Raw genomic sequence first — 56,415 nt, 5'->3', positions numbered from 1 at the left:
GCCTCCTTGAAGGCGTACAGGCAGCCCACCGCCATCATGTCGTTGGCGGCGAACACCGCCTGCGGCCGGGGCCGCTGCGCCAGCAGCTCGCGGCCGGCGCGATAGCCCGATTCCTCGGTGAAATCCCCCGCGATGATGTTCAGCGGCATGTGCGGCGCGTGCGCGGCCATCGCCGCACGGTAGCCCTTCTCGCGCTGCTGGGCGTCAAAGTTGCCTGACGGACCGGTGATGAAGGCGACCGAGGCATGGCCCACGTCCAGCAAATGCCCGACCATGGCCTGCGCACCGGCGTCGTTGTCGATGTTGATGGCGGGATAGCGCGGGTTGTCGACCGGCGAATCCAGCAGCACGGCGGGCAGGTCCGCCGGCAGGTTCTTCTCCAGGAAGGCCTGGTCCACGAACTGGGAGAGGACGATCAGGCCATCCACCCGCCCGCGCATGGCGCGCACGGCGGCGGCGGCGTCCTCCACGCCATCGTGGGAACTGGAGACCAGCAGGTGCAGCCCGCGCGCCCGCGCGGCGAGGTCGATGCCGCGGATCAGCTCCGAAAAGAACTCGCCGTACAGGTCCGGCAGCACCGCGCCGATGGTGTGGGTGCGCCCGGTGATCAGGCTGCGCGCCGCGCTGTCCGGCACGTAGTGCAGCCGCGCGGCGGCCTGGCGCACCGCCTCCTGGGTGTCCGCCGTGACGCCGCCGAGGCCATTGAGCACGCGCGACACCGACGCGATCGAGACCTTGGCCTCGCGCGCCACGTCCTTGATGGTGGCCTTCTTGGTCGTCATTCGGCTCCCGCGGCACCGTCGAAAAAGTGAGTCCACCGTCACGTCGCGGCGGAACGTAAACGTTTTCATCAAAACTTGTAAAGTCGCAATATCAGGCGACTTCCGCTGCATCGCAAAATTTCGACGGGCCAATCGGTGGCCGATCCGTGGAGCGGCCGCGCCACGGCTCACACACCCCGACTTGCGCAGCGCAGCAATCGCGGTTCAGCGGCAGGAACGAAAAGCCGCATGCACGACCGCCCCGCGCACGGCGAGGCGGCCCTGGAGCGGTCAGGCCAGCATGGCCAGCACCTGCTCGGTGGAGCGCACGCGGCCCAGCCGGGGGAAGATGTTCTCCACCGCGAAGCGATGGTGGGCGGGATCGGACGAACTCATCGCATCCTCCACCAGCACCTGGTGGAAACCCAGCTCGAAGGCCTGGCGCGCGGTGGATTCCACGCCGATATTGGTGGAAATGCCGCCCAGCACGATCTGCGTGATGCCGCGGCGGCGCAGCTGCAGTTCCAGCTCGGTGCCGTAGAACGCGCCCCACTGGCGCTTGAGGATATGGATGTCACCCTCGCCCGCCCGCAGTTCGTCCGCATAGGTCAGCCAGTCGGGCGGCAGGCTGGGCCGGGCCGGCACGGGCTGGTCGGCCAGCGGGCGCAGCATGTCGGCGCCGTCGGCCGAGAAGCCCACGCGCACCAGCGCCACCGGCGCGCCGAGTTCGCGGAAGCGGGCGGCGAGCCGGCCGGCGCGGCCATATACCTCGCCGGCGGTGTGCGGGCCGGCGGCGAAGGGGGCGATGCCTTTCTGCAGGTCGATCAGCACCAGCGCGGTGCTGCGGGGGTCGAGCTTGTCCATGGAGTTGGCTCCGTCAGGAAATGCGATGGTCGCCGCGCAAGGCTTGCCCGGAAGCCCGGCATGCCGGTAAAAGCGTGCTGGCATGCCGTTCCGGACGGCGACCCCGCCAGGGAACGATATGTGAGGATGACCTCACGTTGGAGTGTATGAGGATGGCTTCGCGTCCCACAAGCCAGGGCGGCCGCGCGCCGCAGCGCCGCCGCGGCCATGAGCGGGTCGCCGCGCTGCTCGCCGCCGCGTCCGGCTGCTTCGTCGAAAAAGGCTACGACGCCGCCACCATGACCGAGATCGCCGCCCGCGCGGGCGCCGCGATCGGCTCGCTGTACCAGTTCTTTCCCACCAAGGAGGCGCTGGCCGAGGCCCTGATGGCCGACCACGCCGAGGCGCTCTACGCGCGCATGGACCGGCTGGTGGCGCAGGCGCCGGGCTGCGCCACGGAGGAACTCGCGGCGCGGCTGGTGCGCACCTTCGCCGACTATCGCCGCCAGCATCCCTCGTTCGTGATACTGGTGGAGGCCGGCGGCTCGTTGCCGCCGATGCTGGGCCGCACCATACGTCAGCGCATGCGCGACTACCTGTGCCAGATCCTTGCGATCCACGCGCCCGGCCTCGCGGCGGGCGAGTTGCGCCCGGCCGCGATGGTGGTGCAGCAGCTGATGAAGGCCGCGGTGGCCCTGCAGAACGAACGGCCCGCCGCGCTGCGCCAGGCAGCCCAGGACCAGCTGCGGCGCGCCCTGGCGCTCTACCTGAAAGAACTCACGGAAAGTCGGCCCGCGCCCACATGAAGCCGCGATGGGTGACGTCTAGACATCTGGACGTCCAAATATGTCCTAGGCCGCGCGATAACGGAAATTTCAAAAGAAACTGTTGACAAGCCCTTGCACCCGCCGTTAGGGTCGTCGGCATGTCGCAGCGCAACAGCCATGATCGCATTGCCGAGCCCATCCGCCCCACGGCGGCCGCGGGCCTCCTGCGGCTTCGCGACAACCTCCTTCTTGCCCTTGTACTCGTACTCCTTATTACCAACGGAGGTGCGGGCTAAGGGCGTGTGTCCAGGTAACTAGAAAAACACCTGAATACCACCAAGAACCCCGCACCCGACCAGGATGCGGGGTTTTTTGTTGCCCAGCGGCGCGTGCCAATGGAGCCAAAGCAATGACCCCCGACAACACCAGCAGCGAGAACCGCGACGTGGGCGACGTAGCCGCCGAACGCGTGCGCATCTTCGACACCACCCTGCGCGACGGCGAGCAGGCGCCCGGCTTTTCCATGGACCGGCGCGCCAAGCTGCGCATGGCCCACGCGCTGGAGGCGCTCGGCGTGGACATCATCGAGGCGGGCTTTCCCAGCGCCTCGCCGGACGACTTCGCCTCGGTGGCGGAGATCGCCCGCGTGCTGCGCGGCCCCACCGTGTGCGGCCTGGCGCGCTGCCACGACAACGACATCGACGCCTGCGGCCGCGCGCTGGAGGCCGCGCGCCATGCGCGCATCCACCTGTTCCTGTCCACCAGCCCGCTGCACCGCGAGCACAAGCTCAACATGAGCAAGCAGCAGGTGATCGACACCGCCTGCGCCGCCATCGAGCGCGCCAAGGTCCTGTGCCACGAGGTGGAGTTCTCCGCCGAGGACGCCATGCGCACCGAGCCGGAATACCTGGTGGAGGTGTTCAGCGCCGCCGCCGCCGCGGGCGCCACCACGCTCAACGTGCCCGACACCGTGGGCTACACCACGCCCGCCGAGATGGGCGAGCGCATCGCCTACCTGCGTCGGCAGGTGCGCGGCGCGGAGCGGGTGGTGTTCTCCACCCACTGCCACGACGACCTCGGCATGGCGGTGGCCAACAGCCTGGCCGGCGTCGCCGCCGGCGCGCGCCAGGTGGAGTGCACCATCAACGGCATCGGCGAGCGCGCCGGCAATGCCTCGCTGGAGGAAGTGGTGATGGCGCTGCGCGTGCGCGGCGCCTACTTCGGGGTGGATACCGGCATCGACGCGCGCAAGCTGCACCCCACCTCGCGCCTGCTCACCCAGCTCACCGGCCAGGCCGTGCCGCGCAACAAGGCGGTGGTGGGCGAGAACGCCTTCGCTCACGAGTCGGGCATCCACCAGCACGGCATGCTCAAGCACCGCGGCACCTACGAGATCATGCGCCCGCAGGACGTGGGCATGGGCGAGACGCGCCTGGTGCTGGGCAAGCATTCCGGCCGCCACGCGCTGCGCCAGCGGCTGCAGGCGATGGGCCATGAGCCGGACGAGGCGGCGATGGACGGCATCTTCGCGCGCTTCAAGGCGCTGGCCGACAAGAAGCGCGAGGTTCACGACGAGGACCTGGAGGCCATCGCGCTGGGCATGGACCCGGAGGCCACCGGCCCCTGGCGCCTGGCGCAGCTCAACACCAACTCGCACCTGGGCGGCAGCGCCTCGGCCTCGGTGAAGCTGACCCACGACAACGGCAGCGAAGTCGGCGAAGCCGCCATCGGCGACGGCCCGGTGGATGCGGTGCTGCGCGCCATCGAGCGCGCCACCGGCACCACGCTCGACGTCACCCAGTTCCAGGTGCGCGCGGTCAGCGAGGGCGGCGACGCCCAGGGCCAGGCCCAGCTCACCGCCCGCCACGCCGACCGCGACTGGCGCGGCGCCGGCGTCAGCACCGACATCATCGAGGCGACCGCGCACGCGGCGCTTTCCATCGTCAACCGCATCGAGCGGCAGGCACCGGCCCCCCAGCCGGCGGCCGTCGCCCGCCTGTAATCCCTGGGAGCTTTCCATGACTACGCCATTCCTCTGGCACAACGGACAGATCAAGCCGTGGACCGAGGCCACGGTCCACGTCAGCACGCACGCGCTGCACTACGGCTCCTCGGTGTTCGAGGGCGAGCGCGTCTACGCCACGCCGCAGGGCCCGGCCTATTTCCGCCTCGCCGACCACACCCGCCGGCTGTTCGAGTCGGCCAAGATCTATGAGATCGAGATCGGCTACAGCGAGGAGGAAATCAACGCCGCCTGCCACGAGGTGATCCGCGCCAACCGCATGAAGGCGGCCTACGTGCGGCCCATCGTGTTCCGCGGCGCCGGCGGCCTGGGCGTGCTGCCCAAGGGCGACTCGCCGGTGGACGTGGCGATCATGGCGCTGGAATGGGGCGCCTACCTGGGCGACGCCATCGAGCACGGCGCGGACGTCTGCGTGTCCTCCTGGCATCGCCCCGCGCCGAACACCTTGCCCAGCTGGGCCAAGGCCGGCGGCAATTACCTCTCCAGCCAGCTGATCGCGCTGGAAGCGCGGCGCGGCGGCTATGCCGAGGGCATCGCGCTGGGCCACAACGGCCTGCTCAGCGAGGGCGCCGGCGAGAACCTGTTTCTGGTCAAGCACGGCAAGCTGCTCACGCCGCCAAGCAGCGCGGGCATCCTGGCCGGCATCACCCGCGAGTCGGTGATCGCCCTGGCCGGCGAACTGGGCATCCCGGTGGAGGAGCGCGACCTGCCGCGCGAGGCGCTGTACACCGCCGACGAGGTGTTCATGACCGGCACCGCCGCCGAGATCACGCCGGTGCGCTCGGTCGACCGCAAGCCGGTGGGCGCGGGACGACCGGGCGAGGTCACGCGCGCGCTGCAGAAGGCGTTCTTCGGTCTGTTCGATGGCACGACCGAAGACAAGTGGCATTGGCTGACCCCCGTATCCGGTGTGGTCGCCCCCGACCACGAAGACCAAAAAGCGGCCATCCATGGCCTCGCTCCTCAGCAACAGTCCGCATCGATGGGAGCCGTGGCATGAGCGCCAAGACGCTTTTCGAGAAAGTCTGGGACGCGCACGTCGTCGCGCCGGAAACCGCCGACACCCCGGCCATCCTCTACATCGACCTGCACCTGGTGCACGAGGTGACCTCGCCGCAGGCCTTCAGCGAGCTGCGCGAGCGCGGCCTGAGGCTGCGCCGGCCGGACCGCACGCTGGCCACGCTGGATCATTCCACCCCCACCCTGCCTGCCGACGCCAGCGGCGAGCGTCCCTACGCCACCGCCGAGGCGAAGGCGCAGGTGACGCAGCTGGAAACCAACTGCCGCGAGTTCGGCGTGGAACTGCATGGCTGGGACAGCGCCGACCGCGGCATCGTGCATGTGATCGGCCCGGAACTGGGCGCCACCCAGCCCGGCATGACCATCGTGTGCGGCGACAGCCACACCTCCACCCACGGCGCGTTCGGCGCGCTGGCCTTCGGCATCGGCACCACCGAGGTCGGCCACGTGCTGGCCACGCAGTGCCTGCTGCAGCGCAAGGCGAAGACGCTGGCGATCCACGTGGACGGCGCCCTGCCCGCCGGCGTGGGCGCCAAGGATCTGGTGCTGCACATCATCGGCGAGATCGGCGTGGACGGCGGCACCGGCCACGTCATCGAGTACCGCGGCGCGGCCATCGAGGCGCTGTCGATGGAAGAGCGCATGACGGTGTGCAACATGTCGATCGAGGCCGGCGCGCGCGCGGGCCTGATCGCGCCGGACGAGACCACCTTCGCCTGGCTGAAGGGCCGACCGCGCGCGCCGCAGGGCGCCGCCTGGGATGCCGCCGTGGCGTACTGGCGCACGCTGTGCAGCGACGAGGGCGCGGTGTACGACCGCGAGGTGCGCATCGACGCCGCCAAGGTGCGTCCCACCGTCACCTACGGCACCCACCCCGGCATGGCGATCGCCATGGACAAGCCGGTGCCCGCCGCGCGCAACGCGGTGGAGAAGCGCGCGCTCGACTACATGAAAAGCGAACCCGGCAAGCCGATGCAGGGCACGCCGGTGGACGTGGTGTTCGTCGGCAGCTGCACCAACTCGCGCCTGTCGGACCTGCGCGAGGCGGCCCGCGTGCTGCGTGGCCGACGCGTCGCCGAAGGCGTGCGCATGCTGGTAGTGCCCGGTTCCGAGGCGGTGCGCCGCGACGCCGAGCGCGAGGGCTTGCACCAGGTGTTCACCGCCGCCGGCGCCGAGTGGCGCGTACCGGGCTGCTCGATGTGCATCGCCATGAACGGCGACCTGGCGCAGCCGGGCCAGCTGGTGGTGAGCACCTCCAACCGCAATTTCGAGGGCCGCCAGGGCAAGGGCGCGCGCACCGTGCTGGCGAGCCCGGCCACCGCTGCGGCGTCCGCCGTGGCCGGGCGCATTGCCGATCCGCGCGAGTACATGACCGAGGCCGCCGCATGAAACCCATCACCCGCATCCATTCCCGCACCGCCGTGCTGGCGGACGAGAACATCGACACCGACCGCATCATCCCGGCGCGCTTCCTCACCACCACCGAGCGCGCGGGCCTGGGCAAGCTGTGCTTCAACGACTGGCGCTACCAGGCCGACGGCAGCGACAACCCCGCCTTCCCGCTCAACCAGCCGCAGGCCAGGGGCTGCGCCATCCTGGTCGCCGGCCGCAACTTCGGCTGCGGCTCCTCGCGCGAGCACGCGCCATGGGCGCTGCTGGACTACGGCATCCAGGCCGTGCTGTGCAGCGAGATCGCGGACATCTTCCGCAACAACGCGCTGAAGAACGGCCTGCTCGCCATCGTGCTGGACGAGGCCGAGCACCGCTGGCTGCTGGAACACCCGGGCATCGAGCTGACCATCGACGTGCGCGAGCAGTACATCGCGCTGCCCGACGGCGGCCGCATCCGCTTCCAGCTCGAACCCTTCGCCCGCCATTGCCTGCTCAACGGCGTCGACCAGCTGGGTTACCTGCAACAACACGGCGACCTGATCGATGCGTTCATCCGTGAACGCGAAGATCGGGAAGCGGCCATCCATGGCCGCACTCCTCAACAAGATCAATCTCGTTTAGCCGGAGTAACCCCATGAGAGCGCATATCGTCACCCTGCCCGGCGACGGCGTCGGCCCCGAGGTCACCGCGGCGGCGGTCGCCGTGCTCGACGCGGTCGCCGCGCATTTCGACCACCATTTCCATTTCGAGGAACAGCTGATCGGCGGCGGCGCCATCGACGCCACCGGCGAACCGCTGCCGGCCGCGTCGCTGGAGGCTTGCAAGGCCGCCGACGCCGTGCTGCTGGGCGCGGTGGGCGGCCCCAAGTGGTCCGATCCCAACGCGCCGGTGCGTCCCGAGCAGGGCCTGCTGGCGCTGCGCGCCGCGCTGGGCGTGTACGCCAACCTGCGCCCGCTGCAGGTGCACCCGGCGCTGGCCGCGCTGTCGCCGCTGAAGGACGAGAAGCTCAAGGGCGTGGACGTGCTGTTCGTGCGCGAACTCACCGGCGGCGCCTACTTCGGCGCCAAGACGCGCACGGCGGATACCGCCACCGACGAATGCAAGTACACCGTGGCGGAGATCGAGCGCGTGGTGCGCCGTGCCTTCGAACTGGCGCGCGGACGCCGCAAGCACGTCACCTCGGTGGACAAGGCCAACGTGCTCGAAACCTCGCGGTTGTGGCGCGGCACGGTGCAGCGCATCGCCGCCGACTATCCGGACGTGAAGCTGGAGCACCAGCTGGTCGATTCCATGGCGATGCTGCTGCTCACCCAGCCGGGCAAGTACGACGTGGTGGTGACCGAGAACCTGTTCGGCGACATCCTCACTGACGAGGCCGCCGCGCTGGCCGGCTCGCTGGGCCTGCTGCCCTCCGCCTCGCTGGGCGAAGGCAAGGGCGGCTTGTACGAGCCGATCCACGGTTCCGCGCCGGACATCGCCGGCCAGGGCCTGGCCAACCCAGTCGGCGCGATCCTCTCCGCCGCCCTGCTGCTGCGCCACTCGCTGGGCCTGGAGCAGGAGGCCGCGACGGTCGAGGCCGCCGTGGCCGAGGTGGTCGAGCACGGCCCGCGCACGCGCGACATCGGCGGCAACGCCGGCACGCGCGAGGTGCTGGACGCGGTGCTCGCCGCCATCGAGGAACACGCCTGCCATGCGGCGGCCTTCCTGCGCTGGGGGCGCGCCGGCGGATGAGCCGATCCCGCGCGAGCTTTCGACCCTCCCCTGCGCGCAGGGGAGGGAGCCATGACACCTCATTCACGACGGAAACCCCATGCGCAGTGACCTGATCAAGACCGGCCCCGACCGCGCCCCCGCCCGCGCCATGCTGCGCGGCACCGGCCTGGACGACGCGGCCATCGCCAAGCCCCTGGTGGCGGTGGTGCATACGTGGTCGAACGTGAGCCCCTGCAACCTCAACCTGCGCGAGCTGGCCGAGCACGTGGCCGAAGGCATCCGCGCCGCCGGCGGCACGCCGGTGGAGTTCAACACCATCGCGGTCACCGACGGCATCGCCATGGGTACGCCGGGCATGCGCGCCTCGCTGATCAGCCGCGAGGTGATCACCGATTCGATCGAGCTGGCGGTGGACGGCCACTGCCTCGACGCGATGGTCGTGCTGTGCGGCTGCGACAAGACCATCCCCGCCGCCGCGATGGCGCTGGCGCGGCTGGACATCCCCGGCGTAGCGCTCTACGGCGGCACCATCGCGCACGGCCTGCACGACGCGCATCCCATCACCATCCAGCAGGTGTTCGAGGCGGTGGGCGCGCACGGCGCGGGCAAGATCGACGACGCCGAGCTGACCTCGGTCGAGCGCGATGCCTGCCCCGGCGCGGGCGCCTGCGGCGGCCAATTCACCGCCAACACCATGGCGATGGTGCTGTCCGCGCTGGGCCTGTCGCCGCTGGGCTTCAACGATATTCCCGCCACCCATCCGGCCAAGGCCGCCGCCGCGCGCCGCTGCGGCGAGCTGGTGATGGAATGCCTGAAAGCGGGCCGCACGCCGCGCGCCCTGCTCACCGAAACCGCCTTCCGCAATGCCGCGCGCATGGTCGCCGCCACCGCCGGTTCCACCAACGCCGTGCTGCACCTGCTGGCCATCGCGCGCGAGGCCGGCACGCCATGGACGCTGGAGGATTTCGAGCCCGCCTCCAGGCACACGCCGGTGATCGCCGACCTGCTACCCGCCGGGCGCTACACCGCCGTGGAGATGTTCGGCGCGGGCGGCAGCGCGCGCGTCGCGCAGGAACTGATCGCCGCCGGCATGCTGGACGACGCGCCCACCATCACCGGCCGCAGCCTGTTCGAGGAAGCCGCCGCCGCCCCGCGCGCGGAAAGCCAGGACGTGATCCATCCGGTCAGCCGGCCGCTCAAGCCACGCGGCGGCTACTCCATCCTGTACGGCAACCTCGCGCCGGAAGGCTGCATCCTCAAGCTCGCCGGCAAGGGCGCCAATCACTTCGAAGGCCGCGCCCGCGTGTTCGAGAGCGAGGAAGCCGCCTTCGCCGCGGTGCAGGGCGGCGCCATCGCCAAGGGCGACGTCATCGTGATCCGCAACGAAGGCCCGGCGGGCGGCCCCGGCATGCGCGAGATGCTCGGCGTCACCGCCGCATTGGTCGGCCGCGGGCTGGGCGACGACGTGGCCTTGATCACCGATGGCCGTTTCTCCGGCGCCACCCATGGCTACATGGTCGGCCACATCGCGCCAGAGGCGGCGCGCGGCGGCCCCATCGCGCTGCTGCGCGAGGGCGACCTGGTGCGCATCGATGCCGACACGCGCCAGATCAGCACCACCGCCGACCTCGCCGCGCGCCGCGCCACCTGGCAGCCGCCGGCGCCGAAGGTCACGCGCGGCGCGCTGGCCAAGTACGCGCAGCTGGTCGGCTCGGCCTCGGACGGCGCCACCACGCATCCCTCCGCCGCGCACCACGCTTCCGCACCCGTTTCCCAACACGCCAACGAACCCACGACCGCAGGAGTCACCGCATGAGCAGCAGCACCAACGACACGCTGGCCAAGGCCCGCATCGCCGTCCTCGGCTATGGCAGCCAGGGACGCGCCCACGCCCTCAACCTGCGCGACTCCGGCCTGGACGTGGTGGTCGGCCTGCGCCCGGGCGGTCCCTCGTGGGAGAAGGCCCGCGCCGAGGGCTTCGCCGTGGCCGAGCCGGGCGAGGCGGTGAAGGGTGCCGACCTGGTCGCCGTGCTCACCCCCGACATGGTGCAGCCCAGGCTCTACAAGGAAAGCATCGAGCCGAACATCAAGCCCGGCGCCGCGCTGCTGTTCGCGCACGGCTTCAACGTGCACTTCAAGCAGATCGAGCCGCGCACGGACATCGACGTGATCCTGGTGGCGCCCAAGGGCCCCGGCGCGCTGGTGCGCCGCGAGTACGAGATCGGCCGCGGCGTGCCGTGCATCTGGGCGGTGTACCAGGACGTCAGCGGCCAGGCGGAAGCCAAGGCCAGGGCCTATGCCGACGGCATCGGCGGCGGCCGCGCGCTGCTGATCAAGACCGACTTCAAGGAAGAGACCGAGACCGACCTGTTCGGCGAGCAGGCCGTGCTGTGCGGCGGCGCCAGCTCGCTGGTGCAGGCCGGCTTCGAGACGCTGGTGGAAGCCGGCTACCAGCCGGAGATCGCCTACTACGAGGTGCTGCACGAGCTGAAGCTGATCGTGGACCTGTTCTACGAGGGCGGCATCTCGCGCATGCTGGAGTTCATCTCCGAGACCGCGCAGTACGGCGACTACGTCAGCGGCCCGCGCGTGATCGACGCCGACACCAAGGCGCGTATGAAGGACATCCTCAAGGAGATCCAGGACGGCACCTTCGCCCGCAACTGGATCGCCGAATACAACGCCGGCCTGCCGAACTACAAGAAGTTCAAGCAGGCGGACCTGGAACACCCGGTGGAACAGGTGGGCGCGAAGCTGCGCGCGCGCATGCCGTGGCTGCAGGCGAATGCGCCGAAGGCGGCCGAGCCGCTGAAGAAGGCGGGCTGATTGTCTCCTCCCCCTGCGCGAGCAGGGGGAGGTCGGGAGGGGGCGCTCTTTCCCGCCAGCACGCCTTACCCCTCCCCAACCCTCCCCTGCGACCGTAGGGAGTCCCTTTTCGGGACGCGCAGGGAAGGGAGTTCCTCGGCAAGGCCATCCATTCCAAGCGCCGCGACAGCGGCGCCAACCAGGACAAACGACCACCGTGAACGCGCCACTGCACAAGGAGATGCCCATCCCGGCCTCCACCCATCCGCTGGCCGGCCAGACCATGAGCGGCGCGGAGGTGGTGGTACAGGTGCTTGCCGACGAAGGCGTGGACGTGTTGTTCGGCTATTCGGGCGGCGCCATCCTGCCGGTGTACGACGCGGTGTTCCGCTTCAACGCCACCCATCTGTCGCCACTGGGCGGCGAGCCGATGCCGCTGATCGTGCCCGCCAACGAGCAGGGCGCGGGCTTCATGGCGGCCGGCTACGCGCGCGCCTCGGGCAAGGTGGGCGTGGCCATCGTCACCTCCGGCCCCGGCGCCACCAACATGGTGACGCCGGTACGCGACGCCATGGCCGATTCGGTGCCGATGGTGGTGATCTGCGGCCAGGTGCCCACCGCCGCACTGGGCAGCGACGCCTTCCAGGAAGCGCCGGTCAGCAACATCATGAGCCCTTGCGCCAAGCACGTGTTCCTGCTCACCGATCCCGCGCGGCTGGAGATCACGCTGCGTACCGCCTTCGAGATCGCCCGCAGCGGACGGCCCGGCCCGGTGGTGGTGGACATCCCCAAGGACGTGCAGAACGCCCCGGTCGACTTCGCCGGCGAAGGCACCCTGCCGATTCCCGGCTACCGCGCGCGCCAGCTGGCGATCCAGCACGCGCGCGTGGACGACGCCAAGTGCGAAGCCTTCTTCACCGCCCTGGGCCGGGCCAGGCGGCCGCTGATCTACGCCGGCGGCGGCATCATCGCCGGCGAGGCCTCGGCCACCCTGCGCGCCTTCGTGCAGCAGTTCGGCCTGCCGGTGACCACTACCCTGATGGGCATCGGCGCGATGGACACCACCGAGCCGCTGGCGCTGCACATGCTGGGCATGCACGGCACCGCCTACGCCAACTACGCGGTGGAGGACTGCGACTTCCTGCTGGTGCTGGGCGCACGCTTCGACGACCGCGTGGCCACCGTGCCGGAACGCTTCGCCCCGCACGCGCGCTTCATCGCGCAGGTCGACATCGACCCCGCCGAGATCGGCAAGGTCAAGCCGGTGGACTGGCACCACCAGGGCGACCTCGACCGCACCCTGTCGCGCCTGCAGCAGTACGGCGTGCAGCACGGCTTCCATTTCGCCAGCGAGGGACGCTACGCCGACTGGCATGCGCACGTCGCCGCGCTCAAATCCACGCACGCGCTGGACTACGACCGCGACAGCCCGCTGATCCAGCCGCAGGCGGTGATCGAGGCCATCAACCGCCACACGCGGGGCCGCGCGGTCATCAGCACCGGCGTGGGCCAGCACCAGATGTGGTCGGCGCAGTACTTCGACTTCCGCGAGCCGCGCCACTGGCTCTCCTCTGGCTCGATGGGCACCATGGGTTTCGGCCTGCCCGCCGCCATTGGCGCGCAGTTCGCGCGGCGCGACGCGGTGGTGATCGACGTCGACGGCGACGCCAGCATCCGCATGAACCTGGGCGAGCTGGAGACCGTCACCACCTATGGCCTGCCGGTGAAGGTGGTGGTGCTCAACAACATCGGCGACGGCATGGTGCGGCAATGGCAGAAGCTGTTCTTCCGTGGCCGCTTCGCCTCCTCCGACAAGAGCCTGCACAGGAAGGACTTCATCAAGGCCGCGCAGGCCGACGGCTTCGAGTGGGCGAGGCGGCTGGAGAACAAGGCCGAGCTGGAGGACGCCATCGCAGACTTCCTCGCCTTCGGCGGCCCCGCCTTCCTGGAGGTGATGATCGACCCGGACGCGGGCGTCTACCCGATGGTGGGCCCGGGCACGACGTATGCGCAGATGATCACGGGAGACTTCATTCCCTCGCGCGCGGCACCGGCGGAAACGGGGGACTCGAAGAGCGACATGTTCTGACGCGCATCGTCCCGGCGCATCCCGCAAAAGGCGGGGTGACGATCAACCCAACGTAGGCGTGGCCATGAAACACACCCTATCCATCCTGCTTCAAAACGAATCCGGCGCGCTGATGCGCGTGGCCGGCCTGTTCGCCGCGCGCCACTGCAACATCGACTCGCTGACCGTGGCCGCCACGCACGATCCGGAGGTATCGAAGCTGACCCTGGTGATGCATGGGGCCGACGACACAGTCGAGCAAATCATCAAGCAGACGCGCAAGCTGGTGGACGTCATCGAGGTCAGCCATCCGGCGGATGCCGGCTCGCCATGAACGCGCTGGCGCAGCCGCCTCCCCGCGACGCGGACCTGAGCGAGCACGAGCTGCTGCGCCGCACGCTGCGCGCGCGCGTCTACGAGGTGGCGCGCGAGACCGCCCTGGAGGCGGCGCCGCTGCTGTCCGCGCGGTTGGGCCAGCGCGTGCTGCTCAAGCGCGAGGACCAGCAGCCGGTGTTTTCCTTCAAGCTGCGCGGCGCCTACAACCGCATGGCCGCGCTGGACGGCGCGCAGCGCGCGCGCGGCGTGATCGCCGCCTCGGCGGGCAACCACGCGCAGGGCGTGGCGCTGGCCGCCGCGCGGCTGGGCATCCATGCGGTGATCGTGATGCCGGTGACCGCCCCGCAGGTGAAGGTGGAGGCGGTGCGGCGCCTCGGCGGCGCGCAGGTGGAGGTCGTGCTGGCCGGCGATTCCTACAGCGACGCCCAGGCCGCCGCCGCCCAGCTGCAGCGCGAGCGCGGCTATACCTTCGTGCATCCCTTCGACGATCCCGCGGTGATCGCCGGCCAGGCCACGGTGGGCATGGAGATCCTGCGCCAGCATCCCGGGCCGCTGCACGCGATCTTCGTGCCGGTGGGCGGTGGCGGCCTGCTCGCCGGCATCGCCGGCTACGTGAAGGCACTGCGCCCGGAGGTGAAGGTGATCGGCGTGCAGACCGTCGATTCCGATGCGATGGCGCGCTCGCTGGATGCCGGCGAACCGGTGAGCCTGCCCGAGGTTGGCCTGTTCTCCGACGGCACCGCCGTCAAACGCGTGGGTGACCTCACCTTCGCGCTGTGCCAACGCTATGTGGACAGCCTGCTGCGGGTGGATACCGACGCCCTCTGCGCGGCCATCCGCGACGTATTCCAGGACACCCGCTGCGTGCCCGAGCCGGCCGGCGCGCTGGCGCTGGCCGGGCTCAAGCAGTACGTGGCCGCGCACGGCGCGTCCGAGTACCCGATGGTGGCCGTGGTCTCCGGCGCCAACCTCAATTTCGACCGCCTGCGCTTCGTGGCCGAGCGCGCCGAGGTGGGCGAGCAGCGCGAGGCGGTATTCGCCGTCACCATTCCCGAGGAACGCGGCAGCTTCCGCCGCTTCTGCGCCGCACTGGACCAGCGCAGCATCACCGAATTCAACTACCGCATCGGCAGTGCCAGCGAGGCGCATATCTTCGTCGGCGTGCAGACCACGCACCGCGAGGAAAGGCAGACGCTGATCGACGCCTTCCGCGCGCATGGCTTCGGCGTGCTCGACCTCACCGACGACGAGCTGGCCAAGCTGCACCTGCGCCACATGATCGGCGGCCGCTCACCGCTGGCCCGCGACGAACGGCTGTACCGTTTCGAATTCCCGGAACGGCCCGGCGCGCTCACGCGCTTCCTCGGCCACATGCACCCGGACTGGAACATCAGCCTGTTCCACTACCGCAACCACGGCGCCGACTACGGACGCATCCTGGTCGGCATCCAGGTGCCGCCGGACGAGCGCGCGCTGTTCCAGGCGTTCCTGGACACGCTGGGCTATCCCCATCGCGACGAGAGCGGGAATCCGGCGTATCGGTTGTTGTTGCGGGAGTGAGGAAACAGCCGTCGCGCACAGGGTGCGCTCCCACAACAGCTGGCGGCTCCTGTGGGAGCGCACCCTGTGCGCGACGGACAGCCCTCATTCTTCGACCACCTCCAACTCGAACACATGGTTGTCGTAGTCGCTGAAATACAGCGCCGTGTCGCCCCGCGCCATCTGGTAGTCCAGCGCCAGCGCGTCCAGCCGCGCGGCGCAGGCGAGCTGCTCCTGCTTGGTGACGGCGAAGGCGATATGGTCGCCGTTGCGCGCGGCCGGGCCCTGGCCGCGGATCAGCGCGAATTCCAGCCCCGCCAGTTGCACGATCACTTCCGGATGGCTGTCCCCGGGATCTTCCTCGCGCAGGATGCGCGCATCCTCGAACACGCCGGTCAGCAGTTCCGCGCTGCGGGTGGGGTGGCTGACGATCAGGGCGATATGGCTCAGGGCGTGAGGCATGGCTGGCATCCATCGGATGGGACGGCACAGTGTAGAACCGCGCCGCGACAGCTCGTGCGGGACAAACCGGCCCCGCGTCACGCCACCACTGTCACCGGCCCACGCTAAACTGGGCGGATGGCTCCCACCTCCCGCAAGCGCCAGCGGCGCAAGCTGCCGACCACCAACACGCCGCGACCGCGCCCGGCCGTGGCGGCCAAGCCGTCCGGCGCGCAGCCCGCCGATAGTTCCAGCCGCGCCACCCGCGTGCTCGACTGGCTGCTGGGAAAGCTGCCCGCGCCCTACCGCGCCAAGGCCCGCGACTACCTGGTGCTGACCCGCATGGACCGCCCGATCGGCGCCCTGCTGCTGCTGTGGCCGACCTGGTGGGCGCTGTGGCTGGCGGCGGCGGATTTCCCGCCGGTAAAGCTGCTGGCGATCTTCACGCTGGGCGTGTTCTCCATGCGCGCGGCCGGCTGCGCCATCAACGATTTCGCCGACCGCAAGCTCGATCCGCAGGTGGCGCGCACGGCGGGACGGCCGATCGCGGCGGGACGCGTGACGCCGCGCGAGGCGCTGCTTTTGTTCGCCGGCCTGCTGGTGTTCTCCTTCGTGCTGGTGCTGTTCACCAACCGGCTCACCGTGGAACTGTCCTTCGCCGGCGCGGCGCTGGCCGCGCTCTATCCGTTCACCAAGCGCTACACCCACCTGCCCCAGGTGGTGCTGGGCGCGGCGTTCGGCTGGTCGATCCCGATGGCGTTCGCCGCCGTGTCCAACACCGTACCGCCTCTGGGCTGGCTGCTGTTCATCGCCAATATCCTGTGGTCGGTGATCTACGACACCCAGTACGCGATGGTGGACCGCGAGGACGACCTCAAGGCCGGCGCCAAGTCCACCGCCATCCTGTTCGGCGACGCGGACCTGCCGATCCTCGGCCTGCTGATGGCCACCTTCCTGCTGGCCATGCTGTTCGTGGGCCAGCGCGCCGCGCTGGGCTGGCCGTACTGGCTGGGCCTGCTGGTGGCGGCGGGATTGTTCGGCTGGCAGCTGTGGCGCATCCGCGACCGTCAGCCCGCCGCCTGCCTGTGGGCCTTCCGCAACAACAACTGGCTGGGCATGGCGCTGTGGATCGGCATCGTGCTGGCGCTGGCGGTGCGCTAACAGCCTTTGTGGGAGGGCACCCTGTGCGGCGACGACCTTGCGGAGCGATGCCCGTGCAGGCTGCAGTCGCGCACAGGGTGCGCTCCCACATCGTTTCCACGCGGCATGGAAAATTCCCTCCCAGCCCTGTCGATCCCGATCCATACCGTTCGTCGTAGGTATGAACGCCGCACCGTGGCGGCGGCCACCCATAGGAGCGACGACAATGCGATTCATAGCCATGGTACGCGCGACCCGCGCCTCCGAAGCCGGCGAGATGCCGAGCAAGAAGCTGCTGACGGAGATGGGCCGTTTTAACGAGGAGCTGGCCAGGGCCGGCGTGCTGCTGGCCGGCGAGGGCCTGCATCCCAGCGTGCGCGGCGCACGCATTCGCTACGAGGGCGACCGGCGCAGCGTGCTCGACGGGCCGTTCGCCGAAACCAAGGAGTTGATCGCCGGCTTCTGGCTGCTGCAGTGCGCATCGCTGGAAGAGGCGGCGGAATGGCTCAAGCGCGCGCCGAACCCGTTCGAGGACGGCGTGTCGGAAGTGGAGATCCGCCGCATCTTCGAGGCGGAGGATTTTGCCGCGGCGCTCGCGCTCGGCGAACGCGAGGCACAGCTGCGCGAGCAGCTTGCCCGCCAGTCCTGAACCTGGAGGAAGCGCTCATGCAGATCCAGCCCTATCTGTTCTTCGACGGCCGCTGCGAGGAGGCGCTCGCCTTCTACAGCAAGGCCATCGGCGCGCAGGTGCAGAACCTGGTCCGCTTCAAGGATAGCCCCGAACCGCCATCCGGCGCATCGTCGCCGGGCGGCGAGAAGATCATGCATGCGTCGATGAGGGTCGGCGACTCGCTGGTCAACGCGTCCGACGGCGAATGCGGGGGCAAGCCGGATTTCCGTGGCTTCTCGCTGGTGGTCGACACCAGGGACGATGACGAGGCCGAACGCTCGTTCCATGCGCTGCTGGAAGGCGGCGGCGACGTTGCCATGCCGCTCGCCAGGACCTTCTTCGCCTCCCGCTTCGGCATGCTGCGCGACCGCTTCGGCGTGCACTGGATGGTGATGTCGCCTCCGCGGCGGTGATGCCGTACGGGGTTGCGCCGCACAGGGCGCGGTGCTGTGATCGGCGGTCATGACGGCCACCGACATCCACCGCACCATCGAGGCGGTCTGGCGCATTGAATCGCCGCGGCTGATCGCCGGCCTGGCCCGTCTCATGCGCGACGTGGGCCAGGCCGAGGAACTGGCGCAGGACGCCTTGGTGGCGGCGCTGGAGCAATGGCCCACGACGGGCGTGCCGCGCAATCCCGGCGCCTGGCTGATGACCACGGCCAGGCACCGCGCGATCGACCAGCTGCGCCGCCATGCGCTGCACCGCCGCAAGGAGGACGAGCTGGCGCACGAGATCGAAGCGCAGCTCGAACTGAGCGCGGGGGACGCGGAAACCATGCTGGACGATCCCATCGGCGACGACCTGCTGGGCCTGGTGTTCACCGCCTGCCACCCGGTGCTTTCCACCGAGGCGCGGGTGGCGCTGACCCTGCGCCTGCTCGGCGGGCTCACCACGGCGGAGATCGCCCGCGCTTTCCTGGTGCCCGAGCCCACGGTGGCGCAGCGCATCGTGCGCGCCAAGCGCACGCTCAGCGAGGCCAAGGTGCCGTTCGAGGTGCCGCGCGGCGAGGAGCTGGGCGTGCGGCTCGGCTCGGTGCTGGAGGTGGTGTACCTGATCTTCAACGAAGGCTACGCGGCCACCGCGGGGGAGGACTGGACGCGTCCGGCGCTGTGCGAAGAGGCGCTGCGCCTGGGCCGCGTGCTGGCCGGGCTGGCGCCGGCCGAGCCGGAGGTGCTCGGGCTGCTGGCGCTGATGGAGATCCAGGCCTCGCGCCTGGCCGCCCGCACGGGACCGCGGGGCGAGCCGATCCTGCTCGGCGAGCAGGACCGCGCACGCTGGGACACCCTGTCGATCCAGCGGGGCCTGGCCGCCTTGCAGCGCGCGGAAGCCTTGGGCGGCGCGCAGGGCCGCTACGTGCTGCAGGCCGCGATCGCCGCCTGCCACGCCCGCGCACGCACGGCGGCGGACACCGACTGGTCGCGCATCGCCGCGCTGTACGACACGCTGTCCGAACGCATGCCTTCCCCGGTGGTCGCGCTCAATCGTGCGGTGGCGCATGCACAGGCGTTCGGGCCGGCGGCTGGGCTGGCGCTGGTCGATGCGCTGCGCGACGAACCGCTGCTGCGCCACTATCACCTGCTGCCCAGCGTGCGCGGCGACCTGCTGGGCAAGCTCGGCCGCCACGGTGAGGCCTGCGCGGAGTTCGAGCGCGCCGCCGCGCTGACCCGCAACACGCGCGAGCGCGAACTGCTGCGGGCGCGCGCCGACGAGGCACGCGCTCGCGACGATACCCGCTGAGCGCCGCTATCGGATGGCCGCTACTTGCCGGCCTCGTAGGCACCGACCGCATCCATCACCCTGGCCGAATAGACCAGGGCCGCGCCGGCGTTGAGCGCCACCGCCACGCCCAGCGCCTCGGCGATCTCCTCGTGGCTGGCGCCGTGCTTGAGCGCCTCGGCGGTATGCACGGTGATGCAGCCGTCGCAGCGCGTGGTGACCGCCACCGCCAGCGCGATCAGCTCGCGCGTCTTGGCGTCCAGGTGGCCGGTCTTCTTGCCGGCGTTCGACAGTGTCTGGTAGCCGCCCACGGTATCGGGGCTGAGCTTGCCGATCTCGCCGATGCGGCCGATCAGTTCCTTGCGGTATTCGGGCCAGTCGAGCATGGCGCACCTCGTTGGGAGTGATGGAAAGATTCGCCGCAGCGGACGTGCCGCGAAGGCGCCCCAGGGTACGCCTGGCACCGTGACAAGAGCGATGACGTGGCGGCGCGGCTGGACTGTTCACGCCCAGGCCACCCGCGACGCAGGATGCTAGGAGCCCGTCCCGCGAGGAGGAAACGATGCGAACCGATCACCACGCCTGGACGGCCTGGTGCCTGCTGGCGCTCGCGGGCTGCCAGTCGTCCGACCACGAGGCGGCGGAACGCGCGGCCGCCAGCGCCCCCAGCACGGACAAGCCCGCCGCGGCCACTTCCGCCCCCGCCGCCCCGGGTGTCGCCGCGCAGGCCACGCATGTCTACGCCTACCAGTGCGGCGACCTCGCGGTCACCGGCCGCTTCACCCTGAGCCAGGTGACGCTCAGCTATGCCGGCAAGACCCTGGTGCTGCCGCAGGCCATGTCCGCCTCCGGGGCCCGCTACGCGGACGGCCAGGGCAACGAGTTCTGGGGCAAGGGCCTGAAGGATGCCACCTTCACCCTGGCCGGCGAGCCGGCCCGTACCTGCCACGGCTCCGGCGAGGAGCTGCCGGACGACGCGCCGCACGCCTGAACGCCGGTCCAGGCGCCCCCCTACCGAACGGCAAGCTTGTCCGTCCTTCCCGGCTATGCTGCGATGGCGTTGCAGCGCCACCCGCAGCCACCCCGCTGGATACCGGAGAGCCACGCGCCATGCTCAAGGACTTCACCCAGACCACCCTGCTGCTGGTCACCGGCCTGTTCCCCATCATCAATCCGCCGGCCTCGGCGATGATCGTGCTCAGCATGCTGCCCAACTGCACCGCGGCGGACCGTTCGGACCTGGCCTGGCGCATCACCATCAATAGCTTCGCCATCCTGCTCGGCTCGCTGCTGGTCGGCGCCTACGTGCTGTCCTTCTTCGGCATTTCCATTCCCGTGCTGCGCGTGGCCGGCGGGCTCATCATCGGCATGGCCGGCTGGAACCTGCTGCAAAAGCCCGACGAGGACGACGAGGACGACGAGCGGGCGGAACTGAAGGCGCGCCCGCGCCCGGGCTCCCTCGCCGCCAAGGCGTTCTACCCGCTGACCCTGCCACTCACGGTGGGGCCGGGCTCGATCGCGGTGGCGATCGCCCTGGGCACGGGCTCGCCCAGCGAGGGACTCTCGGCGGGACACTTCGCCGGTGTCGGCGCCGCGCTGGTGGTGCTCTGCGCCAGCATCTACGTCTGCGTGCGCTTCGCCGGGGACCTGGAACGGCTGCTGGGCAACATCGGCACCAAGATCACCATGCGGCTGTTCGCCTTCGTGATCTTCTGCATCGGCGTGCAGTTGTTCTGGAATGGCCTGTCGGAACTGGTCAAGACGCTGCGCTGAGCCTAGGCGCCCGCCTGCGGCGCGCGCGCCAGCGCCCACACATCGATGCGCCGCACGCCCGCGCGCCGCAGGATGCGTGCGGCCTCGGCCAGGGTGGCCCCGGTGGTCATCACGTCGTCCAGCAGCGCCACGTGGGCCGGCCAGGAGAACCCGGCACGGGCGAGGAAGGCGCCGCGCACATTGCGGCGGCGCTCGATGGCGCCCAGCTCGGTCTGCGCGGCGGTCGCACGGGCGCGCAGGAGCAGGTCGTGGCGCAGCGGCACCTGCCAGCGGCGCGCCAATGGCCGGGCCAGTTCCAGCGCTTGGTTGTAGCCGCGCTGGCGCAGGCGCGAGCGGTGCAGCGGCACCGGCACCACCAGCTGCGGCAAACCGGGCGGCGGGGGTTCGCGCAGCCAGCACTCGGCCAGCACCCGTCCCGCGGCCAGGTCCGAGCCGAACTTGAAGCGCGATTCCAGCCGGTCCAGCGGCCAGCCGTAGCGGAACGGCACCCACGCCGCCTCCCATGGCGGGGGCCTGCGCAGGCACTGGCCGCACAAGGTGGCCGGCTGGGGCAGCGGCAGCGCGCAGCGGGCACAGCAGCAGCGGTTGCGCGGCCACTCGGCGGCGCAATCGCGGCACAGGTCCAGCCCCTCGTCGCCGGGCGACCCGCACAGCAGGCAGCGCGGCGGCAGCAGGAAGCGCCGCCATGTCCCGGCAATCGCCCGCAAGCCGTTCCGCGCCTCCATGCGCCCGGGACTCCCGCCTATTCCGGCCGCTTGTAGATCGCCGCGTCGAGGCAGGACCACAAATGGATGATCCAGCCCATGCGGATGATCCACAGCACGCCGGCCAGGGCGATCATCACCAGCGCGATCCAAGGACGGCGCTGCAGCAGCTGTCCCAGTCCGGGGACGAGCAGACTGCCGATCGCTGCGGGCACCCGGCCGATGCCCTCCTGTCCTGCACTCATGCCAAGAGCCTCCCGAGGCGTGGATAGCCTGATGGTAGCGGCAGCCATACGACAGCGCATCGTCAACCCTAATACAAATGGTCAAGTTGACAAGAAGAAGGGCGCTGCCACACTGTCGCGTTTCCCCATACCAAGAGCCGACGCCATGGCCGCATCGATCCGCCACGACTGGACCCGCGCCGAAGTCGCCGCGTTGTTCGCCCTGCCGTTCAACGAGTTGCTGCATCGCGCGCACTCGGTGCACCGCGAGCACCACGATCCCAACGCGGTGCAGGTGTCCACCCTGCTCTCCATCAAGACCGGCGGCTGCCCGGAGGACTGCGCCTACTGCCCGCAGGCCGCACGCTACGACACCGGCGTGCAGGCGCAGAAGCTGATGAGCGTGGAGGCCGTGGTGGCCCGTGCCCAGGCGGCCAAGGACGCCGGCGCCTCGCGCTTCTGCATGGGCGCCGCCTGGCGCAGCCCGAAGGACCGCGACGTGGCGAAGGTGGCCGAGATCGTGGCCGCGGTGAAGGGCCTGGGCCTGGAGACCTGCGCCACCCTGGGCATGCTCGACGGCGACCAGGCCGCCACCCTCAAGCAGGCGGGCCTGGACTACTACAACCACAACCTGGACACCGCGCCGGAGTTCTACGGCGAGATCATCCATACCCGCCAGTACCAGGACCGCCTGGACACGCTGGACCACGTGCGCGAGGCGGGCCTCAAGACCTGCTGCGGCGGCATCGTGGGCATGGGCGAGACGCGCGAGCAGCGCGCCGGCCTGCTGCAGACCCTGGCCAACCTGCCCGAGCATCCCGAGTCGGTGCCGATCAACCAACTGGTGCAGGTGGAAGGCACGCCGCTCAGCGGCACCGAGGCGCTGGACCCGTTCGAGTTCGTGCGCACCATCGCCGTCGCCCGCCTGCTGATGCCCACCTCGATGGTGCGCCTCTCCGCCGGCCGCCAGCAGATGGACGACGCGGTGCAGGCGCTGTGCTTCTTCGCCGGCGCCAATTCAATCTTCTACGGCGAGAAGCTGCTGACCACCGGCAACCCCGACGTCGAGCACGACCGCCAGCTGTTCCGGCGCCTGGACCTGCACCCGCTGGAGGTAGTGGAAACCTCCGGCACGGTGCACGCGGACATCCTGCAGCACTGCGCCGCCTGACGCCGCCATACGCCCATGTGGGAGCGCACCCTGTGCGCGACTTGCGGCGAGGGCGCCCCGCTTCGCCCGCCGTCGCGCACAGGGTGCGCTCCCACAGACAAGCCGTCGCCCCATGACCCCGCGTCCCGACCTGCTCGCCCGCCTCGCCTCGCACACGCAACAGCGCGCGCAGGCCGGGCTGCGGCGACAGCTACATGCGATCGAGCGCGCCGACGGCGTGTGGATCGAGCGCGAGGGACGCCGTCTGCTGTCCTTCTGCAGCAACGACTACCTGGGCCTGGCCCAGCATCCCGCGCTGGTCGCCGCGCTCAAGCGCGCCGCTGACGAGGATGGCGTCGGCAGCGGCTCGGCGCACCTCATCGCCGGCCATCGCGCCGCGCATGCCGTGCTGGAGGAGGCGCTGGCCGAGTGGACCGGCCGCGAGCGCGCCCTGCTGTTCTCCACCGGCTACATGGCCAACCTCGGCACGATGCAGGCGCTGCTGCGGCGAGGCGACCTGTGTGTGCAGGACAAGCTCAACCACGCCTGCCTGCTCGACGGCGCGCAACTGGCCGGCGCCACGCTCAGGCGCTACCCGCATGCCGACGTCGAGGGCGCGGCGCGCCAGTTCGTTGGCGAAGCCGCCGCGCTGCTCGCCACCGATGGCGTGTTCAGCATGGATGGCGATATCGCGCCGCTGCATGAACTGTCCGCGCTGTGCCGGCGCGAAGGCGCCGCCCTGATGGTAGACGACGCCCACGGCCTGGGCGTGCTGGGCGCGCGCGGCGAAGGCAGCGTGGCGGCGGCGGGCCTGGGCCAGGACGAGGTGCCCGTGCTGATGGCCACGCTGGGCAAGGCGCTGGGTGGCTGCGGCGCCTTCGTGGCCGGCTCCGCCGAACTGGTCGACGGGCTGGTGCAATCGGCCCGCACCTACATCTATACGACCGCCATGCCGCCCGCGCTGGCCGCCGCCACGCTGGCGGCGGTGCGGCTGGCGCAGGCGGAAGGCTGGCGCCGCGACCGGCTGCGGATCCTGATCGACCGCTTCCGCCACGGCGCGGCCCAGCTCGGCCTGCCGCTGATGCCCTCGCCCACCGCCATCCAGCCCCTGCTGCTGGGCGACACGCAGGCCGCGCTGGACGCCGCCGGCGCGCTGGAACGGCAGGGCTTCCTGGTCACCGCGATCCGCCCGCCCACGGTGCCGCAAGGCAAGGCGCGGCTGCGCATCACGCTATCGGCGATCCATGAGGAGGCCGACGTGGACCGCCTGCTGGAGGCGCTGTCCCGGAGCCTGGCGGGGCGCCCCGTATAATGGCGGCCCGCCGTATCCCTCCCGCCATGTCCATCATCAACCTTTCCGCCTACCGCTTCGTCGGCCTGGACGACCTGCCGGCGCTACGCGAGCGCATCCGCGAACGCTGCGAGACGCTGGCGCTCAAGGGCACCATCCTGCTCGCGCCCGAGGGCATCAACCTGTTCCTGGCCGGCCCGCGCGAACCCGTCGACGCCTTCATGGACTGGCTGCGCGAGGACCCGCGCTTCGCCGGGCTGGAGCCGAAGGTATCGGTGTCCGACGCGGTGCCGTTCGGGCGCCTGCGCGTGCGCCTGAAGAAGGAGATCATCACCATGCGGATGCCGGCGATCCGCCCGGAAGGCGCCCGCGCGCCCTCGGTGGCGCCGCGCACGCTGCACCGCTGGCTGGCCCAGGGCCGCGACGACGAAGGCCGTGAGATCGTGCTGCTGGATACGCGCAACGACTACGAGACCGACGTCGGCCGGTTCGAGCATGCGGTGGACTACCGCCTCGCCAGCTTCACCGGCTTTCCCGCCGCCATCGCCGCCGACTGCGCACGCTACGAAGGCAAGACCGTGGTGTCGTACTGCACGGGCGGCATCCGCTGCGAGAAGGCCGCCTTGCACATGCAGGACCTCGGCATCGAGCGCGTGTACCAGCTGGAAGGCGGCATCCTGAAATACTTCGAGGACACCGATGGCGCGCACTGGCGCGGCGAGTGCTTCGTGTTCGACCAGCGCGGCGCGCTGGACACGCAACTCGCGCCCGCCGCACCGCTCCCCAGCGGGGAAACGGTACGGTGAGCCTGCATATCGAAGTCCACGGCCGTGGCGAGATCCCCGTGGTGATCCTGCACGGCTGGGCCATGCATGGCGGCATGATGGAGCCGCTGTGCGAGGCACTGGCCGAGCGCTGCCTGGTGCATCTGGTCGACCTGCCGGGCCACGGCTACTCACGCGACAGCACGTTGCCGCTGGAACCCTCGGCCTGCGCGCAGGCCATCGCCGAGCGCACGCCGCCGGCGATCTGGATCGGCTGGTCGCTGGGCGGCCTGGTCGCCATGACCGCCGCGCTGGAACACCCGCACCACGCGCGCGGGCTGGGCGTGATCTGCGGCACGCCCAAATTCTCGCGCGACGAGGATTGGCCCTACGGCAGCGATCCGAAGCTGGTGCGCCAACTCGCCGACGACCTGGAAACCGGCTACCACGCCACGCTGGAACGCTTCATCGCGCTGGAGGCGATGGGCAGCCCCGACCCGCGCGCCGAACTGCGCCACCTGCGCAGCCTGATGTTCACCCGTGGCGAGCCGGACCTGCGCGTGCTGCAGGAAGGCATCCGCATCCTGGAAACCACCGACCGCCGCGCCGACCTCGCCTCGCTCGCCGTGCCCAGTGCCTGGATCGCCGGCCACCGCGACCGCCTGGTGCCGCCGCCGGCGATGGCGTGGTCCGCCGGACAGGCGCGCGGCCGCTACGTGGAAATCGCCCACGCGGGCCACGCGCCGTTCTTCGGCTACGCCAACGACGTGGCGGCCGCGCTCGCGCCGCTGCTGGACAGCTTCGCATGACCTCCTCGCACTTCGACCGGCGCCAGGTGCGCCGCAACTTCGGCCGCGCCGCCGCCACCTACGAGCAGCACGACGCCCTGCAGCGCGAGGTGCAGGGCCTGCTGCTCGACCGCCTGGGCTTCTACCTGGAAACGCCCGAACGCGTGATCGACGTCGGCGCCGGCACCGGCCGCGGCACCGCCCTGCTGCGCAAGCGCTACCCGAAGGCGCAGCTGCTGGCGATGGATCTGGCCCTGCCGATGCTGCGCGCGGCCAGGAAACACGCCGGCTGGCTGAAGCCGTTCCAGCGCGTGTGCGCCGAGGCCACCACGCTGCCGCTGCCCGACCACAGCGTGGACGTGCTGCATTCCAACCTGTGCTTCCAGTGGATCGACGACCTGCCCGCGCTGTTCGGCGAATGCGTGCGCGTGCTCCGGCCCGGCGGCCTGCTGGTGTTTTCCACCTTCGGTCCCGACACACTGAAGGAACTGCGCGCCGCCTGGGCCGAGGCCGACCAGCGGCCGCACGTCAGCCGCTTCCTGGACATGCACGACCTGGGCGACGCGATGATCAACGCGGGCCTGCGCGACCCCGTGCTCGACGTGGACCGCTACACCCTCACCTACAGCGAGCCGCGCCTGCTGCTGAAGGAACTGCAGGGCCTGGGCGCCACCAACGCCGACCGCGAGCGCGAGCGCCATCTGCTGGGCAAGCAGCACTACCGGCGCATGCTGGCCGCCTACGAAACGATGCGCGTGGACGGCCGCATTCCCGCCACCTGGGAAGTGGTCACCGCGCACGCCTGGGGTCCACCGCCGGGACAATCGCGGCGCCTGGCCGGCGGCGGCGAGATCGCCAGCTTCTCGCTCGACAGCCTGCGCGGCTCGCGGCGGCCGCGCTGAGGCGTCGGCTCAACCGATCTGCGGTTCGGCCAGCGCGGGCCGCCGCACGCTCAGCGCAGTACCCGCCGACGCCGCGATGATGGCCAGGATCGCCAACCATTGCAGCGTTTCCAGGCGCTCGCCCAGGAACATCGCGCCGGCCACGGCGGCGATGGCCGGCTCGATGCTCAGCAAGGTGCTGAAGGTACGCGCCGGCATGCGCACCAGCGCGATCATCTCCAGCGAATAGGGCAAGGCGGAGCTGAGCACCGCCACGCCCAGCGCGAACGGCAACAGCGCCGGCGAGAACAACGCCGTGCCGGCATGCGCCAGCCCGGCGGGAATGGCCAGCAGGGCCGCGATCGAGGTGCCGAGCGTCACCGCGTCGCCGCCGTGGCTCGCGCCCGCCTTCTGGCCCAGCACGATATACAGCACCCAGCCCACGCCGGCGCCCAGCGCATAGGCCACGCCGACGGGATCGAGCACGCCCAGCCGGCCGCGCAGCGGCAACAACAGCAGCAGTCCCGCGACCACCAGCGCGATCCACAGCACGTCCAGCGCCCGGCGCGAACTGAACAGCGCCAGCGTCAACGGCCCGATGAATTCCAGCGCCACCGCGATGCCGAGCGGGATGGTGCGCAGCGCCAGGTAGAACATCAGGTTCATCGCGCCCATCGACAGGCCATAGCCCCACAGCGCGCGACGGCCGGCACGGCCGCGCGGCGAGCGCCAGGGACGCCGCAACAGCAGCAGGATCAGCGCGCCCAGGCCCAGCCGGTAAGCCGTCGCGCCCTGTGCGCCGACCAGGGGAAACAGGTGCTTGGCCAGCGCCGCGCCGCACTGGTAGGACACCATGGCGACCAGCAGCGCGGCGATCGCCAGCAGCATGGGGGCAAGGGAGGCGCGATTAGGCATGGCGATGGGGGCAGGGACGGGGATGCGCCCCATGATGCCTCGCGTCTCGCCGCAAACCCACCCTCCCCTTCCTTGGCAGGAACGCCTGTAGGAGCGCACCCAGTGCGCGACCCTAGACCTGCCTGTAGCGAAAGCAATCCACCACATGGTCGTTGACCATGCCGGTGGCCTGCATGAAGGCGTAGCAGATGGTGGTGCCGACGAAGCGGAAGCCGCGCTTCTTTAGGTCCTTGCTCATGCGGTCGGAGACGGGCGTGCTCGCCGGCACGTCGCCCTGCCCGGTCCAGCGGTTGCGGATCGGCTTGCCGTCCACGAAGGACCACAGGTAGCGATCCAGGCTGCCCAATTCATCGATCACCTTGAGCGACGCCACCGCGTTGTCGCGCGTGGCATACACCTTGAGCCGGTTGCGCACGATGCCGGGATCGAGCAGCGCCTTTTCCAGCTCGCGGTCCTTCATCGCGGCCACGCGGGCGATGTCGAAACCGTGGAACACGCGGCGGTAGTGCTCGCGCTTGAGCAGGATGGTGCGCCACGACAACCCCGCCTGCGCGCCTTCCAGGCACAGGAACTCGAACAGCAGGCGGTCGTCGTGCAGCGGCGCGCCCCATTCGGTGTCGTGGTAATCGTGCATGTCAGGGCTATCGCCCCAGGAACAGCGCCGCGTTTCCGCCGCCTTGGTTGCCATCACCACTCCTTGTCAGGCGGCCGGCCTGCCGCCGCGTCCGCCGAGAAAACCGATCGCCGCGCCGGCCACCGCCGCCAGCACGCCCAGCCATAGCCAGAACGAGAACACCAGGGTCGGCAACCACGCCAGGCCGAGCAGGAGCAGTACCGCCGCGACCGCGAACAGCCAGCCGCGCGCCGGCCGCCGCAACAGCAGGCCGAGGCTGGCCACCAGCAGGCACAGCGCGCCGATGACGGTGGGCGCGGACTGCGCCACCGAGACTTCGCCGGCCTGCACCAGACGCACCAGCACCGGGAAGCGGAACAGCATGCCGACGTAGGCGGCCAGGCCGATGCAGGCCACCGGTGCGTTCCATGGTTTCGACATGGCCATGCCCATTCCCTCGCAGGTTGCCGCTCGTGACGCTATCCCAGCGCTGCGCGCGGGACAAGGCCGACGCCCCCACCCTCCACTCACTGTGGGAGCGCACCCTGTGCGCGACCGCCTTGCGCCTCGGTTCCCACGCTCGTCGTCCCGACGCACCCCACAAAAGGGGGCGATGGACTGAGGACTTAAAACCGGCGACGCCGCTGCGCTTTGGCTCTCCCGCCGGGAGAGGGCTGGGGAGAGGGTCCGGCTCGGCGAAAGCGCTGAATCTCCCTCACCACGGCAACGCATCCAGATCCACATTGCCACCGCTGAGGATCAACCCCACGCGGCGCCCCTGGTAACGCTCCGGACGCTTGAGCACCGCCGCCAGCACGGTGGCGCTGGAGGTTTCCACCACGATCTTCAGTTCGTTCCACAACAGCTTCATCGCGGCAATGACTTCCTCGTCGCTTACCGTGACTACCTCGACGCGGTGCATGCGCAACGCCTCGAAGTTGCTCTCGCCGATCAGCGTGCGCAGGCCGTCGCAGATCGTGTCGGGCACGAACGGTCCCACGCGGTGGCCCAGCGCCAGCGAGCGGGCGGCATCGTCGGCGCCCATGGGCTCGGCGCCGTGCACGTCGATGTGCGGCGCCATGCCATGCACGGCGATGGCGGTGCCTGCATTGAGGCCGCCGCCGCCGACCGGGGTGATCACCGCGTCGAGGCCGGCGGCCTGCTGCAGCAGTTCCAGCGAGGCGGTGCCCTGGCCGGCCATCACGCGCGTATCGGCATAGGGATGCACCAGCTCGGCGCCGGTGGCGGCGCGCACCTCCTCGGCCTTGGCCTCGCGCGCCGCCTGCGTGGCTTCGCAGCGGTGCAGGATGGCGCCGGCGCGCTCGATCGCCTCCAGCTTGGTGCGCACCGCGCCCTCGGGCACGATCACGTGCGCGGGAATGCCGCGCGTGGCCGCCGCCAGCGCCAGGGCGTTGCCGTGGTTGCCGGAGGAATGCGTGACCACGCCGCGCGCGGCAACCGCATCGTCCAGCGACCACACCGCGTTGCAGGCGCCGCGGAACTTGAACGCGCCGCCGCGTTGCAGGTTCTCGCACTTGAAATGCAGGTCCGCGCCGGACAAGGCGTTCAAGGCCGCGCTGCGCAGCACCGGCGTGACCACCGCATACGGCGTGATGCGCGCGGCCGCCTCCCGCACTTGCGCAAAGGTAGGCAGGGCTGCGCGACTCATGGGCCTTCGATCTCCACGCCGCAGGTGAAGCGCCGCTCGGCGCCGGGCGCGAGCCGGATGGCCTCGGCGCAATCGGGCCGGTTGAAGGCATCGGCCCAGCTCTCCATCGGCTCCAGCGCCACCGCACGTCGCACGTCGCGCGTCACGGTGTCGGCGGTGAACGCGAGCATCACGCCGGCGGTCTGCCACACGGCGATGGCGAGTTCGCTGCCGGCCTCGCGCAGGCGCGTGCGGGCGCGGCCATCGGTGTCGTAGCGCAGGTCGGCGAAGGCGTGGTTGAGTTCGCGCGGACCGATCGGCTGCCACTGGCGGAAATCCAGCTCGGGCGCATGCGCCAGCGGCAGCTTCGCGGCGTCGCCGGGCAACGGGATGAAGTCGCTGTCCGTGCGCACCACGCTGTCGGCCGGAATCTGCAATTCCCAGCCGTCGATGGGCGTTTCCGACAGGCGGAAATAGGGATGCCAGCCGAAGAAGCACGGCGCGGCCTGCTCGCCCACGTTGCGCATGATCGCCTCGAGGGTGAGGCCGGTGGCGTCGAGCGCGTAGGCGATCTCGAGGTCGATGGCGAACGGATAGCCCGGATGGACGCCGGGGCGGATGGCCTGCGTGGCGAACACCGCGCGTGCCGCGTGCGCATCGGCCGACAGCCCGGCCAGCTCGAAATCCACGCCGCGCACGAAGCCGTGGCGGGCGGCGCGCGCGGCGCCTTCCACGCCCGGCTGCAGGTCGTAGGGTTCGCCCTCGAACAGGTAGCGCGCATCGGCGATGCGGTTGGCGAACGGCACCATGATGGCGAAGCGCGAACTGGGCCGGCTATCCAGCTCGCCGGCGTCGCGGTAGCCGTCGGCAATGTCGCGTACGCCCTGCCCGGTGGGCAGCTCGAAGCTCAGCACGGTGGCGCCGCGCCGGGCGATGCGCACGCGCCGGCCCCGGACCGTGTCGGTCAATACGGCGATGTCATGGCGGCCCAGCTGGCCGCGTTCCGCAAGATACTCCGCCATCGACTTGTCCTGCCTGGAAAGGCCCGCATGTTAGCCTGATCGGTCCCACCCACCCCAGCCGTGCCCATGACGACCCGCAGCGACGCCTCTTCCCCCCTGATCCGCCTCGACGACTACCGCGCCCCGGCCTGGCGTGTCGCCAAGGTGGAACTGGCCTTCGACCTGGATATCGATGCCGCCGAGGTGAGCGCACGCCTGCACCTGCACGCCCCCACGGACGACCAGCCGCTGCGCCTGGACGGCGAAAACCTGGAACTGCTCGCCATCGCGCTGGACGGCCAGCCCCTGCCCGAAGGCCGCTGGCGCTACGCGGACGGCGTGCTGGAAGTCGATGGCGCCCGCGACGGCAGCGTGCTGGAGACACGCGTGCGGGTGAAGCCCGCGGCCAATACCGCGCTGGAGGGCCTGTACCTGTCCGGCCCGCGCGAAAGCGGCTTCCTGCTGACCCAGTGCGAGGCCGAGGGCTTCCGCCACATCACCTTCTTCCCCGACCGTCCCGACGTGCTGGCCAGCTACACGGTCACCCTGCGCGCGGACCGCGAGCGCTTCCCGGTATTGCTGGCCGGCGGCGATCCCGACGGCCACGGCGAGCTGGAGGGCGGCCGCCACTGGGCCCGCTTCGTCGATCCGCATCCCAAGCCCAGCTACCTGTTCGCCCTGGTCGCCGGCCGCCTGCAGAAGATCGAGCGCGACTACGTGACGGGCAGCGGCCGCGCGGTGAAGCTGGTGATCTGGGCCGAGGCCGACGCCATCGACCGCTGCGGCTACGCCATGGACGCGCTCGAGCGCGCCATGCGCTGGGACGAGCAGGCCTATGGCCGCGAATACGACCTCGGCGTGTTCCATGTCGTGGCCACCCATGACTTCAACATGGGCGCGATGGAGAACAAGGGCCTGAACATCTTCAACGCCAAGTACCTGCTCGCCGATCCCGACTCCAGCACCGACGAGGAATACCGCGCGGTGGAGGCGGTGGTGGCGCACGAGTACTTCCACAACTGGAGCGGTAACCGCGTGACCTGCCGCGACTGGTTCCAGCTGTCGCTGAAGGAAGGGCTCACCGTGTTCCGCGAGCAGCAGTTCTCCGCCGACATGAACTCGCCCGCGCTCAAGCGCATCGAGGACGTGGCCCTGCTGCGCCGCGCCCAGTTCCCGGAGGACGCCGGCCCGCTGGCCCATCCGGTGCGCCCCGCGCAGTACAGCGAGATCAACAATTTCTACACCGCCACCGTGTACGAGAAGGGCGCGGAGCTGGTGCGCATGATCGCCGGGCATCTCGGCCGCGAGGGCTTCCGCCGCGGCATGGACCGGTACTTCGAGCGCCATGATGGCCATGCCGCCACGCTGGAGGATTTCCTCGGCGCCCTGGGCGAGGCCAACGGCATCGACCTGGCGCCCTACCTCGCCTGGTACGCCCAGGCCGGCACGCCGCGCCTGGCCGCGCGCGGCCACTACGACGCCGCGCGCCGTACCTACACGCTCACCCTCGCCCAGCACACCGCGCCGACGCCCGGCCAGCCGGACAAGCGGCCGCTGCCCATTCCGGTGAAGCTGGCCCTGTTCGACCGCGCGGGCCATCGCCTGCCGCTGCGCGTGGCCGGCGACGCCGCGCCGGAGGCCGGCGCCACCGAGCGCGTGGTGGTGCTGGACCGCGCCGAGCAGTCCTTCGTGTTCGAGGACGTGCCCGGCGTGCCCGTGCCCTCGCTGCTGCGCGGCTTCTCCGCGCCGGTGATCCTGGAATGCGACTACGCGCCGGACGAGCTGGCCTTGCTGCTGCGCCACGACGCCGACGGCTTCAACCGCTGGGAGGCCGGCCAGCAGCTGGCCGCACGCGCCTACGACAACCTGCGCGACGGCGTCGGCACCGAGGCGCTGGATGCCTGGTGCGATGCGCTGGAAGCCCTGTTCAACGACACCGCGCTGGACGAGGCTCTGCTCGCCGACCTGCTGACGCCGCCCGGCGAGATCGAGCTGGCCGAGCGCGAGCGCCAGGTCGATCCCTCCCACGTGCACGCCTTGCGCCAGCAGTTGCAGGAACATCTGGCCCTGCGCATCGGCCGCGAATCGCTGCAACAGCGCTACGAGGCGCTGGCCGCGCATACCAGCCTTGCGCTCGATGCCGCCGCCCAGGCGCAGCGCCGGCTCAAGCGCCGGGTGCTGGAACTGATCGCGCGGATCGATCCCTGGGGCGCGCACCAGCTGGCCATCCTGCAATACGACAACGCCCCCGGCATGACCGACCGCCTCGCCGCGCTCGGCGTGCTGGTGCGCGGCAACGCGCCCCAGGCGCGCGCCGCGCTGCTGCATTTCCGCGAACGCTACGCGGACAACCCGCTGGCCATGGACAAGTGGTTCTCGGTGCAGACCCAGCTGCCGGGCGAGGTGGTGCTCGACCGCGTGCGCGAGCTGGAAAACGATCCCGCCTTCACCCTGAAGAACCCCAACCGCGTGAACGCGCTGTTCGGCGCCTGGGCACGCAACAACCCGGACGGCTTCCATCGCCCCGACGGCAGCGGCTACCAGTGGCTGGCCGAACGTCTGCGCCTGCTCGATGCGCTGAATCCGCAGGTGTCGGCACGGCTGGGCACGGCCTTCAACGGCTGGCAACGCCTCGAACCGGTACGCCGGGCGGCCGCGCGCGCGGCCATCGCCTCGCTGGCGGAATCATCCGGCCTGTCGCGCAACCTCGGCGAGATCGTGCAGAGCATGCTGCGCGGCTAGGCCGCGATCCACGCAAGAAAACGCCCGAGTGCGGCCCGTCACGGACGGGGCACCCGGGCGCAAGCCCGTTTCGGGGGGCATCGGATGAAAAAAGTGGACGTCTAGACGTCCACGGTCCGGCGCGGGCGCCGCTGGTTCACACGGCGAGCCGCTGCAGCTCGTCGCGCAGGCGGCTCATCCTCGACAGCAGCCGAGGGCGCATCGCCTGGCGCTCGTCCTCGCTGCGCTGTTCCAGGTATTCCATGGCCATCTCGACGCTGCCCAGTTCGATCAGCAGATCGTGGTGCGGGTAAACCGGCTGGAAATCGAAGTTGAATTCCATGACATGAGTCCCTCGATGCGTGCCCTTGGTCTGGCACGGATCAGGAAGCAACGCCCATGCCAGAAACGTGATCTACATCACATTGAAAGTGGATAGGCATCACGGATTGACGCTGCGCGTCAGCAGGTGCCGCGACTCGGCACAAACCGGCGTTTTAGTCACTTCACGTTCACGCGGAAGGCGTGAATATCCGCTCCGACGCGCAGCGAAAAACGTTGCGGCCAGTGACACTCATTCCCGGTTTCTGGCGCCCGGCAACACGGTCATCCTGGATTCCCCCTGTTCCTGAGACCGCCGGGCGCCAGATCTTATCCAGGGTCGGCACGGCCAACCCGCAAAAAACGACGGCGCCCCAAGGGGCGCCGTCTCGCTTCCTCTCCCGGCACACAACCGAACCCCTGTCGTTCGGTCTCGGCGCGCGTTATCGCTTCGCTTCTGCCCGTGGAAAGTGCGTGAAAACGGAAGCAGGAAGCATGCCAGCGGCCCGGCGGCGCGGATGGCGCTACCATAGGCGCCGTTTTTGGTCCATTCCTGCGCTTGCAGGACAGTTTTGTGCGCCGACCGCCCCCCTCGCGGCGGCTGGATGCGGCGTCCAGCGATCGAGATTCCACATGTTCCATCCCAGTTCCTACGACGTCATCGTGGTCGGCGGCGGCCATGCCGGTACCGAGGCCGCGCTCGCCTCGGCGCGCACCGGCGCGCGCACCCTGCTGCTCAGCCACAACATCGAGACGATCGGCCAGATGAGCTGCAACCCGGCCATCGGCGGCATCGGCAAGGGCCACCTGGTGAAGGAGATCGACGCCCTGGGCGGCGCCATGGCCCATGCCGCGGACCTCGCCGGCATCCAGTGGCGCACCCTGAACGCCTCCAAGGGCCCGGCCGTGCGCGCCACCCGCTGCCAGGCCGACCGCGCGCTGTACAAGGCCGCGATCCGCCGGATGGTGGAAACCCAGCCGAACCTGGAACTGTTCCAGCAGGCGGTGGACGACCTGATCCTGGAAGGCGGCCGCGTCACCGGCGTGGTCACCCAGATGGGCCTGGCCTTCCGCGCCCGCGCCGTGGTGCTGACCGCCGGCACCTTCCTCGCCGGCAAGATCCATATCGGTCCCGCGCAATACGCCGGCGGCCGTGCCGGCGATCCGCCGGCCAGCACACTGGCCCAGCGCCTGCGCGAACTGCCGGTGGCCGCCGACCGGCTGAAGACCGGCACGCCGCCGCGCATCGACCTGCGCAGCATCGACTTCAGTGGCCTGGAGGAACAGCCCGGCGACGATCCCGCCCCGGTGTTCTCCTACCTCGGCTCGCGCGCGGAGCATCCGCGCCAGGTCAGCTGCTGGATCACCCATACCAGCGAGGCGACCCACGAGCTGATCCGCGGCGCACTGGACCGCTCGCCGCTCTACAGCGGCCAGATCGAGGGCGTGGGCCCGCGCTACTGCCCCTCGATCGAGGACAAGGTGGTGCGCTTCGCCGACAAGAGCTCGCACCAGGTCTTCATCGAACCGGAAGGCCTGGACACCTTCGAGATCTATCCGAACGGCATCTCCACCTCGCTGCCCTACGACGTGCAGCTGGCCCTGGTGCGCTCGATCAAGGGTTTCGGGAACGCGCACATCACGCGGCCGGGCTATGCCATCGAGTACGACTACTTCGACCCGCGTGGCCTGCACCCGTGGCTGGAGACCAAGGCCGTCGGCGGGCTCTACTTCGCCGGCCAGATCAACGGCACCACCGGCTACGAGGAAGCCGGCGCGCAGGGCCTGGTCGCCGGCCTCAACGCCGCACTCGCCGTGAAGGGCGAGGCGCCCTGGTACCCGCGCCGCGACGAGGCCTACATCGGCGTGCTGATCGACGACCTCACCAGCAACGGCACCATCGAGCCCTACCGCATGTTCACCTCGCGGGCCGAATACCGCCTGCACCTGCGCGAGGACAACGCCGACCTGCGCCTCACCGAGGCCGGCCACCGCCTCGGCGTGGTGCCGCAGGCGCGCTACGACGCCCTGCGCGCCAAGCGCGACGCGGTGGAGCGCGAGACGCAGCGCCTGGGCGCGATCTGGGCCGCGCCCGCCAATGCGCTGGGCGCCCACGTCCAGCGCCGGCTGGGCATCACGCTCAGCCGCGAGACGAACGCGCTCGACCTGCTGCGCCGGCCGGAGCTGGACTACGCCGCCCTGGCCTCGGTCGAGGGCATCGGCCCCGCCGTGGACGACGCCGAGGTCGCGGCCCAGGTGGAAGTGCAGACCAAGTACGCCGGCTACCTGGAGCGCCAGCGCGAGGAGATCGAGCGCCAGCGCCGCCAGGAGCGTACGGCGATTCCCGGCGACTTCGACTACGACAAGGTGCGCGGGCTGTCCGCCGAGGTGCTGATGACGCTCAAGCGCGTGCAGCCGGAAACCATCGGCCAGGCCTCGCGCATCAGCGGCGTGACGCCGGCGGCGATCTCGCTGCTGCTGGTACACCTCAGGCGCACGGCGGCCTAGGGAATCCCCACCCGCAGGGGAGGTTTGGGAAGGGTCACTGGCCACGCGGACAACACGCCGGGGCAGCGGCGGACACCCGGTTCGGCCGCCACACTCCTGTCACGCAAGGCCGAAAGAACCCCTCCCATGGCATCATGCGCGACATCGACTCGTGGAGCATGCATGTATGGAAGTGTGGATCGGTCGCGACGGCGAGCGGCATGGCCCCTATAAGGAAGCGGACGTGCGCCAGTGGCTGCGCAGCGGCCAGGTGAGCCCCGACGACCTGGGCTGGCATGAAGGCATGGCCGACTGGCAGCCGCTTTCCGCCCTGTTCCCCGAGGAAGGGAGCCGCGCCGAGCCAGGCGTGCCGCCCCTGCCGGCGTCGGCGCCGCCGATCGACGCACCGGCCGTGCCCGACTATGCGAGCTTCTGGCAGCGCTTCGGCGCCTGGGTGATCGACCTGCTGGTGCTGCTGGTGCCTTCGCTGATCCTGTTCTATGCGCTCGGCGGCTTCACTGCCTACCAGCACATGATGGCGCAGCTCCAGTCCAATCCAGACATGGGCAAGGCGCTGGAGGACTACGCCCTCGCCACGCGCGGCGCCAACGTCGCCGTGACGGTGCTCGGCTTCCTGTACTACACGCTGTTCGAGGCGTCGAAGTGGCAGGGCACGCCGGGCAAGCTCGCCCTGCGCCTGCGCGTCACCGACCTGGACGGCCACGGTCTCACGCTCGGCCGCGCCGCCGGGCGCAACGTCGTGCGCCTGCTCAACCTGATTACCGGCCTGATTCCCTTCGTCTGCTACATCGCCGTGGCATGGACGCAGCGCAGGCAGGGACTGCACGACCTGGCCGCGCGCACGCTGGTGCTCAACGGCCGCGTCGCCGAGGCCAGCGCCGGCCCGCGCCAGCAGGGCAGCCGAGACAACGGCTCCTTCAGCGCCTGACGCTTTACCTCCGCGCTAGGTCGTAGGGATTATCCGAACCAGGACAGCGCCGTCGCACGGACGGCGCGTCCGTGCCGACGCCACACCGACACGCCGTTCACGGCCACGTTGCACTCGCGCGATGAGACGCGCGTGTCGCGCCATCGCCCGAGCGTGCCACGCGGAATAGACGTCGAGCCGTCCAAAGCCATCGTGCATGCTCTTCATGCGCGCAGGCATGGCGACGCTTATGACCTATGGCGGATGTGCGCGCGACCGGAGTGGCGCATGCTTCCCGTGCAGGGGGCTGCGAACAGGTCATGGTCATGCCCCAGCCCCAACCTGACGGCCGCTGGATCTACCAATGCGATGACATCGTGGTCGAACCGCGTACCCATCGCCTCGAGCGAGCGGGCATCGAACTGTCGGTGGAGCCCAAGGCCTACGCTGTGCTGGTGGCGCTGCTGCAAGAGGCCGGCGAAGTCGTCGGCAAGGACGCGCTGCTCGACGCCGCCTGGGGTCATCGGCACGTCACGCCGGGCGTGCTCACCCGCGCCATCTCGCAATTGCGCCACGCGCTCGGCGATTGCCCGGACCATCCCCGCTACATCGCGACCGTGCACAGCCTGGGCTACCGCTTCATCGGCGACGTACGGCGCATGCCCGCCACCGCGCCCGGCATGGCTTCCATCGCCGCCGCCAACGACGGCGATGCCTACGCATCGCCTCCACCCGCGAAGGACAGCAAGCCAGCCCCCGTGCAGTGGCTGGCCGCGGCGATCACGCTGGCGGTGATCGTGGCGATGCTGGCGGCCATGAGCCTGTGGCATCCGCCAAGCAACCGGCTCACCTCGCCCCGCCTGTCGCCGCGCCCGGCGCTGGTGCTGCTGCCGTTCGCCCACGCGTACGACCCGCATGCGTTGCATCCGCGCCATTGGCCACGCAGCCGCCGCATCGCCGCGGCTTATCCACGCGACGGCATCGCCCCGCCGCCATACGCGGCCGGCTACCTGGCGCTACGCCCTGAACAGGCGCCCGCCGCGCAACGGTGAGCGCGAGGAGCGACTTGCTATCATCAGCGGCCCGGCGCCGCCTTCCAGGCGCGCGCCGCTTCGCCGAATGCACAGGAATCGTTTCAGCCCCATGCTCAGCATCGAACAACGTATTGCCCAGGACATCGCCGCCAAGCCGGACCAGGTCCGCGCCGCGGTGGACCTGCTCGACGGCGGCGCCACCGTGCCGTTCATCGCGCGCTATCGCAAGGAAGCCACCGGCGGCCTAGACGACACGCAGCTGCGCCTGCTGGAAGAGCGCCTGCGCTACCTGCGCGAGCTGGAAGAGCGCCGTGGCGCGATCCTCGCCAGCATCGAGGAACAGGGCAAGCTCACCGATGCGCTGAAGGGCGACATCCTCGCCGCCGACACCAAGGCGCGCCTGGAAGACCTCTACCTGCCCTACAAGCCCAAGCGCCGCACCAAGGCGCAGATCGCCCGCGAGGCGGGCCTCGAACCGCTGGCCACCGGCCTGCGCGAGGATCCCACGCAATCGCCCGAGGCCTTCGCCGCCGCCTTCGTGGATGCCGAGAAAGGCGTGCCGGACGTGCGCGCCGCGCTCGACGGCGCGCGCGCGATTCTGATGGAAAGCATCGCCGAAGACGCCGGCCTGCTCGGCGAGCTGCGCGACTGGCTGTGGGACAAGGGCCAGATCCGCGCCAAGGTGGTCGAGGGCAAGGAAAGCGAAGGCGCGAAGTTCCGCGACTACTTCGACCATATCGAGCCGATCGGCAAGATCCCCTCGCATCGCCTGCTCGCGCTGATGCGCGCGCGCAACGAGGGCGTGATCGAGCTGGAACTCGCCCCCAACGCCGATGCGGAACAGGGCCACCAGGAAGCCGAGGGCCGCGTGGCCGCGCATGCCGGCATCCACGACCGCGGCCGCCCGGCCGATGCCTGGCTGCGCGAGACGGTGCGTCTCACCTGGCGTGTGAAGTTGCACCTGCATCTCACGCTGGACTTGTTCGGCCGCGTGCGCGAAGGCGCCGAGGACGAGGCGATCCGCGTGTTCGGCGACAACCTCAAGGACCTGATGCTGGCCGCGCCGGCCGGCGCCAGGACGGTGATGGGCCTGGACCCGGGCATCCGTACCGGCGTGAAGGTGGCCGTGGTCGATCCCACCGGCAAGCTGCTCGCCACCGACACCATCTATCCGCACGAGCCGCGCCGGCAATGGAACGAATCGCTGGTGCAGCTGGCCAAGCTGTGCAAGCAGCATGGCGTGGACCTGATCGCCATCGGCAACGGCACCGCCTCGCGCGAGACCGACAAGCTCGCGGGCGAGCTGATCAAGAAGCTCGGCGACGCGAAACTCGCCAAGATCGTGGTGAGCGAGGCCGGCGCCTCGGTGTACTCGGCCTCCGAGACCGCGGCCAAGGAGTTTCCCGACCTCGACGTCAGCCTGCGCGGCGCCGTGTCGATCGCGCGGCGCCTGCAGGATCCGCTGGCCGAACTGGTGAAGATCGAGCCCAAGGCGATCGGCGTGGGCCAGTACCAGCATGACGTCAACCAGGTGAAGCTGGCGCGCGCACTGGATGCCAAGGTCGAGGACTGCGTGAACGCGGTGGGCGTGGACGTGAACACCGCCTCCGCCGCCCTGCTCTCGCGCGTGGCGGGCCTGTCCGCCAGCGTGGCGGAGAACGTGGTCAAGCACCGCGACGCCAACGGCCCATTCGCCAACCGCAAGGCGCTGCTCAAGGTACCGCGCCTGGGCGACAAGGCGTTCGAGCAGTGCGCCGGCTTCCTGCGCGTGCCCAACGGCGACAACCCGCTCGATGCCAGCGCGGTGCACCCGGAAGCCTATCCGGTGGTCGAGCGCATCATCGCCCAGTGCGGGCGCGAGGTGCGCTCCATCATCGGCGACACCGCCTTCCTGCGCGGCCTCAAGGCCGAGCAGTTCACCGACGAGACCTTCGGCCTGCCGACCGTACGCGACATCCTCAAGGAACTGGAGAAGCCCGGCCGCGACCCGCGCCCGGCCTTCGTCGCCCCCAGCTTCGCCGAGGGCGTGGAAGACCTGAAGGACCTGCGCCCCGGCATGGTGCTGGAAGGCCGCGTGACCAACGTGGCCGCGTTCGGCGCCTTCGTGGACATCGGCGTGCACCAGGACGGCCTGGTGCACGTCTCGGCGCTGTCGCACACCTTCGTGAAGGACCCGCGCGACGCCGTGAAGGCCGGCGACATCGTCAAGGTGAAGGTGATGGAGGTCGACCTGCCGCGCCAGCGCATCGGCCTGTCCATGCGCCTGGACGACGAGCCGGGCCAGGCCCGCGCCGGCCGGCCAGCCGGTAACAACGACGCCCGTGGCGGCCAGCGCGACAACCGCGGCCCGCGTCCGGGCGGTGGTGCGCCCAAGCCCGCGCCGGCCCCGGCCAACAGCGCCTTCGCCGACGCCCTGTCCCGCGCCATGAAGCGTTGACCGGCACAGCCCTTGTGGGAGCGCACCCCGTGCGCGACTGCGGCACCCGGCATCTCCGGCCACACCGCAGTCGCGCACGGGGTGCGCTCCCACAGGGCATTTCCCTTCATGCCACCCCGCCATTCCCCTGCGGTGCAGCGCAGCATGCGCTGACGTATGGGCATGCATTACCGTAACAACCGAATAACAAGTAGGCCATTCCGGCCCAGGAGCGTTTTCGACATGCCCCGTACCCGCCTTATCGCCGGCGCCATCACCGCCGCCCTGATCTTCAGCTCGTCCGCCATGGCCGCCAGCGCGCCGTTCAGCAACGTCATCGTGTTCGGCGACAGCCTTAGCGATGCCGGCAATATCTCCCTGGCCAGCGACCCGACCATCCAGCCGCCGCTGGAATTCACCACCAATCCGGGCGCGGTGACCGTGCAGAACGTGGCCGGCCACTACGGCTACAGCCTCACCGCCTCGCTGGCGGGTGGCAGCGACTACGCCTGGGGCGGCGCGGGCATCTTCAACAATTCGCCAGGCACCCCGGCGGCCGTGCCGACCATCACCGACCAGGTGAACGCCTACCTGGCGGGCGGCAAAATCGACGGCAAGGCGCTGTACTCCATCTGGGGCGGCGCCAACGACATCTTCTACGCCGCCACCGCCGCCGGTGCCGGCGCCACCGCGCAGCAACTGATCCAGCAGAACGTGGCCGCGCAGATCGCCCAGCTCCAGGCCGCCGGCGTCCCCGCCGCGCAGATCGCCGCGCTGACCCCGACCATCACCCAGCAGGTCACCGCCCTGGTCACCCAGCAGGTGCTGGCTGCCGCCGGCGTATCGGGCTTCATGACCGCCGACCAGGCCCAGGCTTCCATCGCCGCGGCCGCCCAGCAGGAAGTGAAGCTGATCGGCCAGCTCAAGGCCGCCGGCGTGAAGAACATCCTGGTGTTCAACCTGCCCAACATCGGCCTCACCCCGTCGGCCACCGAGCAGGGTGCCTCCGCGGCGGCCTCGCTGACCGGCCTGAGCCAGGTATTCAACGGCCAGCTCAATGCCGGCATCGCGCAGCTCGGCAAGGGCATCGTCCCGGTCGATACCTACAGCCTGCTCAACGAGGTGATCGCCAGCCCGGGCAAGTACGGCTTCACCAACGTCACCAACGAAGCCTGCGGCGTGGGCTCGACGTCCGTGCAGTGCGGACCGGAAGGCTCGGGCCTCCCCTACACCTACGCCCAGGGCGCCAACAGCACCTACCTGTTCGCCGACGGCGTGCACCCGACCACCGCCGCCGACGTGATGCTGGGCCAGTACGTGGTGTCCATCCTCAGCGCCCCTGGCTACGCCTCGCTGCTGGCGGAAGCGCCGCTGGCCTCGATCCAGGCCCAGAACCGCGCCATCCGCAACCAGATGCTCGCCGACGTCCAGGGTAGCGACACCCGTGTGTTCGCCAACGTGGACTACGGCGACCAGCGCTTCGACAGCAGCAGCAACTCGCCGCGCACCACCAGCAACGACGTCAACCTGACCATCGGCGCCGACGCCCGCCTCAGCGAGAACCTGTCCGGCGGCATCGCCATGAACATCGGCCAGCACAACGCCGACTACACCGGTGGCGGCGGCTACAAGCTGCAGGACATCTCCGGCATCGGCTACATCACCTATCACATGGGCGGCGGCTACATCGGCGGCTACGCCGATTTCGGCCAGGACAACTTCTCCAACATCCAGCGTGACATCCGCCTGGGTGCGGCGCTGCGCACCGAATCGGCCAAGGCCGACGGCAACCACGTCGGCGGCGGCTTCACCGGTGGCTGGTGGTTCAACGTATCCAACCTGCGGACCGGCCCATTCGCCACGGTGGAATGGCAGACGGTGAAGGTGAACAGCTACAACGAAAGCGGCAGCGACAGCACCGCCATGTGGTTCGGCAGCCAGCAGCGCGACTCGCAGGTCTCCACCGTGGGCTGGCGCCTGCAGGGCACCTGGCAGGCCGGCAACACCGTGCTGCAGCCGTATGCCGAGGTCGCCTACAACTACGACAGCAAGGCCGACCCGCGCCAGGTCACGGCCGGCCTCAACGGCATGCCGGGCAGCTTCAGCCTGGTCGGCTTCACCCCGGACAAGAACTGGGGCACCGCCGACGTCGGCCTGAGTGCGCAGTTCAGCCAGGCCCTGAGTGGCTGGCTGGGCTACAGCGGCCGCTTCGGCGACAACAGCCAGAAGTACAACAGCGTCAACCTGGGCCTGAAGTACGCCTTCTAAGCCAGGCTACCTTTCGTTGCAGGACAAGGCCGCCCGCTCGCGCGGGCGGCCTTTTTTCATGCCCCGCACAAAAAAACGACCGGACGTATGGATGCCCAATCGCGGCCATAAAAAAAGCCGCCCAACCGGGCGGCTTTTCTCGAATCCGGAACGGTCGGGCTTACTTGCCCTTGCCGTTGGTGGCCAGGCTCAGGATGGTCTGGCCCTGCTTCTGCAGGTTGGCCGCCTCGTCGTCGCCCAGCGGCGTGGTCTTGCCGCCGGTCTCGGTGGTCTTGAGCACCAGCGAGCCGTCCTGCGTCCAGGCGGCGCGCTCGGTCGCGCTCGGCTTGGCGTCCTTGCTGGACTTCTTCTGCTGCACGACCACCCACGGCTTGCCGTCCTTGTAGGCGTAGTCGGTGCTGGTGAAGCCCTTGTCGCCGTAGTCGACTTCCTCGCGGATGAACTTCACCTCGCCAGCCTCGCGGAACACCTGCCAGCCACGGGAGACCTTGTCCTCGAGCTTGGTGCCGTTGCTGATCTTCATGCCGCCGATCTGCTTCTGCACGGCGGTAAAGGCGGCCAGCTCCTTCTCGCCCGGGGTCTGCTCGGCCACCAGCTGGATGCTCACCTGGGTCGGCGCGCCCTTGGTCAGCACCTGGGTCTGTAGCGGCGGGGTGTAATGGCGGTCGCCGTCGATCAGGGTGGCCTTGAGCACGTACAGGCCGCCCGGGTTCACGTCGGCGGCATTGAACGGCAGTTGGAACGCCAGCGGGAAGGTATTGGCCGGCTCGACCGTCTTGGTCGCCAAGGGGGAGGCATCCTGCGCGGACACGTCGACCAGGACCAGATCCAGCTTGGCCGACGGCGACACATCGGCGGCGTCGCGCAGGGTCACCGTGCCGGTGATCTGGTTCGCCTGGGCGGGCGTACCCGAGTTAGCGCTCTCACCGCCCGACGTGGCGTTCTGGGACGAGTCCGGAGCATTGCCGCAACCGGCGAGAGCCAGTGCCGCGACCGACATCAGCGACCAAACCAACCTGCGCATGGGAAAACCTCTATCGACTGTCAGGGCTTAGCGCGAGAACCATCAGGCGCCCAACACGCCTCGACTCTACACGGGGGAAGCCCTCAGGATAGCGGAAAGTCAAGCCCCTGTAAAAGCTTGCTCCATGCGCCAGCGTATGCCGGCATGGGCCGCGCGAAAACGAGAAAGGCGGCCCGCACGCGGGCCGCCTTCTGTCTTTGGGACGTTACAGCTTAGAAACGCTGGTTGTATTGCAGGTAGAAGTAGCGATCGATGTCGAGCGTCGGATCAAGCGATGCCGTACTGCTGTTACTGACGGCATAGGTGATCGTCGGCTGCTTGTCGAACACGTTGCGCACGCCGAACGAGATCGTGCCATTCCAGGGCAGCGAATAGCGGAACTGCACGTCGTTGTACACGCTGGCGCCCTTGCGGTTGGCACCAATGCCGCTCCAGCTGGGCGACTCGTAGTTCGGCTGATTGCACTCGTTCTCGTCCCAGCAATCGTCGCGGAACGCACCGTAGTAGCGCATGGTCCAAGTGGCGCCCCATTCCTTCAGGCTCCAGTCCAGCCCGACGTTGGCGCGCACGCGCGGCAGGCCCCACTGCCCGGCATAGCCGATGATGTCCGAATCGGAGGTGGAGCGCTGGTCATAGGACTTGAGGTAGTTCGAATCCAGCGACACCGCGAACTTGCCGAAGCTGAACTCCGGCAAGCGGTAGTTCACACGGAAATCGTAGCCCGAGGTGCGCAGCGAGCCCAGGTTGAGGTTGCCGCGATTGAGGTCGATCACCGCGTGGGTCACCGGGTCACGCTGGAAGTCATTGCAGAACGATTGCACCTCGCTGACGTAGCACTGGTTCAGCACGTAGTTGGCGCCGACCGCGGTGATCTGATTGACGATGCGGATGTCGTACCAATCCAGATAGACGTCCAGGCCAGGCACCCACGAGGGGCTGTAGACCAGGCCGGCCGTGCGGCCCAGGCTGGTTTCCGGCTTCAGCGTGGCATTGCCGACGCCCGCATTGAACGGCGTGGTGCTCTGCGTGTTGCGCGCCGAGACCGGATTGCCTGCCGCGTCGGTCTGGCGGAAGGTCGCCGGAACGCCGGCCGCCGCGCAGGTCGCCGCCACGGACGGGTCGGTCGCTGCCGCGCCGAACCTCGCGTCACAGGGGTCGGTATAGGAGTCGAACGACTGCGAGCCGCCACCGAACGTATCGCCCAGCGTGGGCGCACGGAAGCCCTTTGCCAGCGTGCCGCGAACCATCAGGTCGTCGAGCGGCTTCCAGGTGAAGCTGTACTTGTTATTGGTGGTATGGCCGAAGTTGCTGTAGTTCGAGTAGCGGCTGGCGACGTCGAATGCCAGTTCCTTCGCGCCCGGCAGATCCTTCAGCACCGGCACGCTGACTTCGAGGTAATACTCATTGGTGTGGTACTGGGCGTTCGTGCCGCCACCAGCCAGATCGGTCGACCATCCCGAGGAAGACAGCTGGTCCGGATGGTCGTAGCCGGAAACCTGGCGGTGCTCGAAGCCGGCCGCCAGCGCCACCTCGCCCGCAGGCAGGTCGAACAGACCACCGGTGATGTTGGCGGTGTAGTCCTTGCTCAGGCTTTGCATCGTGCTTTGGCCGCGTGCGTTGATGTACTGCAACGCTTGCGGCGTGGAGGCGCTCGGACCACCCAGGATGTTGAACGGCACGCATCCTTCCAGCGAGATCGGGTTCGTCGGGGTACCGCACTGAACCACGCCGTTGCCGTTGAGGAAGGACGGCCCCAACGCCTGCTGCAGGTTGAGCAGGTTGAGGTTGCCGCTGTTGGTCTCGACGTAGTCGTACTTGTTGTAGTCGAAGCCGACGTCCCAGTTCCATACGCGCTGACCGACCTCGAAGGCGCCTTCGAAGGCGGCATCCAGGTGATAGGACTTCACGTTGCCCTCGGTGACGCGCGGCAGCTCGATGGTACGGCGATAGAAGAACAGGTCCTGGCCCGGCTGCGGGTTGTAGTAGCTGTCCTTGCTGATATAGACCGGATGAGTCGGCTGGCTGAGGCTATTGAGCGGATAGCCGGCGACCTGGCGCGTGTTGTCGCGCTCGGCGTACATCGCATTGGCCTTGAAGGCGACGTAGTCGTTGAACTTGTGGCTGCCCGCCGCGAAGATCGTCTTGAGTTTGTTCTCCGGCGACCAGTTCATCTGGTCGGAGGGATTGTAGTAGTCGTCCGGAACGTTCACGCCCGAGTGGTAGCTGGACAGGAACCGGGAATCCTCGCCGACTCCCTTGCCGTCCCACGAGCCCGTGTGGTTCAGCACGTAGGTCGGACCGGTGGCGCCGCCGGTGGCGCTGACATTCCGGAAGCGCCCCCACGGGCCGGTGGCGCTCAGGCCGTCCTCGATGTGATTGGGGCCATAGGTGTAGCGGGTGATCTCCCGGTCCCGCGCCCAGATCGCCTCCTCCTTCGTGTAGGAGGCATTGAACATCACCGAGGTTTTCTCGCTCGCACTGCCCATGGTGAACGAGTAGGACTGCTGAGTGCCGTCGGTACCGTCGTTCTGGCCCACGTAGCCGCTGGCCTCGGCACCGTTGTAATGCTCCTTCAGGATGATGTTGACCACGCCGGCGATGGCGTCGGAACCGTACACCGCCGAGGCGCCGTCCTTGAGCACGTCGATGCGCTCGATCAGCGAGGCCGGGATGGTGGACATGTCGGTGTAGCCGTCGAGGCTGGTGGCCCACCGCTTGCCATTCACCAGGACCAGCGTGCGATTCTCGCCCAGGTTACGCAGGTTGATGTACTGGCCGCCCTGCTCGGGGTTGGAGATCAGCACGGCCGCCTTACTGAAGGTCGGCGTACCGGCCGAGGTCAGGTTCTGCAGGATGTCGCCCACATTGACCAGGCCGGTCTTCTGAATGTCGGCCTGGGTAACGGTGAAGATCGGCTGCGAGGTCTCCACATCCACGCTGCGGATACGCGAACCAGTAACGGTCACGGTTTCGAGTTTCTTGGCCTCGCTCTGGCTGGCGCCACCCTCCTGCGCGAGGGCCGGCCCGGCGATCAACGCGCCCATGGACAGGGCCAGGCGAACGGCTGCCGTAAGTTTATTGTCAACTTTCTTGCGGAATTGCATATTGTCTCCCCAGATGAAAGACCCCGGCCCCAACCGGAGTCGAAAAACCGGCTCACCCTGGCGATTGCAGGCCCCTGGGGCGTTGCACCTCAGGGAAAGCTGTCTACCAGCTGAACAAGTCGGCGTGACCGTGGTTACCAATCAACGACAATTGCGTTCTTGGTTCCGGTAGAAGTTGCTCCTGCGAGCACTCATCTACAAGAAATTACGAAACTAATCGATAGAACTTGCGAGTGTCAACGATTTTGTAACGCTTGCCTCACGTTGCCGCGCCAATTGTCGGTTCACGCTCGCCGCAACTTGTCGCCATCCGCCAGGAAACTGCGATGAATATGCAAAAAATTACGACACAAGAACCCGCGAACACCTTTGCCGACCGCATCAAGGTGTTGATCCAGCGGGTGGGCAGCGTCACCGAGATCGCGCGCATGTGCGGCTTCTCCGAGGGCGTCGTGCGCAGCTGGCGCGACGGCAACACCGACCCTTCGCGGGCGCGCTGCGTCACGCTGGCCAAGACGCTGGGGATTTCCCTGGTGTGGCTGGTTGCCGGCGAGGGTTCGATCCAGGCGGACAACATCGCGTCGGGCGAGGAACTGCCGAACGCCGAGGCTTCTGCCAGCCGCCATCGCTCCAAGCTGCGCACGGCCGCCGACACCTTGCATGCCAGCGGCATGGCGATGGACCCGAACCGCCTGAACACGGCGCTGCGCATCCTGCAGTCGGAACTCGACCTGGCCGAGAGCCGCCTGACCCTGGCCGACAACGCGGACATGCTGGCGGACCTGTACGAAATCCTCGGTCCTGGCGGCTCCGACGTGGATGCCACGGCGATGGTGGCGTTCAACCAGCGCCTGCACGAGCGCGTGAAGCGCGGTCGCCAGGCCGCCGCCTGAGCGAACGGCGCCCAACAGGCGGATAGCAGAACGGCAGCCCTAAAGGCTGCCGTTCTGCATTGTGATGACTGGAGTTTGGGGCTTGCTCCAAGGCTTCGCGATGACGAGCCCCCTCCCCTGCTCGCAGAGGAGGCTGGGAGGGGTGCTCGGATCGAAGCCCCGGCTTACAAGCGGGCGATGTCCGCGATGGCGCCGAACTGCGCCTTGAGCTGGCCCAGCAGGGCCAGGCGGTTGGCCCGCACGGCCGGATTGTCCGCGTTGACCAGCACGCCGTCGAAGAAGGCGTCCACCGGCGCCTGCAGCTGCGCCAGCCGGGTCAGCACGGCGGCATAGTCGCCGGCCTGCAGCGGCGCGGCGGTGTCGGCGCGCGCGCTGTCCAGCGCCGCCGCCAGCGCGCGCTCGGCCTCGGCCTCGAAATGCGCAGGGTCCACGGCGGTGCCGATGGGCGCGGCACCAGCCTCCTCGGCCTGCTTGCGCAGGATGTTGGCCACGCGCTTGTTGGCGGCGGCCAGGCTCAACGCTTCCGGACGGCGGCCGAACTCGGCCACCGCGCGCAGGCGGCGGTCGAAATCGACCAGGGTATCCGGCGCCACCGCCAGCACGGCCTCGAATTGCTCGCCGGTGAAACCCTGGTCGGCGTAGTAGCCACGCAGGCGCTCGAGCACGAAGTCATAAAGCTCATCGACCAGCGCGGCGCGGCGCTTGCCGGCGTCCAGGGCCGGTGCCTTGCCGTCCTTGCCTGGCTTGAGGCCGGCGGCCAGCGCCGCCTCGGGCAGCAGTTCCAGCGCCTCGGCGAAGTTGGCGCGCAGGTCCAGCGCCAGCTCGCCCTCGATCAGGGTGCGGGCCAGGCCGAGCGCGGCGCGGCGCAGCGCGAACGGGTCCTTGTTGCCGCTGGGCTTGAGGCCCACGGCGAAGATGCCGGCCAGCGTATCCAGGCGGTCGGCCACGGCGAGCACGCGGCCCACGTCCCCGGCGGCGATGGCGTCGCCGGCGAAGCGCGGCTGGTAGTAGCTGTCCAGCGCGTCGGCCACGTCCCCGGCCTCGCCGTGGTGGGCGGCGTAGTAGCGGCCCATCACGCCCTGCAGCTCGGGGAACTCGCCGACCATGCGGGTCAGCAGGTCGCACTTGCTGAGCGCGGCGGCGCGCGTCGCGGCACCGGCGTCCACGCCGACGCGGCCGGCGACGATGCGGGCCAGCTCGGCCACGCGCACGCTCTTGTCCCACAGGCTGCCCAGCGCCTGCTGGTAGGTGACGTTCTTGAGCGCGTCCTGGTAGGAGGTCAGCGGGGTCTTGAGGTCCTCGTCCCAGAAGAACTTGGCGTCGGCGAAGCGCGGGCGGATCACGCGCTCGTAACCCTTGCGGATCTCGGCCGGGTCCTTGCTGGCGATGTTGGCCACGCCGATGAAGTGCTCGGTGAGCCTGCCGGCGGCGTCGAACACCGGCACGAACTTCTGGTTGGTCTCCATGGTGGTGACCAGCGCCTCGGGCGGCACCGCGAGGAATTCGCGGTCGAAGGTGCAGGCGATGGCCACCGGCCACTCGGTGAGGTTGGCGATCTCGTCCAGCAGGGCGTCGTCAAGCTGGGGCACGCCGCCGGTCGTGGCGCCCACGCGAGCCACTTCGCCACGGATGGTCTGGCGGCGCTCGTCGGGATCGGCCAGCACCTTGGCCGCGCGCATGGCGTCGAGCCAGCTGTCGGCGTCGGCCACGTGCACCGGCTGCGGATGCATGAAGCGGTGGCCGCGCGACTGGCGTCCGCTGGCCAAGCCCAGCACGCTGCCGTCGATGATCTCCGCGCCGTGCAGCATCACCAGCCAGTGCACCGGGCGCACGAAGGTGTAGTCGTGGTCGCCCCAGCGCATCGGCCGGGGGATGGGCAGACCCTTGAGCGCCTCGTCCACGATCTCGGGCAGCAGGGCGGCGACCGGCTGGCCCGGCTTCACCGCGCGGAACACGAACCACGCGCCCTTGTCGGTTTCCAACTTTTCCAACTGCTCGACGCTGACGCCGCACGACTGCGCGAAGCCCTGCAGCGCCTTACCCGGCTGGCCGTTCGCGTCGAGCGCGGCATTCACGGCGGGGCCGCGGCGCTCGATGCTCTGCTCGGGCTGGTTCACCGCCACGGCCGGGATATGGACGGCCAGACGACGCGGCGAGGCGTAGCGCACCGCCTGGTCCAGCGCCGCGTCGATACCACGTTTGGCCAGGCCATCGCAGATGCCGCGCAGGAACGCGGCGGACAGTTCGTCCAGTGCCTTGGGCGGCAGTTCCTCGGTGCCCAGTTCGATCAGCAGCGGCTTGGTGGCGGCGCTCATGCGGCCTGCTCCTTGAGGTTCTTCTTCAGGCCCGGGAAGCCGAGCTTCTCGCGCTGCGCCACGTAGGCCTCGGCCACGGCGCGGGCCAGCGTGCGCACGCGCAGGATGTAGCGCTGGCGCTCGGTGACGCTGATGGCGCGGCGCGCGTCGAGCAGGTTGAAGGTATGGCTGGCCTTCATCACCTGCTCGTAGGCCGGCAGCGGCAGGCCGGCGGCGATCAGCGTGTTGGCCTCGCCCTCGCATACGTCGAACCAGCGCAGCAGCTCGGGCACGTTGGCGTGCTCGAAGTTGTAGGTGCTCTGCTCCACCTCGTTCTGGTGGAACACGTCGCCATAGGTGACCTTGCCGTGCGGGCCTTCGGTCCATACCAGGTCGTAGACGTTGTCCACGTTCTGCAGGTACATCGCCAGGCGTTCCAGGCCGTAAGTGATCTCGCCGGTGACGGGACGGCACTCCAGGCCGCCGGCCTGCTGGAAGTAGGTGAACTGGGTCACTTCCATGCCGTTGAGCCAGACCTCCCAGCCCAGGCCCCAGGCGCCCAGCGTGGGCGATTCCCAGTTGTCCTCGACGAAGCGCAGGTCGTGCACCAGCGGATCCAGGCCGAGCTCCTTCAGCGAGCCGATGTACAGGTCGAGGATGTTGTCCGGGTTGGGCTTCATCACCACCTGGTACTGGTAGTAATGCTGCAGGCGGTTGGGGTTCTCGCCGTAGCGGCCGTCGGTGGGACGGCGCGAGGGCTGCACGTAGGCGGCCGCCCAGGGCTCGGGGCCCAGCGAGCGCAGGAAGGTCGCGGGGTGGAAGGTGCCGGCGCCGACCTCGGTGTCGAGGGGCTGCAGCAAGACACAACCCTGCGCCGCCCAGTAGCGGTTGAGGGTCTGGATCACATCCTGGAAAGTGCGCGCGGACATGGCTTCCCGTGGGCGTCGATAAAGCGCGTTAGTATAGCCGGACCGCTTTCGCCGCTGGTTTTTCGGCGAAAACCCGACAGGGGGAGATTCGCGCATGGCCGCTTCACCGCAAACCGTGTCCCTGCTCGGCCGACGCAACCGGCTGACGCTGGACGAAGTGTTGGCCACCCTGGTGGTGGACGGCTACCTGCTGGCCGAGGACGCCAAGCAGGTACGCATGGGCGCGCGCAGCGGCCGCAGCACGGTGGAACTGCATCCGCTGGTGCTGGTGGCCAACGCCAAGCTGCCCAACCAGCGCGAGCCGGGCCGCCCCCTGAGCCTGGAGGCGCTGACCGAATGGCTGGCCGGCCACGCCCAGCTGCCGTACCTGAAGATCGACCCGATGAAGATCAACGCGGCCGCGGTGACTCAGGTGGTCAGCCGCGCCTACGCGGAACGCCATCGCATCCTGCCGGTGGCGGTGGATACGGGTGAGGTCACCTTCGCGACCTGCGAGCCGTTCGACCAGGGCTGGGCGGCCGACCTGACGCACATGCTGCGGCGGGACATCAGGCGCGTGGTGTCCAACCCGCTGGACATCAACCGCTACCTGCTGGAGTTCTACGGCGTCCAGCGTTCGATCCAGCTGGCGCAGGATGCCAAGGCCAGCGGCTACGATTCCTCCGCCATCCTCAACTTCGAACAACTGGTGGAGCTGGGCAAGGGCGGCGAGGTCGGCGCGGACGACCGCCACGTCGTGCACATCGTGGACTGGCTGCTGCAGTACGCCTTCGAGCAACGCGCCTCGGACATCCACCTGGAGCCGCGTCGCGAGGCGGGCCAGATGCGCTTCCGCATCGACGGCGTGATGCACAAGGTGTTCGAGCTGCCGCCGCCGGTGATGACCGCGGTGACCGCGCGCATCAAGATCCTCTCGCGCATGGACGTGGCCGAGAAGCGCCGTCCGCAGGACGGCCGCATCAAGACCCGCTCGGCCGGCGGCCGCGAGGTGGAACTGCGCATCTCCACCATGCCTACCGCCTTCGGCGAGAAGGTGGTGATGCGCATCTTCGATCCGGACATCGTGGCCAAGGACTTCGCGCAGCTGGGCTTCTCGGCCCGCGAAGGCGAACTATGGCGGTCGATGGTGGAGCGCCCGCACGGCATCGTGCTGGTGACCGGTCCCACTGGCTCGGGCAAGACCACCACGCTGTATTCCACGCTCAAGCACCTGGCCACGCCCGAATTGAACGTGTGCACGGTGGAAGACCCGATCGAGATGGTCAGCCCCGAGTTCAACCAGATGCAGGTGCAGGCGTCGATCGACCTCGACTTCGCCGCTGGCGTTCGCACCCTGCTGCGCCAGGACCCGGACATCATCATGGTGGGCGAGATCCGCGACCTGGAGACCGCGCAGATGGCGGTGCAGGCATCGCTCACCGGCCACCTGGTGCTTTCCACGCTGCATACCAACGACGCCCCCAGCGCGGTGACCCGCCTGCTCGACCTGGGCGTGCCGCATTACCTGATCCAGTCCACCCTGACCGGCGTGGTCGCGCAGCGACTGGTGCGAACGCTGTGCCCGCACTGCAAGCAGGAAACCGCGCAAGATCCGCACGAGTGGACCGCGCTCACCCACGACTGGTCGCTGCCGCTGCCGGAAATGGTGTTCCGCCCCGTCGGCTGCCTGGAATGCCGCAATACCGGCTTCATGGGCCGTACCGGCATCTACGAGATGCTGCAGCTATCGTCCCGCCTGCGCGGCCTGATCTCGTCGCAGCTCGATCTCGGCCATTTCGGCCACGCCGCATTGGCCGAGGGCATGCGGCCGCTGCGCATCTCCGCCGCCGAGCAGGTGGCGCGCGGCCTCACCACCGTGCAGGAGGTGCTGACCGTGATACCGCCCATCGAGCACGGTTCAGCCTAGTTGCGCATGATGGGGAACCACTCCAAACCGTCTTTCCGCATGAAGCCCGTCCTGATTATCCGCACCGGCCGCGCGCCCCAGCCCATCCGTGCCCGCCACGGCGACTTCCCGCATTGGTTCCGCCTGGGCGCGGGGTTGTCGCCCGCACGCCTCCGCGTGGTGGACGTGGAGGCAGGCGAAACCCTGCCCCCGCCCGGCGACGTCGCCGGCGCCCTGATTACCGGCTCGGCCGCCATGGTTACCGAGCGCTCCGCCTGGAGTGAACGCACCGCCGGCTGGATCCGCGACGCGATGGACGCGGAACTGCCGCTGTTCGGCGTGTGCTACGGCCACCAGTTGATGGCGCACGCCCTGGGCGGCCGCGTCGACTACCTGCCGGGCGGCCGCGAGATCGGCACGGTGACGATCCAGTTGCTCGATGCCGCCAAGGACGACCCGCTCGTCCATCCGCTGCCCACCACGTTCAAGGCGCATGCCACGCATGAGCAAAGCGTGCTGGAACTGCCCAGGGGTGCCGCGACGCTGGCCAGTTCATCGCGCGATCCCCATCACCTGGTGCGCTACGCCGCCAACGCGATGAGCACCCAGTTCCACCCCGAGTTCAACGCCGACGTGATGCGCGCGTATATCCGGCGCAAGCATCACGACATGCGCCGCGAAGGCTTCGATCCCCACCACACCTTCCGGCAGGTGGCGCCGACGCCGCTGGCTAGGCGGCTGTTCCGCCAGTTTTCCCGCCACCACGGGCTCGCCGCGGGATGACGTGACCGTCATCCTGGCGCTCTAGAATGGCGCCAGGCCGTACGCCGACAAGGCAGGGACAGGCACCATGGACAAACGTCGCCCGCACGTTCACCGGGCCTCGGTGATCGCCATGCGTCTGGTGGACATCGCCGACAGCATCGACCTGCCCGCCGTGGAGTCATTGTGGGCACGCCATGCGCGCACGGCGGCGGCACGCAGCCGCCTGCTCACCGCCTCGCCGAAAGCCATGACCTTCGGCGTGCCGCCGGTGGAACTGGTGCTCGAGCCGATGCCGATCGAACTGGGCGACCAGACGTTCCAGGCTGCCGTGATGGCGCGGCTCTACGAATTCGGCGTGGCAGCGCTGTCGATCCACCTGCCGGCGGACGACCTGTCCTGGAGCGATTTCAGCGCACGCGTGAACGCCGCCGACGCCGTCCTGGGCATCGCCTCAGGCAATCCGGTATGGACGCAGCTGGTGCAGAACATCGTGGCGCTGATGCAGCCGGCGTTGCTGCGCCCCAGCGCCGAGCCGCTGCAAGAGGACTACCTGCTTGGCCTGGTGCACGCCCTGGAAGGCATCTCCAGCACGGCCAGCCTGACCGACGAACTGGACCTGGTGCCGCTGCTGGCGGGCGAATCGCGGCCGCTCTCCGAGCAGTCGCGGCAGGAGCTGCTGCGCCAACGCTTCGCCTATTACACGGACGACCTGGCCGTGCTCACCTGGGACCGGGCCTTCATCATCGAGCCGCGCGGCGAATCGGACGTGGTGGACATCCTGGAAGTGGCCAACGCGCAGCTGCTGGAGATGCGCTACTACGACGAGCTACTCGACGACGAGCTGCCGCGCATGTACGACCTGGTCGAGGCGACGCACAACGTGGCCAATCCATTCGCCGCGCGCCGCTACGCCGACCTGGCGCGAAAGCTATACACGCTGGTGGCCGAAGTCACCGAGATCACCGAGAAGGTGGACAACGCGCTGCAGGTCACCGAGGACGTCTATCTCGCGCGCGTCTACGCCTCCGCGCTGGAACTGTTCCGCGTGCCGCACGTGAGCAAGGCAGTGGACCGCAAGCTGGCGATCATCCGCGACAGCTACGCCGCCCTGTACGAGGAAGCGTCCAGCAAGCGGGGCGAGCTGATGGAGCTGGCCATCATCGTGCTGATCGTGGTGGAGATCGTCCTCGCCGTGGTCCGCCACGCCTGAGGCGCATGGCTTCAGCGCACGCGCGGCGGCATCGGGAACGGCGTGATTTTCTGGCCGTCGGCAGCGTCGCGGATCACCGGCGCGCTCTTGCTCTCCACTTCCTCGATACGCAATACCGACTGCATCGGCAAGTGCAGCACGCGGGTGTCCTTGAATTCCTCGCGTAGGCGCTCCTCGGTGGGATCGACCAGCAGGCCCTCGCCCACCGGTTCGAACACCAGCTCGCCCACTTCGGTAAAGCCCCACAGGTTGCTCGAGGCAACGTGGCGGGCATAGAGCTCGTAGCACTTGCCCAGGTGCAGGAAGGTGACCTTGTAGAGTTTCTTGTTGCGCATGGGCCTATTATCCACGCAGGCGCCGCGCAATGGCCTCGCGCGAGAACAGGGCGAACACCACGCCGAACAGGAAGCCGGCGATATGGGTCCACCAGACCACCGCGCCATAGCTCGGCCCCGCATAGCTGAAAAGCAGCTGCAGCAGCACCCAGATGCCGATCAGCAGGAAGGCCGGCACGCGCACAAATTCCAGGTACAGGCCCAGCGGCAGCACCAGGCCCAGGCGCGCCCGCGGGAACAGCGCGATATAGGTACCCAGCACCGCCGATACCGCGCCGCTGCAGCCGATGATGGGCGAACGCACCCCGGCCAGGGACAGGGCACCCACCAGGTTGGCCACCATGCCGCCCAGCACGAACAGCGCCAGGAACCGGAAGGAACCCAGCGCCCGCTCCGCCGGGATGCCGAAGATCACCAGGAACAACAGGTTACCCAACAGATGCAGCCAGGCCAGGTGAATGAACAGCGCCGTGAACAGACGCAGCAGCGACGGATCATGCAACTGCGGCAGCAGCGGCACCTTGGCGTCGAAGATATCGGCGGGCACCGTGCCCCATTCCAGCCACATCGACACACGCTGCGGCCCGGGCATCAGCGCAAAGCCCACGAAGCTGATCACGCACACGACCACCAGCAACACCGTGGCCCACTGCACGTGCTGGCGACGCCGGGTTTCGACATGGACGAACACGGGATGGAGTGCTCCGCTAGGGATACGGCCGGGACAGGATTCGCATCATAGGCGATCGCCATGCCAGGCGAGGGTAACGTGTCCGCACCCGCCATCGTCGCGCCCAAAGAGAAACGCCTT

50 protein-coding genes (1 of these 50 only partly in view) are annotated in these 56,415 nt (G+C 69.4%); 32 read left to right on the top strand and 18 right to left on the bottom strand.

The genetic code is table 11. The annotated features are described in order from the left end of the window. Positions 1-782, bottom strand: the 5' portion of a protein-coding gene (locus tag MJ605_RS13410; protein WP_243042041.1) for a LacI family DNA-binding transcriptional regulator. The gene continues 265 nt to the left of window position 1, outside the view; the window shows 782 of its 1,047 coding nt (coding positions 1-782); the start codon lies at positions 780-782; the stop codon falls past the left edge of the window. Positions 783-1,052: 270 nt separating this feature from the next. After that, positions 1,053-1,625, bottom strand: coding sequence for a hydrolase (locus MJ605_RS13405; protein ID WP_243042040.1), 573 nt, complete (start codon positions 1,623-1,625; stop codon positions 1,053-1,055). 152 nt (positions 1,626-1,777) lie between these two features. Between MJ605_RS13405 and MJ605_RS13400 the strand changes: the two genes are divergently transcribed. The 11 genes from MJ605_RS13400 to ilvA all read left to right on the top strand — a co-directional run bounded on the left by MJ605_RS13400 (position 1,778) and on the right by ilvA (position 15,289). Continuing rightward, positions 1,778-2,410 carry a TetR/AcrR family transcriptional regulator gene (locus tag MJ605_RS13400; RefSeq protein WP_243042039.1) on the top strand — a complete coding sequence of 211 codons (633 nt, stop codon included), beginning with the start codon at positions 1,778-1,780 and terminating at the stop codon, positions 2,408-2,410. Positions 2,411-2,780: 370 nt separating this feature from the next. Next, on the top strand, positions 2,781-4,373 hold the full coding sequence (locus MJ605_RS13395) for a 2-isopropylmalate synthase (RefSeq protein ID WP_243042038.1): 1,593 nt from the start codon (positions 2,781-2,783) through the stop codon (positions 4,371-4,373). A gap of 16 nt (positions 4,374-4,389) precedes the next feature. Then, positions 4,390-5,394 carry a branched-chain amino acid transaminase gene (locus tag MJ605_RS13390; protein ID WP_243042037.1) on the top strand — a complete coding sequence of 335 codons (1,005 nt, stop codon included), beginning with the start codon at positions 4,390-4,392 and terminating at the stop codon, positions 5,392-5,394. Then, positions 5,391-6,803, top strand: a complete 1,413-nt coding sequence (leuC, locus tag MJ605_RS13385) for a 3-isopropylmalate dehydratase large subunit (protein WP_243042036.1) — start codon at positions 5,391-5,393, stop codon at positions 6,801-6,803. Before MJ605_RS13390 ends, leuC begins: the two co-directional genes overlap by 4 nt. After that, positions 6,800-7,444 (top strand): 3-isopropylmalate dehydratase small subunit, encoded by a 645-nt coding sequence (gene leuD / locus MJ605_RS13380; protein WP_243042035.1) that lies wholly within the window; start codon positions 6,800-6,802, stop codon positions 7,442-7,444. Before leuC ends, leuD begins: the two co-directional genes overlap by 4 nt. Next, entirely contained in the window at positions 7,441-8,538 is a 1,098-nt protein-coding gene (gene leuB, locus MJ605_RS13375) for a 3-isopropylmalate dehydrogenase (RefSeq protein WP_243042034.1), read from the top strand. The genes leuD and leuB overlap by 4 nt, the downstream gene beginning before the upstream one ends. Before the next feature lie 79 nt (positions 8,539-8,617). Next, positions 8,618-10,336 carry a dihydroxy-acid dehydratase gene (ilvD, locus tag MJ605_RS13370; RefSeq protein WP_243042033.1) on the top strand — a complete coding sequence of 573 codons (1,719 nt, stop codon included), beginning with the start codon at positions 8,618-8,620 and terminating at the stop codon, positions 10,334-10,336. After that, positions 10,333-11,346, top strand: a complete 1,014-nt coding sequence (gene ilvC / locus MJ605_RS13365) for a ketol-acid reductoisomerase (protein ID WP_243042032.1) — start codon at positions 10,333-10,335, stop codon at positions 11,344-11,346. The genes ilvD and ilvC overlap by 4 nt, the downstream gene beginning before the upstream one ends. A gap of 220 nt (positions 11,347-11,566) precedes the next feature. After that, entirely contained in the window at positions 11,567-13,414 is a 1,848-nt protein-coding gene (gene ilvB, locus MJ605_RS13360; protein WP_243042247.1) for a biosynthetic-type acetolactate synthase large subunit, read from the top strand. Between the two features lie 64 nt (positions 13,415-13,478). After that, the gene (gene ilvN, locus MJ605_RS13355) at positions 13,479-13,727 is read left to right on the top strand and encodes an acetolactate synthase small subunit (RefSeq protein WP_243042031.1); all 249 of its coding nucleotides are present in this window, start codon (positions 13,479-13,481) and stop codon (positions 13,725-13,727) included. After that, positions 13,724-15,289 (top strand): threonine ammonia-lyase, biosynthetic, encoded by a 1,566-nt coding sequence (gene ilvA, locus MJ605_RS13350; protein WP_243042030.1) that lies wholly within the window; start codon positions 13,724-13,726, stop codon positions 15,287-15,289. Before ilvN ends, ilvA begins: the two co-directional genes overlap by 4 nt. Positions 15,290-15,373: 84 nt before the next feature. On the opposite strand, the gene MJ605_RS13345 is transcribed toward ilvA, so the two are convergent. Continuing rightward, positions 15,374-15,730: a VOC family protein gene (locus MJ605_RS13345; protein WP_243042029.1), complete on the bottom strand. Its 357-nt coding sequence runs from the start codon at positions 15,728-15,730 to the stop codon at positions 15,374-15,376. A gap of 117 nt (positions 15,731-15,847) precedes the next feature. Here MJ605_RS13345 and ubiA point away from each other — a divergent pair, with 117 nt between their 5' ends. From ubiA to MJ605_RS13325, 4 genes are all read left to right on the top strand, one after another. Then, entirely contained in the window at positions 15,848-16,870 is a 1,023-nt protein-coding gene (gene ubiA / locus MJ605_RS13340) for a 4-hydroxybenzoate octaprenyltransferase (RefSeq protein WP_243042028.1), read from the top strand. A gap of 205 nt (positions 16,871-17,075) precedes the next feature. Next, a complete protein-coding gene (locus tag MJ605_RS13335; RefSeq protein ID WP_243042027.1) occupies positions 17,076-17,498 on the top strand; it encodes a YciI family protein in 423 nt (140 codons plus the stop codon). 17 nt (positions 17,499-17,515) lie between these two features. Further along, positions 17,516-17,932: a VOC family protein gene (locus MJ605_RS13330; RefSeq protein ID WP_243042026.1), complete on the top strand. Its 417-nt coding sequence runs from the start codon at positions 17,516-17,518 to the stop codon at positions 17,930-17,932. Positions 17,933-17,981: 49 nt separating this feature from the next. Next, the gene (locus MJ605_RS13325; RefSeq protein WP_243042025.1) at positions 17,982-19,259 is read left to right on the top strand and encodes an RNA polymerase sigma factor; all 1,278 of its coding nucleotides are present in this window, start codon (positions 17,982-17,984) and stop codon (positions 19,257-19,259) included. Positions 19,260-19,279: 20 nt separating this feature from the next. On the opposite strand, the gene MJ605_RS13320 is transcribed toward MJ605_RS13325, so the two are convergent. After that, positions 19,280-19,624, bottom strand: coding sequence for a carboxymuconolactone decarboxylase family protein (locus MJ605_RS13320; RefSeq protein ID WP_243042024.1), 345 nt, complete (start codon positions 19,622-19,624; stop codon positions 19,280-19,282). Between the two features lie 176 nt (positions 19,625-19,800). Here MJ605_RS13320 and MJ605_RS13315 point away from each other — a divergent pair, with 176 nt between their 5' ends. Next, entirely contained in the window at positions 19,801-20,229 is a 429-nt protein-coding gene (locus tag MJ605_RS13315) for an MliC family protein (RefSeq protein ID WP_243042023.1), read from the top strand. Between the two features lie 119 nt (positions 20,230-20,348). Beyond that, positions 20,349-21,011 carry a MarC family protein gene (locus MJ605_RS13310; RefSeq protein ID WP_243042022.1) on the top strand — a complete coding sequence of 221 codons (663 nt, stop codon included), beginning with the start codon at positions 20,349-20,351 and terminating at the stop codon, positions 21,009-21,011. Positions 21,012-21,013: 2 nt separating this feature from the next. On the opposite strand, the gene MJ605_RS13305 is transcribed toward MJ605_RS13310, so the two are convergent. Both MJ605_RS13305 and MJ605_RS13300 read right to left on the bottom strand, forming a co-directional pair. Beyond that, the gene (locus MJ605_RS13305; protein ID WP_243042021.1) at positions 21,014-21,736 is read right to left on the bottom strand and encodes a ComF family protein; all 723 of its coding nucleotides are present in this window, start codon (positions 21,734-21,736) and stop codon (positions 21,014-21,016) included. A gap of 17 nt (positions 21,737-21,753) precedes the next feature. Beyond that, positions 21,754-21,960 (bottom strand): hypothetical protein, encoded by a 207-nt coding sequence (locus MJ605_RS13300; protein WP_243042020.1) that lies wholly within the window; start codon positions 21,958-21,960, stop codon positions 21,754-21,756. Positions 21,961-22,105: 145 nt separating this feature from the next. Between MJ605_RS13300 and bioB the strand changes: the two genes are divergently transcribed. The 5 genes from bioB (at position 22,106) to bioC (ending at position 26,834) form a co-directional block, all read left to right on the top strand. Then, positions 22,106-23,110 carry a biotin synthase BioB gene (gene bioB, locus MJ605_RS13295; protein WP_243042019.1) on the top strand — a complete coding sequence of 335 codons (1,005 nt, stop codon included), beginning with the start codon at positions 22,106-22,108 and terminating at the stop codon, positions 23,108-23,110. 112 nt (positions 23,111-23,222) lie between these two features. Beyond that, complete coding sequence (gene bioF / locus MJ605_RS13290; protein WP_243042018.1) at positions 23,223-24,401, top strand: 8-amino-7-oxononanoate synthase; 1,179 nt, start codon at positions 23,223-23,225, stop codon at positions 24,399-24,401. Positions 24,402-24,427: 26 nt separating this feature from the next. After that, positions 24,428-25,186 (top strand): sulfurtransferase, encoded by a 759-nt coding sequence (locus MJ605_RS13285; RefSeq protein WP_243042017.1) that lies wholly within the window; start codon positions 24,428-24,430, stop codon positions 25,184-25,186. Next, positions 25,183-25,953: a pimeloyl-ACP methyl ester esterase BioH gene (gene bioH / locus MJ605_RS13280; protein WP_243042016.1), complete on the top strand. Its 771-nt coding sequence runs from the start codon at positions 25,183-25,185 to the stop codon at positions 25,951-25,953. The genes MJ605_RS13285 and bioH overlap by 4 nt, the downstream gene beginning before the upstream one ends. Next, complete coding sequence (bioC, locus tag MJ605_RS13275) at positions 25,950-26,834, top strand: malonyl-ACP O-methyltransferase BioC (RefSeq protein WP_243042015.1); 885 nt, start codon at positions 25,950-25,952, stop codon at positions 26,832-26,834. The genes bioH and bioC overlap by 4 nt, the downstream gene beginning before the upstream one ends. A gap of 9 nt (positions 26,835-26,843) precedes the next feature. Here bioC and rhtA read toward each other — a convergent pair whose 3' ends face one another. The 5 genes from rhtA to MJ605_RS13250 all read right to left on the bottom strand — a co-directional run bounded on the left by rhtA (position 26,844) and on the right by MJ605_RS13250 (position 31,011). Beyond that, the gene (gene rhtA, locus MJ605_RS13270; RefSeq protein WP_243042246.1) at positions 26,844-27,728 is read right to left on the bottom strand and encodes a threonine/homoserine exporter RhtA; all 885 of its coding nucleotides are present in this window, start codon (positions 27,726-27,728) and stop codon (positions 26,844-26,846) included. A 112-nt stretch (positions 27,729-27,840) separates the two neighbouring features. Next, on the bottom strand, positions 27,841-28,416 hold the full coding sequence (locus tag MJ605_RS13265) for a DNA-3-methyladenine glycosylase I (RefSeq protein ID WP_243042014.1): 576 nt from the start codon (positions 28,414-28,416) through the stop codon (positions 27,841-27,843). Between the two features lie 12 nt (positions 28,417-28,428). Continuing rightward, positions 28,429-28,782: a hypothetical protein gene (locus MJ605_RS13260; protein ID WP_243042013.1), complete on the bottom strand. Its 354-nt coding sequence runs from the start codon at positions 28,780-28,782 to the stop codon at positions 28,429-28,431. 274 nt (positions 28,783-29,056) lie between these two features. Then, positions 29,057-30,010, bottom strand: coding sequence for a pyridoxal-phosphate dependent enzyme (locus MJ605_RS13255; protein ID WP_243042012.1), 954 nt, complete (start codon positions 30,008-30,010; stop codon positions 29,057-29,059). Then, complete coding sequence (locus tag MJ605_RS13250) at positions 30,007-31,011, bottom strand: aldose 1-epimerase (RefSeq protein WP_243042011.1); 1,005 nt, start codon at positions 31,009-31,011, stop codon at positions 30,007-30,009. Before MJ605_RS13250 ends, MJ605_RS13255 begins: the two co-directional genes overlap by 4 nt. A 66-nt stretch (positions 31,012-31,077) precedes the next feature. Between MJ605_RS13250 and pepN the strand changes: the two genes are divergently transcribed. Continuing rightward, positions 31,078-33,732, top strand: coding sequence for an aminopeptidase N (gene pepN, locus MJ605_RS13245; protein WP_243042010.1), 2,655 nt, complete (start codon positions 31,078-31,080; stop codon positions 33,730-33,732). A gap of 136 nt (positions 33,733-33,868) precedes the next feature. Here the strand turns inward: pepN and MJ605_RS13240 are convergent, their stop codons facing one another. Next, the gene (locus MJ605_RS13240; RefSeq protein ID WP_243042009.1) at positions 33,869-34,054 is read right to left on the bottom strand and encodes a hypothetical protein; all 186 of its coding nucleotides are present in this window, start codon (positions 34,052-34,054) and stop codon (positions 33,869-33,871) included. 611 nt (positions 34,055-34,665) lie between these two features. Here MJ605_RS13240 and mnmG point away from each other — a divergent pair. The 5 genes from mnmG to MJ605_RS13215 all read left to right on the top strand — a co-directional run bounded on the left by mnmG (position 34,666) and on the right by MJ605_RS13215 (position 43,165). Beyond that, positions 34,666-36,540 (top strand): tRNA uridine-5-carboxymethylaminomethyl(34) synthesis enzyme MnmG, encoded by a 1,875-nt coding sequence (gene mnmG, locus MJ605_RS13235; RefSeq protein ID WP_243042008.1) that lies wholly within the window; start codon positions 34,666-34,668, stop codon positions 36,538-36,540. A gap of 166 nt (positions 36,541-36,706) precedes the next feature. Next, positions 36,707-37,468: an RDD family protein gene (locus MJ605_RS13230; protein ID WP_243042007.1), complete on the top strand. Its 762-nt coding sequence runs from the start codon at positions 36,707-36,709 to the stop codon at positions 37,466-37,468. Between the two features lie 305 nt (positions 37,469-37,773). Continuing rightward, on the top strand, positions 37,774-38,499 hold the full coding sequence (locus tag MJ605_RS13225; protein WP_243042006.1) for a winged helix-turn-helix domain-containing protein: 726 nt from the start codon (positions 37,774-37,776) through the stop codon (positions 38,497-38,499). A 91-nt stretch (positions 38,500-38,590) separates the two neighbouring features. Then, positions 38,591-40,918 (top strand): Tex family protein, encoded by a 2,328-nt coding sequence (locus MJ605_RS13220; RefSeq protein ID WP_243042005.1) that lies wholly within the window; start codon positions 38,591-38,593, stop codon positions 40,916-40,918. Positions 40,919-41,140: 222 nt separating this feature from the next. Beyond that, entirely contained in the window at positions 41,141-43,165 is a 2,025-nt protein-coding gene (locus MJ605_RS13215; RefSeq protein WP_243042004.1) for an autotransporter outer membrane beta-barrel domain-containing protein, read from the top strand. Between the two features lie 160 nt (positions 43,166-43,325). Here MJ605_RS13215 and MJ605_RS13210 read toward each other — a convergent pair whose 3' ends face one another. Together MJ605_RS13210 and MJ605_RS13205 are read right to left on the bottom strand one after the other, a co-directional pair. Further along, the gene (locus tag MJ605_RS13210; protein WP_243042003.1) at positions 43,326-44,189 is read right to left on the bottom strand and encodes a YbaY family lipoprotein; all 864 of its coding nucleotides are present in this window, start codon (positions 44,187-44,189) and stop codon (positions 43,326-43,328) included. A 212-nt stretch (positions 44,190-44,401) separates the two neighbouring features. Beyond that, complete coding sequence (locus tag MJ605_RS13205) at positions 44,402-47,233, bottom strand: TonB-dependent receptor plug domain-containing protein (RefSeq protein WP_243042002.1); 2,832 nt, start codon at positions 47,231-47,233, stop codon at positions 44,402-44,404. A gap of 386 nt (positions 47,234-47,619) precedes the next feature. Here MJ605_RS13205 and MJ605_RS13200 point away from each other — a divergent pair, with 386 nt between their 5' ends. Next, a complete protein-coding gene (locus MJ605_RS13200) occupies positions 47,620-48,186 on the top strand; it encodes a helix-turn-helix domain-containing protein (protein WP_243042001.1) in 567 nt (188 codons plus the stop codon). 164 nt (positions 48,187-48,350) lie between these two features. On the opposite strand, the gene glyS is transcribed toward MJ605_RS13200, so the two are convergent. Both glyS and glyQ read right to left on the bottom strand, forming a co-directional pair. After that, the gene (glyS, locus tag MJ605_RS13195; protein WP_243042000.1) at positions 48,351-50,501 is read right to left on the bottom strand and encodes a glycine--tRNA ligase subunit beta; all 2,151 of its coding nucleotides are present in this window, start codon (positions 50,499-50,501) and stop codon (positions 48,351-48,353) included. Next, on the bottom strand, positions 50,498-51,409 hold the full coding sequence (glyQ, locus tag MJ605_RS13190) for a glycine--tRNA ligase subunit alpha (RefSeq protein ID WP_243041999.1): 912 nt from the start codon (positions 51,407-51,409) through the stop codon (positions 50,498-50,500). Before glyQ ends, glyS begins: the two co-directional genes overlap by 4 nt. A gap of 94 nt (positions 51,410-51,503) precedes the next feature. Here glyQ and tfpB point away from each other — a divergent pair, with 94 nt between their 5' ends. The 3 genes from tfpB to MJ605_RS13175 all read left to right on the top strand — a co-directional run bounded on the left by tfpB (position 51,504) and on the right by MJ605_RS13175 (position 55,269). Beyond that, entirely contained in the window at positions 51,504-53,315 is a 1,812-nt protein-coding gene (tfpB, locus tag MJ605_RS13185; RefSeq protein ID WP_243041998.1) for a type IV pilus assembly ATPase TfpB, read from the top strand. 39 nt (positions 53,316-53,354) lie between these two features. Continuing rightward, positions 53,355-54,077: a glutamine amidotransferase gene (locus MJ605_RS13180; protein WP_243041997.1), complete on the top strand. Its 723-nt coding sequence runs from the start codon at positions 53,355-53,357 to the stop codon at positions 54,075-54,077. A 67-nt stretch (positions 54,078-54,144) separates the two neighbouring features. Then, on the top strand, positions 54,145-55,269 hold the full coding sequence (locus tag MJ605_RS13175) for a hypothetical protein (RefSeq protein WP_243041996.1): 1,125 nt from the start codon (positions 54,145-54,147) through the stop codon (positions 55,267-55,269). An 11-nt stretch (positions 55,270-55,280) separates the two neighbouring features. Here the strand turns inward: MJ605_RS13175 and MJ605_RS13170 are convergent, their stop codons facing one another. Together MJ605_RS13170 and MJ605_RS13165 are read right to left on the bottom strand one after the other, a co-directional pair. Beyond that, the gene (locus MJ605_RS13170) at positions 55,281-55,604 is read right to left on the bottom strand and encodes a DUF1820 family protein (RefSeq protein WP_243041995.1); all 324 of its coding nucleotides are present in this window, start codon (positions 55,602-55,604) and stop codon (positions 55,281-55,283) included. 7 nt (positions 55,605-55,611) lie between these two features. After that, positions 55,612-56,295 carry a rhomboid family intramembrane serine protease gene (locus MJ605_RS13165; protein ID WP_243041994.1) on the bottom strand — a complete coding sequence of 228 codons (684 nt, stop codon included), beginning with the start codon at positions 56,293-56,295 and terminating at the stop codon, positions 55,612-55,614. Positions 56,296-56,415: the final 120 nt, after the last annotated feature.

The sequence above is a fragment of the Dyella sedimenti genome, from assembly GCF_022760995.1.
Classification (GTDB): Bacteria; Pseudomonadota; Gammaproteobacteria; order Xanthomonadales; family Rhodanobacteraceae; genus Dyella; species Dyella sedimenti.
This window is presented reverse-complemented; position numbering and strand designations above follow the sequence as displayed.

Bases quoted from the DNA above. Each gene is read 5' to 3' on its own strand.
- MJ605_RS13405 (WP_243042040.1), bottom strand. From the start codon at position 1,625: ATGGACAAGCTCGACCCCCGCAGCACCGCGCTGGTGCTGATCGACCTG.
- MJ605_RS13400 (WP_243042039.1), top strand. From the start codon at position 1,778: ATGGCTTCGCGTCCCACAAGCCAGGGCGGCCGCGCGCCGCAGCGCCGC.
- MJ605_RS13395 (WP_243042038.1), top strand. From the start codon at position 2,781: ATGACCCCCGACAACACCAGCAGCGAGAACCGCGACGTGGGCGACGTA.
- MJ605_RS13390 (WP_243042037.1), top strand. From the start codon at position 4,390: ATGACTACGCCATTCCTCTGGCACAACGGACAGATCAAGCCGTGGACC.
- leuC (WP_243042036.1), top strand. From the start codon at position 5,391: ATGAGCGCCAAGACGCTTTTCGAGAAAGTCTGGGACGCGCACGTCGTC.
- leuD (WP_243042035.1), top strand. From the start codon at position 6,800: ATGAAACCCATCACCCGCATCCATTCCCGCACCGCCGTGCTGGCGGAC.
- leuB (WP_243042034.1), top strand. From the start codon at position 7,441: ATGAGAGCGCATATCGTCACCCTGCCCGGCGACGGCGTCGGCCCCGAG.
- ilvD (WP_243042033.1), top strand. From the start codon at position 8,618: ATGCGCAGTGACCTGATCAAGACCGGCCCCGACCGCGCCCCCGCCCGC.
- ilvC (WP_243042032.1), top strand. From the start codon at position 10,333: ATGAGCAGCAGCACCAACGACACGCTGGCCAAGGCCCGCATCGCCGTC.
- ilvB (WP_243042247.1), top strand. From the start codon at position 11,567: ATGCCCATCCCGGCCTCCACCCATCCGCTGGCCGGCCAGACCATGAGC.
- ilvN (WP_243042031.1), top strand. From the start codon at position 13,479: ATGAAACACACCCTATCCATCCTGCTTCAAAACGAATCCGGCGCGCTG.
- ilvA (WP_243042030.1), top strand. From the start codon at position 13,724: ATGAACGCGCTGGCGCAGCCGCCTCCCCGCGACGCGGACCTGAGCGAG.
- MJ605_RS13345 (WP_243042029.1), bottom strand. From the start codon at position 15,730: ATGCCTCACGCCCTGAGCCATATCGCCCTGATCGTCAGCCACCCCACC.
- ubiA (WP_243042028.1), top strand. From the start codon at position 15,848: ATGGCTCCCACCTCCCGCAAGCGCCAGCGGCGCAAGCTGCCGACCACC.
- MJ605_RS13335 (WP_243042027.1), top strand. From the start codon at position 17,076: ATGCGATTCATAGCCATGGTACGCGCGACCCGCGCCTCCGAAGCCGGC.
- MJ605_RS13330 (WP_243042026.1), top strand. From the start codon at position 17,516: ATGCAGATCCAGCCCTATCTGTTCTTCGACGGCCGCTGCGAGGAGGCG.
- MJ605_RS13325 (WP_243042025.1), top strand. From the start codon at position 17,982: ATGACGGCCACCGACATCCACCGCACCATCGAGGCGGTCTGGCGCATT.
- MJ605_RS13320 (WP_243042024.1), bottom strand. From the start codon at position 19,624: ATGCTCGACTGGCCCGAATACCGCAAGGAACTGATCGGCCGCATCGGC.
- MJ605_RS13315 (WP_243042023.1), top strand. From the start codon at position 19,801: ATGCGAACCGATCACCACGCCTGGACGGCCTGGTGCCTGCTGGCGCTC.
- MJ605_RS13310 (WP_243042022.1), top strand. From the start codon at position 20,349: ATGCTCAAGGACTTCACCCAGACCACCCTGCTGCTGGTCACCGGCCTG.
- MJ605_RS13305 (WP_243042021.1), bottom strand. From the start codon at position 21,736: ATGGAGGCGCGGAACGGCTTGCGGGCGATTGCCGGGACATGGCGGCGC.
- MJ605_RS13300 (WP_243042020.1), bottom strand. From the start codon at position 21,960: ATGAGTGCAGGACAGGAGGGCATCGGCCGGGTGCCCGCAGCGATCGGC.
- bioB (WP_243042019.1), top strand. From the start codon at position 22,106: ATGGCCGCATCGATCCGCCACGACTGGACCCGCGCCGAAGTCGCCGCG.
- bioF (WP_243042018.1), top strand. From the start codon at position 23,223: ATGACCCCGCGTCCCGACCTGCTCGCCCGCCTCGCCTCGCACACGCAA.
- MJ605_RS13285 (WP_243042017.1), top strand. From the start codon at position 24,428: ATGTCCATCATCAACCTTTCCGCCTACCGCTTCGTCGGCCTGGACGAC.
- bioC (WP_243042015.1), top strand. From the start codon at position 25,950: ATGACCTCCTCGCACTTCGACCGGCGCCAGGTGCGCCGCAACTTCGGC.
- rhtA (WP_243042246.1), bottom strand. From the start codon at position 27,728: ATGCCTAATCGCGCCTCCCTTGCCCCCATGCTGCTGGCGATCGCCGCG.
- MJ605_RS13265 (WP_243042014.1), bottom strand. From the start codon at position 28,416: ATGGCAACCAAGGCGGCGGAAACGCGGCGCTGTTCCTGGGGCGATAGC.
- MJ605_RS13260 (WP_243042013.1), bottom strand. From the start codon at position 28,782: ATGTCGAAACCATGGAACGCACCGGTGGCCTGCATCGGCCTGGCCGCC.
- MJ605_RS13255 (WP_243042012.1), bottom strand. From the start codon at position 30,010: ATGAGTCGCGCAGCCCTGCCTACCTTTGCGCAAGTGCGGGAGGCGGCC.
- MJ605_RS13250 (WP_243042011.1), bottom strand. From the start codon at position 31,011: ATGGCGGAGTATCTTGCGGAACGCGGCCAGCTGGGCCGCCATGACATC.
- pepN (WP_243042010.1), top strand. From the start codon at position 31,078: ATGACGACCCGCAGCGACGCCTCTTCCCCCCTGATCCGCCTCGACGAC.
- MJ605_RS13240 (WP_243042009.1), bottom strand. From the start codon at position 34,054: ATGGAATTCAACTTCGATTTCCAGCCGGTTTACCCGCACCACGATCTG.
- mnmG (WP_243042008.1), top strand. From the start codon at position 34,666: ATGTTCCATCCCAGTTCCTACGACGTCATCGTGGTCGGCGGCGGCCAT.
- MJ605_RS13230 (WP_243042007.1), top strand. From the start codon at position 36,707: ATGGAAGTGTGGATCGGTCGCGACGGCGAGCGGCATGGCCCCTATAAG.
- MJ605_RS13225 (WP_243042006.1), top strand. From the start codon at position 37,774: ATGCCCCAGCCCCAACCTGACGGCCGCTGGATCTACCAATGCGATGAC.
- MJ605_RS13220 (WP_243042005.1), top strand. From the start codon at position 38,591: ATGCTCAGCATCGAACAACGTATTGCCCAGGACATCGCCGCCAAGCCG.
- MJ605_RS13215 (WP_243042004.1), top strand. From the start codon at position 41,141: ATGCCCCGTACCCGCCTTATCGCCGGCGCCATCACCGCCGCCCTGATC.
- MJ605_RS13210 (WP_243042003.1), bottom strand. From the start codon at position 44,189: ATGCGCAGGTTGGTTTGGTCGCTGATGTCGGTCGCGGCACTGGCTCTC.
- MJ605_RS13205 (WP_243042002.1), bottom strand. From the start codon at position 47,233: ATGGGCGCGTTGATCGCCGGGCCGGCCCTCGCGCAGGAGGGTGGCGCC.
- MJ605_RS13200 (WP_243042001.1), top strand. From the start codon at position 47,620: ATGAATATGCAAAAAATTACGACACAAGAACCCGCGAACACCTTTGCC.
- glyS (WP_243042000.1), bottom strand. From the start codon at position 50,501: ATGAGCGCCGCCACCAAGCCGCTGCTGATCGAACTGGGCACCGAGGAA.
- glyQ (WP_243041999.1), bottom strand. From the start codon at position 51,409: ATGTCCGCGCGCACTTTCCAGGATGTGATCCAGACCCTCAACCGCTAC.
- tfpB (WP_243041998.1), top strand. From the start codon at position 51,504: ATGGCCGCTTCACCGCAAACCGTGTCCCTGCTCGGCCGACGCAACCGG.
- MJ605_RS13180 (WP_243041997.1), top strand. From the start codon at position 53,355: ATGAAGCCCGTCCTGATTATCCGCACCGGCCGCGCGCCCCAGCCCATC.
- MJ605_RS13175 (WP_243041996.1), top strand. From the start codon at position 54,145: ATGGACAAACGTCGCCCGCACGTTCACCGGGCCTCGGTGATCGCCATG.
- MJ605_RS13170 (WP_243041995.1), bottom strand. From the start codon at position 55,604: ATGCGCAACAAGAAACTCTACAAGGTCACCTTCCTGCACCTGGGCAAG.